The sequence below is a fragment of the Micromonospora marina genome (genome assembly GCF_900091565.1).
Lineage (GTDB): Bacteria > Actinomycetota > Actinomycetes > Mycobacteriales > Micromonosporaceae > Micromonospora > Micromonospora marina.
Genome location: NZ_FMCV01000030.1, coordinates 1 through 54280 on the forward strand (window position 1 = coordinate 1; position 54280 = coordinate 54280).

Below are 54280 nucleotides of genomic sequence, written 5' to 3' on the forward strand. Positions count from 1 at the left end.
ATGGACGAGCGTGCCGCGGTGGTGTCGATCGCGACGGCGTTGCAGGAGTCGAAGCTGGAGAACCTCGGTCACCTGGGTGACCGTAACGACCACGACTCGCAGGGCCTGTTCCAGCAGCGCCCCTCCACCGGTTGGGGCACGGTGGAGCAGATCACCGACCCCGAGTACTCCACCCTGGCGTTCCTGAAGGGTCTGAAGCAGGTCGACGGCTGGCAGGACATGCCGCTGACCAAGGCCGCCCAGACCGTCCAGGTGTCCGCCTACCCGGACCACTACGCCCAGTGGGAGCAGCAGGCCGCCGACCTGGTCGCCGAGCACTGGAACAAGTAAGCGAGACAGGCCGGCACCCCGACTACGGGGTGCCGGCCTGCACGCGTGCCGGGAGGCAGCGTCAGGTGGCGCTGATCGTGCCGGTCGCCAGCAGGCAGATCACCAGGCTGCCCAGCGCCACCCGGTACAGCACGAAGACGTACAGCGTATGGTGTGCGACGTAGCGCAGCAGCCACGCGATGGCCGCGTACCCGACGGCGAACGCGATGAGCGTCGCGATCACCATCTGCGCGATGCTCGGCGCGGCGGTGCCCGGCGCGGACGGCTCGAAGACGTCCGGGAGGCTGAACAGGCCGGAGATCACCACGGCAGGGATGGCCAGCAGGAACGAGTAACGGGCCGCGGTCTCCCGGGTCAGGTTGAGCAGCAGGCCCGCGGTCAGGGTGCCGCCCGACCGGGACACGCCGGGGACCAGCGCCGCGGCCTGGGCGAAGCCCATCACCACGCCGTCGCGCATCCGGAAGTTCTCCAGCGTACGGGTCTGCCGGCCCCAGTACTCGGCGAAGGCCAGCAGCACCGCGCCGATGATCAGCGTGCAGGAGATCAGCCACAGGTTCCGGCCGGCGGTGCGGATCTGGTCCTTGAAGATGAGCCCGAAAATGCCGATCGGGATCGTGCCGACGATGACGTACCAGCCCATCCGGTAGTCGAGGCTGGAACGCACCGAGCGGTCGACCAGGCCGACGAACCAGGTGCGGACGATCCGCCCGATGTCCTTGGCGAAGTAGATCAGGACGGCGGCCTCGGTGCCGAGCTGGGTCACCGCGGTGAACGAGGCGCCCGCGTCCCGGCCGAAGAAGACGGCCGACGTGATCCGCAGGTGCCCCGACGAGGACACCGGAAGGAACTCGGTCAGTCCCTGGACGAGCCCCAGGACGATGGCCTCGATCCAGGTCACTCGCCGACTCCGGACAGCTCCAGCGCCTCGGCGACGGTACGCAGGGTCTGCACCCCGCTCTCCCGGTCGGCGACGAACAACGACACCGACAGTGTGGTCACGCCCGCGGCGGCGTACTCCCGCATCCGCTCGGCGATGCGCTCCTTCGGGCCGAGCAGCGAGGTGCGGTCGATGAACTCCATCGGCACGGCGGCGGCCGCGTCGCGCTGCCGCTTGGCCAGGTAGAGGTCCTGCACCTCGCGGGCCGCGTCGCCGTAGCCCATCCGGGTGGCGAGCTGGTTGTAGAAGTTCTGTTTGCGACTGCCCATGCCGCCCATGTAGAGCGCGGCGTACCAGCGCACCAGTTCGGCGCAGGTGGCGATGTCGTCGCCGACCACCACCGGCACGGACGGCACCACGTCGAAGCCGGCCAGTTCCCTGCCCGCCGCCGCGCGGCCGGACCGCACCGAGGCGAGGTGCTCCTCGGCGAACTCCGGGGAGTAGAAGACGGCCAGCCAGCCGTCGGCGATCTCGCCGGCCAGCTCCAGGTTCTTCGGGCCGACGGCGGCCAGGTAGATCGGGATGTGCTCGCGCGGCGGGTGGAAGCCCAGCCGCAGCGCCTTGCCGGGGCCGTCGGGCAGCGGCAGCGTGTAGTGCTCGCCGTCGTACGCGACCTCCTTGCGGGCCACCGCCAGCTTGACGATGTCGACGTACTCCCGGGTGCGGGCCAGCGGCTTGGCGAACCGCACGCCGTGCCAGCCCTCGGAGACCTGCGGGCCGGACACGCCCAGGCCGAGCCGGAACCGGCCGCCGGAGAGCGTGTCGATGGTCGCGGCGGTCATCGCGGTCATCGCCGGGGTACGGGCCGGGATCTGCATGACCGCGGAGCCCACGTCGATGCGCTCCGTCTGCCCGGCGATCCAGGCCAGCATGCTCGGCGAGTCCGAGCCGTACGCCTCCGCGGCCCACACCACCGAGTAGCCGAGCCGGTCCGCCTCCTGGGCCAACGCCAGGTGGTCGAACGGCGTGCTCCACGCCGTTTGGTATCCGAGGTTGAGCCCGAGTCGCACTGATCCTCCCACCGTCCGCACCACAGGTCGCATCAGGTTACGCAATGAGCGTGGCACCCTCGACGTCCGGCTCGCCCCGAACACGTCACACCGGTTGAGGACGCGCGGGAAGTTGACTGCGGCGAGGATATCCGTGACGCCGGGTTCGAAATAAGGTTCACCCCATGCAACAGCGACCGCTCGGCCGAAGCGGGCTGGCGGTATCGCGGCTCGCGCTCGGCACCATGACCTGGGGACGGGACACCGACGCCGACGACGCGGCAGCCCAGCTGAAGAGTTACCTCGACGCGGGCGGGAACCTGGTCGACACCGCCGACGTGTACGCCGACGGCGACGCCGAGTCGGTGATCGGCTCGCTGCTGGGCAGCCTGGTGGACCGCGACGAGCTGCTGATCGCCACCAAGGCGGGCCTGCGGCCGGGCAGCCGCCGCCGGGACGGCTCGCGCGGGCACCTGCTGCGCACGCTGGACGCCTCGCTACGCCGCCTGGGCACCGACCACGTCGACCTGTGGCAGGTGCACGGGTACGACCCGCACACCCCGCTGGAGGAGACGCTCTCGGCCCTGGACCACGCGGTGTCCAGCGGGAAGGCCCGCTACGTGGGGGTGTCGAACTTCTCCGGCTGGCAGACCGCCCGGGCCGCCGCCTGGCAGGCCGCGTGGCCGGGGCGCGCGCCGGTGGTCGCCGCGCAGGTGGAGTACTCGCTGCTGGAGCGCGGCGTGGAGCGGGAGGTGCTGCCCGCCTGCGCCGGGATGGGGCTGGGCGTGCTGCCCTGGTCGCCACTGGGCCGGGGCGTGCTCACCGGCAAGTACCGCAACGGCCGCCCGGCCGACTCGCGGGCGGTGTCGCCGCACTTCGAGCGTTTCGTCGCGACGTACCTGGAGCCGCGCTGCTCCAGCATCGTGGAGGCGGTCGCCATCGCGGCCGGCGGGCTCGGCGTGTCGCCGCTGGAGGTGGCGCTGGCCTGGGTCCGGGACCGGCCCGGCGTGACCGCGCCGATCCTGGGCGCCCGGACCGTCGGGCAGTTGCTCGGCGCGTTGCAGGTGGAGCGGATGACGCTGCCGGCGGAGATCGTCACGGCGCTGGACGACGTGTCGGCGGCGCCGGTGGGCTACCCGGAGCGCGACGGCTGAGCGGCGCGAGGGCGATCCGGGTCACCCGCCGGGGGTGGCGGAGGGCCCGCGACCTGGGCAGCATAGGGGCATGGACTACGAATACGCGCCGCTGCGGTTGCCCTCGAACGTCGATCGGCTGACCGCCACGGCGCAGCTGGCGATCCAGGCCGAGTTCTCCGGCTGGGAGCTGGCCCGGGTGCGGCTCTACCGGGACGGCACGCGGCAGGTGGTGCTGCGGCGCCGCCTGGCCAACCAGTCGCAGCCGGGCCTGTCGTACTGACACCGGGCCCGGTCCCCGGGGCCGCGCGACGCGGCGCCGCCCCGGGGACGCGTACGGCCTAGTGCGCGTGGTCGTGCTCCTCGTCGAGCTCCATGAACGGGTGCTCGTCGAGCCGGCCGACCAGCCGGTCGTCGGCGGCCGGCTGGAACGGGCCGACCGGGTCGTCGTCGTCGAACGACTCCAGGTCGACGGGGGTGCCGACCTCGCTGACCATCACCACACCGTCCAGCGGCTCCAGCTCCGGCACGTCGAGCGCGGACAGCGAGCCGTCGCCGCTCTGCAGCAGCTCCAGCACCGCCTCGCCGACTCCCTCCACCGGCGCCGGCTCGTCCTCCTCCGGGGTGCCCTCCCGGCGGGCCGCCTCGGCCGCGCGCAGCAGCGCGGCGACGCTCGGCACCCGGTAGTCACGTCGCTGCCGCACCGAGATGACCCGCGGGTGCGGGTCGGTGGGCTCGCCACCCTCGACGGCGCCGAAGCGCTCGTCGGCCTCGTCCGGGTCGATCGAGTCCACGTCCCAGGGCGTCACCTCGCCGAACGCGTCGAGCAGCTGCTCGTCGTAGGCGAACGAGGCGTTGTTCAACGCGACGTACGCCTGCCAGACGGCGTCGTCGTCGATCCGGCCCTGGGCGGCCCGGACGGCGGCCAGGTGGGCGCGGGCCGCGTCGATCACCCGCTCGAGGGCGGCGTCCAGCTCACCGTGCTGGTCGGTCATGTGTGGCAGTCCCTTCGCGATGGGGGGAGGTTCCGCGCCGGCGGCGCCGCGGCGGGCGCGGTCAGCAGGTACGGAGGAAGCGGTCCAGAACCCGCACGCCGAACTGTAGTCCGTCCAGCGGAACCCGCTCGTCGATGCCGTGGAACAGGCCGGAGAAATTGAGGTCGGCGGGCAGCCGCAGCGGCGCGAACCCGAAGCAGCGGATGCCGAGCTGGGAGAACGCCTTGGCGTCGGTGCCGCCGGAGAGCATGTACGGCACCGGGTGCGCGCCCGGGTCCTCGGCGCGCAGTGCCTCGGACATCCGCGCCACCAGGTCGCCGTCGAACGTGGTCTCCAGGGCCGGCTGGCGCTGGACGTACTCGATGGCGATGTCCGGCCCGACCAGCTCGCGTAGCTGCCGTTCCAGCTCCTCGCTCTGGCCCGGCAGGCTGCGGCAGTCGATGGTGGCGGTGGCCCGGCCGGGGATGACGTTGTCCTTGTAGCCGGCGGCGAGCCGGGTCGGGTTGGCGGTGTTGCGGATCGTCGCGCCGATGATGTTGGCGATCGGGCCGAGCTTGGCGATCGCGGTCTCCGGGTCGTCCGGGTCGATCTCGATGCCGAGCACGTCGGCGACCTCGGCCAGGAACGCCCGTACGGTGTCGGTCATCACCACCGGGAAGCGGTGCCGGCCGATCCGGGCGACCGCCTCGGCGAGCGCGGTGACGGCGTTGTCGTCGTGCACCATCGAGCCGTGGCCGGGCCGGCCCCTGGCGTGCAGGCGCAGCCAGTCGATGCCCTTCTCGGCGGTCTCGATCAGGTAGAGGCGGCGCTGCTCGTCGACCGAGTAGGAGAAGCCGCCGACCTCGCCGATCGCCTCGGTGCAGCCGTCGAACAGGTCGCGGTGGCGCCGGGTGAGGAAGTGCGCGCCGTAGTCGCTGCCGGCCTCCTCGTCGGCGGTGAACGCGAGCACGACGTCGCGCCGGGGACGGACGCCGGTGCGCTGCCAGTCACGGACCACCGCCAGCACCATCGCGTCGAAGTCCTTCATGTCGATCGCGCCGCGGCCCCACAGGTAGCCGTCGCGGATCTCGCCGGAGAACGGGTGCACCGACCACTCGTCCGGGTCGGCGGGCACCACGTCGAGGTGCCCGTGCACGAGCAGCGCGTCGCGGCCCGGCTCGGTGCCGGGGATGCGGGCGACCAGGTTGGCCCGGCCGGGCGCGGACTCGTGGATCTCGGCGTCGACGCCGACCTCGGCGAGTTTCTCCGCCACGTACTCGGCGGCCCGCCGTTCCCCCACGCTCGTGTCGTTGTCGCCGGTGTTCGTGGTGTCGATGCGCAGCAGGTCGCGGCAGAGGTCGACGACCTCGTCGGTGGCGTCGGGTCGGGCGGGGGCGGCGTCGCTCGTCATCGCTTCCTTATACCAGCAGGTGAGGTGGCCGGGGAGCGGTGGTGCTCCGGCGGCGGTTTCGCGGGTCGTCCGGCCGGGTACCGCCGGACCGCCCGGACATCGACTCCGGCCGTCACGAGGAGGGCACCATGACCGTCCCCCTGCCGCCGCTGCCGCCCGCCGCCGACGACGCGTACCGGCCGGGTGGGCGCAGCGTCGCCGACCTCGTGGACACCGAGCACCGGGCGCTGCTGGGGCTGGCCGACCGGGTCACCGACCCGGCGCTGGACGCGGCCGGTCGGGGCGAGGTGCTCGACGTGCTGACCGCCGCGGTGTCCCGGCACCTGTCCGCCGAGGAGCAGTACCTGTTCCCGGCGGCCCGCGCCGCGATGCCGGACGCCGCCGAACTGGTGCAGCGGGAGATCGAGGCGGACGCCGGGCTGCTGACCGCGCTCAAGGAGCTGTCCGGCGCGGACGACCCGGCGGTCGCGGACGTGGCCGAGCGGGTGCGGTGCCACGTCAGCCGTGTCGCGGCGCTGGTCACGCCGCTGCGGGAGGTGGCCAGCGACGCCGAGCTGATCCGGCTGGGCAACCGGTGGGAGATCGCGGAGGAGGCGGCGCCGACCCGCCCGCACCCCGGCACGCCGGCCACCCCGCCCTGGAACAAGATCGTCGAACCGGCCGTCGGGGTGCTCGACAAGGTGCGCGACGCGGTCACCGGGCGGCGTACCCGGCTGAGCGACCTGGAGCATCGCCGCGAGGGGTGAGCAGATCGACCCTTCCGCGTATCGATTCGTGGTCCTACCGTCACGGTATGGATCTGGAGCTGCGACACCTGCGTGTGGTCTGCGCGATCGCGGAGACGGGGAGCGTCACCAAGGCCGCCTCGGCGCTCGGCCTGGCCCAGCCGGCGCTGACCGCCCAGCTCCAGCGGATCGAACGGGCGCTGGGCGGGCCGTTGTTCGAACGGGACCGCCGCGGCGCCCGCCCCACCGCGCTGGGCGAGCTGGTGCTGGACCGGGCCCGGGTGCTGCTGCCGGCGATGAAGGGCCTGCGGGACGAGGCGGCCCGGATGGCCGGTGCGGGCGATCCGCTGCGCCGGTACCGCTTCGGCGGGGTGAACAGCCCGATCCTGGGCCGGCTGGTGCACCGGCTGGCCGCCGAGCGGCCGGACGCGCAGATCACCACGTACGGCTCGTGGTCGGTGGACGAGCTGGCGCAGATGGTGGCCGGTGGCCGCCTCGACTTCGCGCTGACCGGCGTGTGCGGCGACTCGACGCCGTCGGCGGGGTTCGGGCTGAGCTGGCGGGAGGTGGCGGTCGAGCCGATCTGCGTGCTGCTGCCGCAGACCCACCCGCTGGCCGGCCGCGCCGAGGTCGACCTGGTCGGCCTGCGGCGCGAGCGGTGGGTGGCCGCGCCGGGCGACGGCTGCTTCGGCGACTGCTTCGCCGCCGCCTGCGCCCGCTCGGGCTTCACCCCGAAGAAGGTGTACGAGGCGGACGTGCGGGCCGCGCTGGACCTGGTGGACGCGGGCGAGGCGGTGGCGTTGTGCCAGGCCACGTTCCGTCCGGTGGCCGGACTGGTCACCCGCCGGCTGGCCGGTACGCCGCTGCGCTGGCGGCTGCTGCTGGGCTGGCATCCGGACGTGCCGGCCGCGGCGGTGGCCGAGCCGGTGCTGTCGGCGGCGGTCGCGGCGTACACGGACGCGCTGGCGAACCATCCGGAATACCTGGGCTGGCTGCTGGCGCACCCGGAGTTCGGCGTGCAGCCCAACGGCTCGGGCGGGGTGCGAATCGCCTGAACCCGGGTATCACCGGCGACATGACTGATCTGTATCCGGCCGCCGACCAGCGGGAGCTGCTGCGCCAGGCGGCCACCACGCACACCACCGCCGCAGCCGAGGTGGAGGCGTTCCTGCGCCGGTTGCCGGAGACGCCGGGTCCGGCCGACGTGACCGAGTACGCCAACCTGCTCAGCCGCGAGGAACGCGCCCGGGCCGACCGGCAGGCCGCGGCGGACGCGGCCGGGCTGCGGCTGCCCAGCCTGGAGTCGGAGTAGCGGGCGGCGCCCGGGCGGGTGGTCCGCCCGGGCGCCGCCGCAGGAACTCAGCGTTCGACGAGCACGTCGTGCCCGAGGTCGAGCAGGGCGTGGCGCCACTCGTCGTCGGCGTTGCCCCGGCGTGGCCGCTGCGCGGTCAGCTCCCGGATCCGGCTGATCGCCTCCCGCATCACCTCGATGTCCTCCGGCGTGAGGTCCACCTTGCGCTTGCGCAGCACGGCGAGGATCTGCCGGCCGGGCTCGGGCAGGTCGAGGTCCGGGCCGGGCCCGAACGCCTCCTCCCCCGAGCCGCGGGTCAGCAGCCACTGCCGCAGCGTCTCGGAGGGCACGTTCACCTCGGCGTGGAAGTCGTCCCAGATCACCTCGACCTCGGGGTCGAGTCGCGCCTCGCGTACCATCACGCCTCCTCTCCCGGCGGCGGCCCGGGTGCCGGCTCGCCCTCGTTCGGTGTGTGCTGCTGCAGGCCCTCCGGCGGCACCCGGACCCGGGACGGGTTCGCCGTCGGGGCCGCCTCGATCGGTCCGACGGCCCCCGTGTCGTCGCCGGATTCCTCGGGTTCGGTCATGTCCGCCCTCCGGTCCTTCGCTGACGGATTGGTCCGTCCCGGCCGGGACGGACCGGTCATCGGGGATGGGACGTGGTGGCCGGCGTGTAGCCCCGCTCACCTGCGGCGACGTCGAAGACGAGCTTGTCGTCGCGGGTGTCGACGGTGACCTTCTGCCCCGGTGAGACCTGGTGCTCCAGCAGCATCCGGGACAGCCGGTTGTCGACCTCGCGCTGGATCACCCGGCGCAGCGGGCGGGCGCCGAACTCGGGCTGGTAGCCGTGCTCGGCGAGCCAGTCGACGCCGGCGGTGCTGAAGTCGACCTGGATGTCCTGGGCGTGCATGCGGCGGCGGGTCTCCTCCAGCAGCAGGCCGGTGATCTGGCGCAGCTGCTCGGCCTCCAGCCGCTGGAAGATGATCACCTCGTCGATGCGGTTGAGGAACTCCGGGCGGAAGTTCTCCTGGAGGCGGCGCATCAGCCGGTCCCGCAGCTCGTCGCTCTCCTGCTCGCCGGGGGCGCCGGTGGCGAAGCCGACGGTGCGCTGGGTGCCCGTGATCAGCTCCGAGCCGAGGTTGCTGGTCATGATCAGGACGGTGTTCTTGAAGTTCACGGTCCGGCCCTGGCTGTCGGTGAGCCGCCCGTCGTCGAGCACCTGGAGCAGGATGTTGAACACGTCCGGGTGCGCCTTCTCGATCTCGTCCAGCAGCACCACCGCGTACGGGCGGCGGCGGACCGCCTCGGTGAGCTGACCGGCCTCCTCGTAGCCGACGTACCCGGGCGGGGCGCCGACCAGCCGGCTGACCGTGTGCCGCTCCTGGAACTCGCTCATGTCCACCCGGACCATCCGGTCCGCCTCGCCGAACAGTGCCTCGGCCAGCGCGCGGGCCAGCTCGGTCTTGCCGACGCCGGTGGGGCCGAGGAACAGGAAGCTGCCCATCGGCCGGTTCGGGTCGGCCAGGCCGGTACGGGACCGGCGTACCGCCTCGGCGACGACGCTGACCGCGTCGTCCTGGCCGATCACCTTCTCGTGCAGGTGCCCCTCCAGGCGCAGCAGCCGGTCGCGTTCCTCCTCGGTGAGCTGGGTGACCGGGATGCCGGTGGCCCGGGAGACCACCTCGGCGATCTCCGTCGGCCCCACCTCGGGCACGTGGTTGGGGCCCTCGTCGCCACGGGCGCGGCGGACCTGGTCCTCCAGTTCGGCGAGCCGGTCACGCAGCGCGGAGGCCCGCTCGTACTGCTCGTCGGAGACCGCCTGCTCCTTGTCCCGCCGCGTCTCGTCGAGCTGCTGCTCCAGCTCGCGTACGTCCTCGGCGGGGGTACGGGTGCGCAGCCGCACCCGGGCGCCGGCCTGGTCGATCAGGTCGATCGCCTTGTCCGGCAGGAACCGGTCGGTGACGTACCGGTCGGACAGCTCACCGGCGGCGACAAGCGCCTCGTCGGTGAACCGGACCTGGTGGTGCGCCTCGTACCGGTCGCGCAGGCCGCGCAGGATCGAGATGGTGTCGTCGACCGTCGGCTCGGGCACCAGCACCGGCTGGAACCGCCGGGCCAGCGCGGCGTCCTTCTCGATGCTGCGCCGGTACTCGTCGAGCGTGGTCGCGCCGATCACCCGCAGCTCGCCGCGCGCCAGGGCGGGCTTGAGCATGTTCGACGCGTCCATGCCGCCCTCGCTGCCGGCGCCGCCCGCGCCGACCAGCGTGTGGATCTCGTCCAGGAAGATGATCAGCTCCTCGCGGTGGGCGCGGATCTCGTCGATCACCTTCTTCAGGCGCTCCTCGAAGTCACCCCGGTAGCGGGTGCCGGCGACCAGGCCGGACAGGTCGAGCTGGATGACCCGCTTGCCGATCAGCGTCTGCGGCACGTCGCCGTCGCAGATCCGCTCGGCCAGACCCTCCACGATCGCGGTCTTGCCGACACCGGCCTCACCGATCAGCACCGGGTTGTTCTTGGTCCGCCGGGACAGGATCTCCACGGCCTGCTCGATCTCGTCGGCCCGGCCGATCACGGGGTCGATCTGGTCCATCCGGGCCAGCTCGGTGAGGTCCTGGCCGTACTGGTCGAGCGTCGGGGTGCCCCGGTCCGGGCGCGGGACGTTCGACGCGCCGCGCTCGGCGCTGGCCGCCTGCAACGACTCGGGCTGGATCCGGCCGGCGGCGAGCATCCGGCCGGCCGGCGACTCGGGGTTCAGCGGCAGCGCCATCAGGATGTGCTCGGGGCCGATGTAGTTGGCGCCCATCGCGCGGGACAGCTGGTGCGCGTCCAGCAGCGCCCGTTTCGCGGCCGGGGTCAGCGACAGGTTCGGCGGCACCTCGCCCCGCGACGCGCCCTCACCCGGCCCGCCCAGCGCGCCCAGCAGCGCCTCCGGGTCGGCGCCGGCCCGGCGGACCAGGTCGCGCAGCGGCTCGCGCTGCAACGCCGCCCAGAGCAGGTGGTCGGTGTCCAGGTCGTTGCTGTGCTTCTGGGCGGCACGGCGGGCCGCGTCGGCGAGCATCTCCCGGGCGTCGGCGGTCATCAGGCGCGTGATGTCGACCCGGTGCGCCGGCCGGCGTCCCCCCTCGCCCCGGCCGAAGTATCGGGCCAGGAACTCGTCCCAGGGGTCGTTGCCGAAGTCACCCGGTCCCATCATCTCGTCCTCCGCAGTCAGTCGGCACGACCGGCGCCCGGCACGCGCGGCACGGTCGGCGGTGGCTACCCGGCGGTCGGCGCGACAAACGCGACCGGATGGCAGGCTGGGGGCATGAAGAGCAGACCGCTGTTGATCGTGGACGGCGCGAACGTGGTGGGCTCGCGCCCGGACGGGTGGTGGCGGGACCGGGCCGGCGCGGCCGTCCGGCTGCGCGACGCGCTGGCGCCCGTCGGCGAGGCGGGCGTGCCGCCGGAGCTGCCGCCACCGGTGCAGGTGGTGCTGGTGGTGGAGGGCGCGGCCCGGCACGTGGCGCCCGCGCCCGGTGTGGAGGTGGTCTCCGCGCCCGGCTCCGGCGACGACACGATGGTCGAGCTGGTCGCCGCCGCGCCGGATCGGCGGCGGGTCGTGGTGACCGCCGACCGGGAACTGCGCGGGCGGGTGACCGCGCTCGGCGCGGAGGTACGCGGCCCGCGCTGGCTGGTCCGCTAGGTCACCCGGTCCCGCCGGCGGGACCGAGGCATCCGCCGACGGGACCAGCGGCGCGGTCTTCGCGCACGTCAGGGCCGGAACCGGACACCGGGGCCGCAACGCCGCGAGGGTGGATGTTCGCCCACCCGCCGCCATGGGTTGTAATGGAGATCTCTTCCGCCCCCAGGAGGTCCCCGTGGCGAGCGTCGCCGAGCTGAAGGCCGCCATCGATGTCGCTCTCCAGCAGATCGGTGACGGCCAGACAGCGGTGCAGGCAGCCGGCGAGAAGCTGGCCGAGGCGCAGCAGACGCTGGCCGGCGCGCTGGAGGGCAGCGGCCACGAGACGGTCGAGGCGGCCCAGGCCTCGCTGACACAGGCCGGCCAGGAACTGGAGGAGTGTCTGGCCGCGACACTGGTCGCGGTGGAGCAGGCACAGCTCTACGTCGCGACGCTCTGAGGCCGGCCGTGTCCATCGTCGAGGACATCGGCGCGCAGGTGCGCGCCGCCGCCGAGGAACTGCCCCTCGCCCAGCTCGCCGCCGCGCTGGAGAAGCTCGGCCAGGCGCAGGAGCGGCTGCGCTGGGTGCGCCAGGAGTCGTCCGACCCGATGGGGGTGCCGGAACTGTCCTCGGCCACCGAGCACGCCGAGACCGCCGGCTACGCGCTGCGCGTGGCGCAGGAGCAGCTCACCGCGTACCTGGCCGCGATCGGGCTGGCCGCCGACGGCGCGCGGCCGGCGCCGCCGGGCGAACGACCGCCCCGGCACGACACGCCACGCGGCGAGGAACCACCGGCGGCCGGCCCGGCCGCCGAGCCGGGCGAGCAGCCGGCGGTGCGCCGCTGGTGGGCGGTGCGGGTGGCGGAGCTGACCGGCGGCCGGGAGGGCGCGCCGGACGAGCCGGACGAGCGCGTCGGGGACGCCCACGAGCTGCTGCGCCGGGTGGTCGCCGGGATCCGCTCCGGCGACCGGGACCGGCTGCACCGCGAGCTGCGCCGGGCGCACGCCGACGTGGGGCTGGGGCTGGCCGCGATCACCCCGCCGCTGCTGCGCGAGCTGGCCGGTGAGCTGCTCGGTCATCCGCCCCGCGCGGACGACCTGCCCCGGCTGCGCGGCGCGCTGGACTCCCGGGTCCGCGACCTGCTGCCCGGGCTGCCGCGCCCGGTGCTGGACACGCTGCTGACCCGGGTGTGCCGGATGCCCCCGCCGCGCCGCGACGACGACGCGGAGCAGCCGCACGCGGCCGACCCGGCGGTCACCGCGGGCGTGCTCACCGGCGTGCTGCTGGACCGGCTCGGCCGGGACCTGCCCAAGGACACCGACGATCGGGAGTCGTCCCGTGGCTGACGTCCGCGTTCGACTGGTGACGCGGGTCCGGGGGATGCTCTCCGAGGCCCTGGGCGCCACCCGTACCCGGCTCACCGCCGCCGAGGCCGAGCTGGCCGCCGGGCGGGACCGGTTGGACCGTACCCGAAGGGCCGCCGCCGCCGTGCCCGCCCGGGTGGGCGCCGCCCGCGACCGGCGCCTGGCCGAGATCGACGCCCGGCACACCACCCGCCTCACCGAGCTGGCCCGCCGGGCCGCCGCCGCGGCACAGCGGGAGGCGCCGGGCGCGGCGTCCGCGCCCTGGGACCGCTGGCAGGTTACGCCCGCCGGCCGGTCCGAGCCGCCCGGCGCGTTGCGCGTCGGCACGGTACGCCTCGACGGCGCCGAACCGGTGCCGGCGCTGGTTCCGCTCCTGGACGCCGGGCACGCGCACCTGGCCGGCGGCGACCGGGACGGGCTCGCCGCCGTGGTACCCGCGCTGCTGCTGCGCTCGGTCGGCCGGGCCGACCCGGGCGCGGTGCGGCTGCACGGGTACGACCCGGAACACCTGGGCGGCGGCCTGGCCGGGTTCGCGCCGCTCGGCACGGCCGGGCTGCTCACGTTCGTCGGACCGGGCGGACTTGGCCGGCTGCTCGACGACCTGGTGGAGCAGATCCGCCGGATCAACGCCACTGTGCTCGCCGGTGAGTACGGCTCACTGCGTGAGCTGGCCGCCGCCACCGGACGCCGCCCGGAGCCGTGGCGGGTGGCGGTGCTGCTCGGCGGCGACGAGCTGTCCCGGCACGAACGCGGCCAGCTCGACCGGGTGGTCCGCACCGGAGCGGCCTGCGGCGTGCACCTGGTGGTGCGCGGCGTCGACCTGCCCGACGACCCGACCGTCACCCGGATCACCGTGGAGCGCGACGACGCCCGGGTGGCCGGGCTGCCGGTGGTGCTCGACGCGCCGCCGCCGCCCGCGCTGGTCACCGAGACGTGCCGCACCGTCGCCTCCCGGGTGGCCGCCGGCCCGCCGCCGACGCCGTTCACCGACCTGCTCCCGCCGCCGCAGGAGTACTGGCGGGAGGACTCGGCGCACGGGCTCAGCGCGCCGGTCGGCGAGGGCCCGCACGGGCGGCAGGTGCTGCTCACGCTCGGCGACTACCCGCCGCACGCGTTGATCGGCGGCCCGTCCGGCACCGGCAAGACGAACCTGATCTTCGCCTGGATCGGTGCGCTCGCCGCCCGCTACTCCCCCGCCGAGCTGGAGTTCTATCTGCTGGACTTCAAGGAGGGCGTGTCGTTCGCCCGGTTCGCGCAGGGCCGGCGCGACCCGAGCTGGCTGCCGCACATGCGGCTGGTCGGCATCAACGTCAACACAGACCGGGAGTTCGGGCTGGCGCTGCTGCGCTTCCTCGCCGAGGAGCTGCGCCGCCGCGCCGACGCGGCGAAGAAGCACGAGGTCACCAAGCTGGCCGAGCTGCGCGCGGTGGACCCGGACGGGCACTGGCCGCGCATCGTGGCGGTGGTCGACGAGTTCCAGGCGCTGCTCGCCGGCCGGGACGTGGTCGCCCGGGAGGCCGCCGACCTGCTGGAGGACCTGGCCCGGCGGGGCCGGTCGCAGGGCATCCACCTGGTGCTGGCCTCGCAGGACGTGCGCGGTATCGAGGCGCTGTGGGGGCGGCCCGCGCTCGTCGCCCAGTTCACGCTGCGGATCGCGCTGCCGAAGGCGCTGCGCATCCTGGCCGAGCGCAACGACGCGGCGCAGTCGCTGCCCCGCCACCACGCGGTGATCAACGCCGAGTCGGGCCTGGCCGAGGGGAACGAGGTGGCCCGGATCCCGTCGGCGAGCGACTGGGAGACGTGGAGCGAGCTTCAGCACCGGCTGTGGCGGATGCGCCCGCAGGACGCCGCGCCGGCCCGGCTGTTCGACGGCGACGCGATCCCGGGCCTGGCCGACGCGCCGGACTTCCGGGCGCTGACCGCGCCGGAGCAGGGCGTGCCGCGCAGCCCGGTGGCGCTGCTCGGCGAGATCATCGACGTGCAGGCCCGCTCGGCGGCGCTGCGGCTGCCCCGCGCTCCCGGCCGCAACCTGGCCGTGCTGGGCACCCGGGTGGACGAGGCGTGCGCGGTGCTCGACGCCGCCGCCCGGTCGCTGGCCCGGCAGTACCGGCCCGGCACCGCCCGGTTCTCCATCGCCTGCCTGGACCCGGACGCCGACCCGGCCGCCCGCGCCCTGTACGAGGACCTGGCCGGCGACGCCTCCTGGTACGACGAGGAGACGGTGCCGGAGCTGATGGCCGAGGCGGGTGACGGACTCGGTGCGCCGGGTGCGGTGCGTACCCCGCACTTCCTGCTGCTGTACGCGGTGGACGCGGCCGCCGCGGCGCTGGCCGGCAAGGCCGGTACGCGCACCGGGCTGGAGCAGTTGCGCCGGATCCTGCACGACGGGCCGGAACGGCGTACCCACGTGCTGGCGTGGTGGCGCGGGGTGGCCCGGATGCGCGTCGACCTGGGCGGCGCGGGCGCGCGCACCGACCAGATCGGCGCCTGGGTGGCGCTGGACGTGCAGGGCGGTGAGCTGGGCTCGTCGCTCTATCCGGGCAGCGGCGGGCCGGACTGGTATCCCCGGCCGTGGCGCGGTCTCTACTTCGACCGGGCGGTGCACCGCACCGGACAGGTGATCATCCCTTATGGTCCGTCCCGATGAACGAACCGGTTGCCAGTGAGACGTACGACGCGCAGATCCGCCGGCTCGCCGAGCTGACCGCCCGGGTGTCCGCCCAGCGGGCCGAGGCGCACACCTGGTACGCCCAGCAGGTGGCCGCCGCCGACCGGGCGGTCGCCGAGGCCACCGAGCAGGTGCGGCAGGCCGAGGCGGAGGTGGCCGAGGCGTATCGGCTGGTGGAACGCGTCGACGGCGAGGTCACGCACCTGTGGGCGCAGCTGCGGGCCCGGCTCGGCACGGGCGCCCGGCGGCTGGGTGACCCGCCCGGCCCGGTGCACGGCACCGCCGGTGACCCGGTGCCGCTGCTGCGAACGGTCCGGGAGCTGCTGGAGCGCACCGGTGCGCCGGGCGAGCTGCCCGGCTCGGTGAACCCGCTGCTGGTCGCGTGCGGCATCGGCGGGGCGCTGGTGGCGTACGCGCTGGGGGTGGGGGCGCGGGCGCTCGCCGCCGGTTCCAGCGGTGACCTGGCGGTGGGCCTGCCGGTGCTGGCCCTGGTGGTGACGCTGCTCGGCCCGGTGATCGGGCTGGTGCCGGCCCGGCTGCTGGCCGACCGCCGCCACGCGGTCCTGACCCCGCGCCCGATGATCCTGGTGGCCGCCTCCGGCCTGGTCACGACCCTGCTCCTGCTGACGGTGACCTACACCCGCTGACCCCCTGACCCGCCCGCCGGCTCCCCCCGGCGCCGATCGTGAGGTCGGCGGCCCACAGCCGGTCGGCCCCACGGTCGCGCCCGGGTCAGGCGGGGGTCAGGACCGCCTCCTTGAGCAGGCGGCGGGCCAGGGTCAGGCGGTCGGCGTCGTCGTCCAGGCCGGGCAGGTCGCCCACCCGGGTCACCTCTCCGTTCAGCAGCGCGCGCAGCGCCGCCTCGCAGGTGCCGGGGAGCGTGAGCGTCCGGTCGGGCACGCGCAGCGTGACCCGCCCGTCGGTGGCGGGGGCGAGCTGCCAGCGCAGGCCGCCGCGCACCGCGACCTCGCTGTCCGCGGTCAGCCGGGCCAGCGCCTGCGCCTGCGCCAGGGGCCGGATCGGCGCGGGCCGGGAGGCCGGCCAGACCCGGGCGCGCAGCCGGCCGGCCACCGCAGCCGGATCGGCCCGCAGCAGCCAGTCGCGCAACGCCTCGACGGTCTCGGTCAGCTCCGGCTCGATCGCGTCCGGGTCGGCCAGGTCGAGCCCGAACGGCAGGCTCGCGCGCAGCCGCGCGTCCTCGGCGGCGAGCGCGAGCAGTTCCTCGACCACTGCGTACCGGGTCAGCGCCCGGACACCCACGGTCAGGTGCAGCGAGCTGGACTCCTGGGCCTGTGCGCTGTGCAGCCAGCCGCGCGGCAGGTAGAGCGCGTCGCCCGGTTCGAGCACGACGTCCAGCGCCGGTCGCCCGTCGGCGGTCGCGGACACCTCGTCGGCCCGGCCGCCCCAGGGCTGGCGCTCCAGCGGGTCGGCCAGCACCGGCGGGTGGATCCGCCAGTGCTTGCGCCCGTCCACCTGGAGCACGAACACGTCGTGGGTGTCGTAGTGGGTGGCGAAGCCCTGACTGCCGGCCGGAGTCAGGTAGGCGTTCACCTGCAACGGCTGGGCCAGCGCGGTGCCCAGGTCGCGGGCGAAGCCGACGAGCGCCGGCCAGGTGCGGTGCAGACCCTGCAGCACCAGCGTCGCACCGTCGGCGTACAGCGCCAGCACCTTCTCGTCGAGGACCTGGTCGCCGATCTCGGCGCCCGCGCCACCGCCGCCGGTGTAGTGCGCCGCCGGCACCAGCTGGCCGTCCTTCGCGACCCGCAGGAACGGGGTACGCAGGCCGCGGCGGCTGAGCAGCTCGTCGGCGTCGGCGGGGCTGAGCAGGTCGGCGAAGCCGTCCGGGTTGGGCAGTTCGGCGGCGCGGGACAGCAGCGGGCTGCGCCCCCAGTGGTCGGCGGCGAACTTGGCCGGCTCCACCGCCACGCACCGGGCCAGTGCCTCGGTCGCGGCGAACGGAACCGCCGGGCGGCCGTGGCCACCCGGCGGGTCGACGTGCGTGGTGCTCATGTGTCAGGCGCTGCCGTCGGCGCCGCCGTCGTGCTGACCGGGGGTCGCGCCGCCGTCAGCCGGACCCTCGGCCCCGCCGTCCGCGCCACCGTCGTGCTGACCGGGGGTCGCGCCGCCGTCAGCCGGACCCTCGGCCCCGCCGTCCGCGCCACCGTCGTGCTGGCCCGGGGTCGCGCCGCCGTCAGCCGGACCCTCGGCCCCGCCGTCCGCGCCACCGTCGTGCTGGCCCGGGGTGGCACCGCCGTCGGCCGGGCCCTCCAGGCCGCTGCCGCCGCTGCTCTGGATGTCGTCGTCGTTCAATGCCATGGGTGCTCCCTCGGTGTGCCGCCCCGCGTGGTGCCGGGGTCCGTGTGCAGCGGGTGGTACCCCACACCCGATCTTCTCTAACCACACCGTAGACGCCCGGGCCTCGTCGTACGGACGGTTCGCGGGCAAGCTGCCGGAACGGGCGGACGCCAGCTCGGTGCTGACCGACAACTTCCGGGCGACCTGGGACGGCGCGTACGCGCTGAACCAGGCCGACCACATCGCCTGCGGCCGGGCCACGATGGACGCGGTCTGCGACGCCGGCAACCGGACCGGGGCGTGGCGTCGCTGCGGGCACACGGGGCGTACCTGGGCGCGGCGATGTTCCTGGTCGCCACGTCGGGCTGGCAGCACCGGAACTGGCCGGGAGCGGTTCCACCCGGCCGGGCGGCCGGTGTCCCGGACGCCCGTGGCCCGCCCCGCCGAGGGGGCGGGACGGGCCGGTCCCGTGCCGGATCAGGGAATCATCTGACGCAGGTCACGCGGCATCGTGGCCTTCACGTCCTCCCACTCGCCCTGGGTGACGTGCCGGCGCAGCGTGTCCAGCACGACCTGCACCACCCGCTGCGCGCCGCCCTGGACGTCGTACGGGAAGCCCTGGCGCACCTCGTACAGGAAGTCGTCGCGGTTGAGCTTGATCGGCACGTTCTCCGGCTGCCAGCCGTCGAAGTAGATCCCGCGCACCAGCACCGGCAACTGCTGGGCGAACTCGGCGCTCTCCTGCACCGGCAGCCGGTCCCGCAGCAGGTGCAGGACGGTACGCAGCGCGGCGTAGGACTGGTTGCGCTGTTCCTTCGGCCAGCCGTACGCGGACTCGATCTCCTTGAGCATCACGTTCGTCTTGTCCAGCGAGGATTCGAACGCGGACAACAGCTGTTCGGCCATCGGGCTCACCCCCGTGCTTCGGTCTCCCAGCGTCGGTCGTCGGCGCGGCGCGGCGGACCGCTGGGGCCCCGCCACAGCCGGGTCGGGCTGAACCGGCCGGGTCGTTCGCCCCGCCGTGGCGCCTCGGAGCTGCCGACCACGTGCAGTACGCCACCGCGGCGCCGGTCCGCCACCACCCGTACCGTCATGACCCACCTCCTCGTCGCGGCGCCCGAACCGGCGCCCACACTCCATGCTGCGGCGGGGGCGGGTGAGCGGGCCTCACCCGCACCGGGTGAGACGCTCAGGCGTCCAGCAGGCCGGCGAGTGTGGTGGCGTTGCGCTGCGCGTAGTCCTGGTAGCAGTTGTTCATCAGCACGTGCGTCCGCTCGGCCCGGCCGGCCAGCTCGCGCAGCTTCGGCGCCCAGTCGCGCAGCTCCCGCTCGGAGTAGTCGTAGCCGAACTTCTCGTGGATGTCCTTGCTGGTCCACTTGTCGCTGTGCCCGTGGAACCGGACCACCGCGAGGTCGGCGGTGGCCGCCAGCACCGGAGGGATGGACGACCTGTGTCCCTGCGGCATGTCCACGCAGACGAACGGCAGCTCGTGCTCGCGCAGGAACCCGAGCGTCTCCTCGGCGTTGTCGCCGTCGAACCAGGAGGCGTGCCGGAACTCGACGACCGGGCGCAGCGGCGCGCACCGCCGCTGCACCTCCAGCAGGTACTGCTTGTTGGCCCGCTTGATGGTGAACCAGGGCGGGAACTGGAACAGCAACGCGCCCAGCTTGCCGGCCTCGACGAGCGGGTCGAGGGCGGACAGGAACCGGGTCCAGACCTCCTCGTACGCCTGCGCGGGCAGGTCGTCCGGGTAGACGTTGCGCTTGTCGGTCTCCGGGCGCAGGTCCTTGTAGAGGGCGGAGACGCGCGTGGGGTGGCCGGTCAGCAGGCTGAATGCCTTGACGTTGAACGTGAACCCGGCCGGGGTGCGTTCGGCCCACAGCCGGGCCGTCCGCTCGGCCGGCGGCGAGTAGTAGGTGGCGTCCACCTCGACCAGCGGGAACTGCCGGGCGTAGTAGGACAGCCGTTTCTCCGGCGTGTCGGCGCCCGCCGGGTACCAGCCGGAGTCGAGCAGGGTCCGGTCGGTCCACGAGGCGGTGCCCACCTTGATCTCACCCATGGGGACAGTCCACCGCGTCGGAGGACCGACCGGCAACCGGAACGGCGTTCAGGCCGCCCGCCGCTCCCGGGTCTGCTTGCAGGCCACGCAGGAGGTGGCGGACGGGAAGATCTCCAGCCGCTCCACCGGGATGGGCGCGGTGCAGCCCTCGCAGAAGCCGTAGGTGCCCTCGTCCAGGCGGGTCAGCGCGTGCTCGAACTGCGCCCGCCGGTCCAGGATGGTCCGCAGCAGCGACTGCGCGGTGTCCCGCTCGGCGGTCTTGGTGCCGCTGTCGGCCTGGTCGTCGCCGGCGGTGTCGCCGACCTCGACCAGCCGCAGCACCTGGCTCTGCGCCATGGTCTGCTCGTACTCGGCGGTCAGCTCGTCGTACCGCGACCGCAGGGACTGCCGGATCTGGTCGACCTCCGCCTGGGAGCGGCCCGTGGCTGTCGTGTCGTGGACGAGCATCGCTGCCTGCCTTTCCAACGTCCTCATACCGGTCCGGGGCGGCCAGCGCCCCGGACCCGGTCCGACTGTGCGAGCGCGGGCGACGAGATCACCCGTGCTCTGTGAGCCGGGCGATTACCCCCGCCCTCGGCGGGTCAAACCGGCTGTTGCCTGAGTGTTTTCGGTGACTCCGGAACCCCTGGTCAGGTGGCCTCGACCAGCGCTGGACGGCGCGGGTCGTCGGCCCGGACCACCACGTCGGCGAAGGACGCGGGTTCGACCTCACCGGCGTAGCGGGCGAAGGCGGGCAGGGTCCACCGCAGCGCGGGTTCGGTGCGCCGCGCCAGCGCCGCCGGGGAGAGCACGAGGTGGACGGTGACGTCGAACGGCAGCGCGCCGCCGAGCAGCAGCGCGCCGCTGACCAGGACCACCCCGCCGGGGGGCAGGTCCACGTACGCGGCGCGGCTGGCCCGGTCGGCGGCGGCGTCCCACAGCGACGGCAGCAGCCGGCCGGAGCCGTTCGGGCCGGCCGGGTCGAGCACCTCGCGGCGCAGCCCCGGCTCGTCGAGCCAGCCCTCGTAGTAGGCGTCCGGGTTGGTGCGGCCGTGCTCCAGGCGTACCGAGGCGGGACGGAGGAAGTCGTCGGCGCGGACGTGCAGCACCGGCCGGCCGGCGGCGCGCAGCGGGTCGATCAGCGCTTCGGCCAGCGTGTCCGGCGCGGCGGCGGGCGGCCCGTCCACGGCGACCCGCAGCCGGCCGGGCGTCCCGGTGCGGACCAGACGCGCGGCCAGCTCGTCGACGAGCAGGTCGGGACTGATCGGTCGCACGCGCATCGGACCATCGTGCCGCGCGGGCGGGCCGGTCACCACCTGGTCTCCTCCGGGCGGGCGGGTCACCACCTGGTCTCCTCCGGGCGGTCGGGGCTCCGTCCGGCGGCGGTCGTCCGGTGGTGGTCCCGGTGGTCAGCCGGTGCGGTCGATGGTGACCCGGGCGTCGTCGGCGAGCCGGTAGCCGACGCCGTAGACGGTGGTGACGAGCGGGACGTCCACACCGACCTTCCCGCGCAGCCGGCGCACGTGCACGTCGACGGTGCGGACGCCGGCGTGCTCGTACCCCCAGACGGCGTTGAGCAGCTGCAGCCGGGTGAACACCCGGCGCGGGTGGGCGACCAGGTGCAGCAGCAGGTCGAACTCCAGGCGGGTCAGCGGCAGCGGCTCGCCGTCCCGCAGCACCGACCGGGACGACGCGAGGATGTGCAGGGCCGGGATGGTCGGGGCGAGCGGGCGGGCCGGAGCGCGGCCGGCCGGGACGGCGTCGGGGCGGCGCTCGGCCGGGACGGTGCCCACGCTGACCACCGCGTCGCCGCGTTCGAGCATCTCGCGGGCGGCGTCGAGGAGCCGGCGGGCGGCCGGGGTGAGCGACTCCTCGCAGGCGAGAGGGATGGTGAGGGTGACGGTGAGCATGGGCGCGGCGGCGGTGTTGGCGGGACGGCGCTGGCCGCCGGGGGGACGTCCGGGGACCGCGGGTTGGGACGTATGCCATCCGGCGCGCGACGAGGCGGGGCTGACCGACATGGTCCTCCTTGGACTGGTCCGGGTATCTCCCCACGGCCCGGGACGCCGCTTCATCGATGCTTCCCGGCGTCTCTGCGAGGGTCAAGGGGCGGCTGCGTTGCATGAATGTGACATTTGACGAACACATCGCAGCCGTGCGCTCGCTCTGCGTGCGAGGCCCGTTGATTACAGCAGAGCACCGATTCGGGATGGTACGGGGGGTCTCCCCGGGGGGTTCACAATGGCGGATCGGCCGGGAACGTGAACGTGGCGCACGTCGGGGACGGGTGCGCCGCGCGCCGGTCCGCCGAGGTCAGGCGTCGTGGCCCACGACGATCGCGGGATCGTCGGCGAGTCGGTGGCCCACGCCGTACACGCTGGTCACCAGCGGCGTGTCCGGCCCGAACTGGCCCGCAGCCGGCGCACGTGCACGTCGACGGTGCGCGCCACCGCGTGCTCGGAGCCCCAGACGCTCGTGAGAAGTTGCCGGCGGGTGAACATCCGGCGGGATGTTCGGCGAGGAACCGCAGCAGGTCGTCATCGATGCGGGCCAGCGGGGTCTCGGCGCCGCCGTGGCGGACGCGCCGGCTGCCGGTGAGGATGCGCACGCCGCCGGGGGCGGGCGCCGCCACGTTGCGCTCGATCACGAACCATCAGGTAGGTGATACCGGATGCTGGGACGAGGGGCGCTCACCGCCGCACCGGCGGCTCCACCTGGTAACCCGGCACCGACGGCCAGCGGACGGTGAGCACCGTGGACTCCCGCTCCGCGTACCAGGAGTGGTCCACGCCCCGGCCCCACACCACGTAGTCGCCGGGCTCGCGCAGCACCACCGTCCGGTCCGGCAACTCGATCCGGAACGCGCCGCTGATCAGCACCAGCAGGGCGGTACGCCGCTCACCGGTGGCCCACCGGGACCGGGTCTCCCCCGCCGGGTGCACGCCCCACTTCACCTCCACGTCGGTGCTGTGCCGCACGTCCCCGGCCGGCTTGAAGTGGCCCAGCAGCCAGCCCGCGTCGGTCGCGCCGTCCACCGCCGCGTTGCCCACGTACACCCGATCGTCCATGCGCGCGCCTCCCGTGCCCGGCTGCGCAAGCTACCAGGCGTATCCGGCCACGACGCCATAGCCTGGGCGGATGCCCGACGAACTCGACGACGAGACAATCGCCTTCGCCCACCGGATGTTCGACCTGGCCCGGGCCGGCTCGACCGAGGAGCTGGCGGCCAACGTGGACGCCGGGCTGCCGGTCAACCTCACCAACGCCAAGGGCGACACGCTGCTGATCCTCGCCGCGTACCACGCCCACCCGGACACGGTGGCCGCGCTGCTCGCCCGGGGCGCCGACCCGGCCCGGGTCAACGACCGGGGCCAGACCGCACTCGCCGCGGCGGTGTTCCGGCGCCAGGAGCGGGCGGTCCGCGCGCTGCTCGACGCCGGCGCCGACCCGGACCACGGCGGCCCGTCCGCGGTCGAGACCGCACGGTTCTTCGAGTTGCCCGACATGCTGGCGCTGCTCGGCCGCGCGTGAGCCGCGGGCGGTATACAGGGACGGTGGAGGATCCCGTACCCGAGCAGATGCGAACGGCGGCGGCGGCGTTCCTGGCGGCGCTGGACGAGCCGGCCCGCCACGCCGCCCGGCACACCTTCGACGACGAACCGGCCCGCCGGTGGCTGGAGTACCGGCCCCGGCCCCGGCCCGGCGTCACCCTCGCCGGCCTGGACGTCGACGCCCGCAAGGCCGCGCACCGGCTGCTCGCCACCGCCCTCAGCCCGGCCGCGTACGCGCAGGCCGTAACCGTCATGGCGCTGGAGGAGGTGCTGGACCGGGCCGAGGACTGGCGGCGCGGCCGGCACAGCGGCGACTACTGGGTGGCGGTCTTCGGCGACCCGGCCCGCGACGACTACTGGGCCTGGCGGTTCGAGGGACACCACCTGTCGGTGAGCATGACCGTCGCCGACGACCGGGTCTGCCCCGCGCCGGTCTTCCTCGGCGCCAACCCGGCCACCGTCCGGCACGCCGGGCGCCCGGTCTCCCGGCCGCTGGGCCCCGAGGAGGACCTGGCCCGCGAGCTGCTCGACGCGCTCGGACCGGGCGGCCGGTCCGCCGCGATCATCGCCGACGAGGCGCCCGCCGACATCATCAGCGCCACCCGGGCCACCGCACCGGACCGGCTCGACCCGCTCGGCGTACCCCGGGGGCGGCTGCGGCCGACCGGCCGGGCCCTGCTCGACCGGCTCGTGGCGCTCTACCTGGACCGGCTGCCGCCGGAGCTGGCGGCCCGGGAGGCCGACCGGCTCGACGGCGGCGAGCTGCACTTCGCCTGGGCCGGACCGGTCGAGCCGGGCCGGCGGCACTACTACCGGGTGCAGGGCGAGGACCTGCTGATCGAGTACGACAACACCACCGACGACGGCAACCACGCGCACACCGTGCTGCGCCGCCCGGCCGGTGACTTCGGCGCCGACGTGCTGGCCGCGCACCACGCCGCGGCGCACCGGCCCGGCCCGGTCAACCCCGGCGCGCCTCGATGAGGAAGCGGCGGGCGTGCGCGACGAACGGTCCCTCGGCGCGGATCCGCTCGTCCAGGCGGCGCAGCTCGTCGGTGTAGCGGCCGGCGGTGAAGCCGGGCACCGTCCAGACCACCTTGCGCAGGAACCACACCACCGCGCCGATGTCGTGGAAGACGGTACGCAGCGTGGCCTCGCGCAGGTCGACGACGGTGAGCCCGGCGGCACGCGCGTCGGCAACCGCCGCCTCCGGGTGACGGTGCTCCGGTGGCGGCAGCGGCCCGAGGATCGCCTCGCTCAGCTCCCGTACCGTGCCTGGGCCGATCTGCTGGGACAGGTAGGTGCCGCCGGGGCGCAGCACCCGGGCCACCTCGTCCCACCACGTGTGCACCGGATGACGGCTCACGGCCAGGTCGAAGGCGGCGTTCCGGAACGGCAGCGGCGGCCGGTCGGCCACCCGTACCACAGTCGCGCCGAGCGGGCGCAGGTTGCGCCGGGCCACCGGCACGTTCGGCGGCCACGCCTCGGTGGCGACCAGCAGCGGCGGCGGCGCCGGCACCTCGGCCAGCACCTCTCCCCCGCCGGTGTCGATGTCCAGCGCCGCCGTCACGCCGGCCATCCGGTCGGCCACCCGGCGCGCGTACCCCCAGGGCGGGCGCTCCTCGGTGGCGCGGCCACGCAGCCACTCGAAGCCCCACCCCTCGACCGGTGCCGCCTCGGCCTCGGCCACGAGTTCGGAGAACATGCGGACCATGCCCGCGAGCCTGCCGCCCGGCGGCGGCCGCGGCAACGCATTTCGGCGCAGCCGACGGGCGGTGCTGCCGGTGCCCAGGGCCTGCGCGGCGGAGCCCGCGCCAGCGCCCGACGGACGGCGGCCCGTGGCGCCGGCGGGTCAGAACGGGCGCGGACGCGCGATCTCGACGGTGGACCCGGCGGGCACGCCGCCGACCGGCTCGAAGCCGGTCGGCTCGGTGGCCCGGTCGAACTGCTGCATCAGCCGCGCGCCCAGGGCCACGCCGACCGCGCCGACCGCGAGGGCGACGAGTTCGGCGGCGAGCAGGACGCCCGTCGCGCCACGCTGCGGCGCGCTCGCCCGGATCAGGCAGGACAGCAGGAACAGCGCCGCCATCACGGCGTTGACGAGGTTGAACGCCAGGACGGTCCGGCTGGTGCGCCCGGTGCGGACGTCCCACAGGTCGACCAGACCGGCGACCGTGGTGAGCCCGGCGGCGACGAGCGCGGCCACCGCGGTCCAGTAGCCCACCTCACCGAGGAACGCCGGGCCGCCCGCCACGTCGGCCAGATCGAAGATCGCGGCGCACACGAACAGGCCGAACGGGAACGTGACAAGCATCGGTTGAATGGGATGCCCCTGCACCCGCAGTCGGCTCTGCATCGCTTCCTCCCCAGGTCGGCGCAGCTCACCAGTCCAGAGTGCTACCCGAGGTGCCGCGAGGCGAAACGACTGTCGCTCAGTTGTCCCGGGGCCGGGAGACGGTCAGCACGAGCCGCTCGGCCACCTGGCGCAGCGGGATGTCCAGCGAGGACGCGGCGCTGCGCAGCACCCGAAGTGCCTCCGGCGCGGGACAGCCGCGCTGCGTCATGATCACGCCGACGGCCTGCCCGATCACCCCCTCGGCCAGCAGCGAGTCGTCGATCTCGTCGGCCCGGCTGGCGGCCCGCTCGCGGTCGCGGGCGGCGGCCAGCAGCAGCCCGGCGTGCTCGGCGAGCAGCATCGCGGTGAGCTGGTGCCGGGGGGTGAGCGCGTCGGGCGACCCGGCGTACAGGTTGATCGCGCCGATGACCTGCTCGTCCACGTCGACCGGCGCGGAGATCACCCCGTGCACGCCCAGCGTACGGGCCCGCTCGCTCCAGGCCGGCCAGCGCGTCTCGCCGGACAGCCCGCCCGCGATGATCATCTCCCGGCGGCGGATGGCCGTCATCGCCGGGGTGTCCGGGCCGTGCCGCAGGTCGTCCAGCTCGGCCCGGTCCGGGTCGGAGGCGGCCACCCCGGCGGGCTCACCGGCGCGCAGCACGGTGAAGCCGCAGCAGTCCACGCCCGGCACGACGTCGCGGGCGATGCGGACCAGGCGGTCGAGCGCCTCGTCGAAACGGGCCACGCCGATCAGGCCGGCGGTCAGCTCGCGCAGCAGCGCGGCCGTCTCCAGCACGCCGAGGTTGTCGATCATGGGCTGGCGCGTGTGGAGGTTCACCGGGCCGGAGCCTCCCCCGTCCACGCGGTCTCCCCGTCCGGCACCGTTGCCTGTCCCATGTCCGTCCCTCCTGTGGCCGGGCCCCGGCCTACTACCCTCGCAGACCGCCGGCGAAACCGCGCAAAAAGGCCCCTCCCGGCGCACCGGAAGGGGCCTTCGGCGCAGGTCAGCGCGACCCGGAGATGAGCCGCCGGCCCACCGAGGCGATCAGCCGGTCCAGCTCCGAGCCGAACGGGTTGTCGTGCACCAGGTACGTCCAGGTGGCGCTCGGCCGCACCAGCTTCGACGAGTCCGGCTCCCAGCCCTCGTCGAACTCGGTCTCCTCGAACGTGGCCACGGTCCGCGTCTCGATCTCGGGCACCAGCGCGTTGAACGCCGGCACCGCGCTGCGGTGGAACTCGTCGAGCGGGTCGAGCCGGCCCAGCGCCCGCAGGTGCACGCCCTCGCGGACCTCGGACAACTCGGCCAGGTGGTCGGCCCAGAGCCGGTCCAGGTGGTAGAGGGCGATCGTGCGGGCCACGTCGGCGAGCAGGTCCTCGTCCATCTCGCCGGCCTTCTCCGGCACCCGCTCCAGCAGCATCAGCGCGGCGATGTCGCTGGTCAGCAGCCGCTCCCGGCGCTCGGCGAGCGCCTTGCGCTGCTGCTCGATCACCTGGCTGTAGCGCCACGTGTTGCGGTGGATCTCGTGGTTGACGCCCTCGGCGACCCGCTGGGCGTGCTCGACCGCGTAGTCGACCTGCGGGTCGGTGACCAGGCCGTCGGCGTTCATCCGGGGCGAGGCCGGCACGGTGTCGCCGGCGTGCCGGACCACCAGGTCGTCCTCCAGGCTGACGAAGAACACCGACCCGCCCGGGTCGCCCTGCCGGCCGGCCCGGCCGCGCAGCTGGTCGTCGACCCGGCGGCTGTCGTGCCGGCCGCTGCCGATCACGTACAGGCCGCCCAGCTCCGCCACCCGGTCGCGGTCGGCCTGGTCGCTGCCGCCCAGCCGGATGTCCACGCCCCGCCCGGCCATCTGGGTGGAGACAGTCACCGCGCCGTACGCGCCGGCCTCCGCGATGATGCCGGCCTCCTCGTCGTCGTTCTTGGCGTTGAGCACCACGCACGACACCCCGGCCGCGTTGAGCGCGGCGGCCAGTCCCTCGGACTCCTTGACGTCGAGGGTGCCGATCAGCACCGGCCGCCCCGCCTGGTGGCAGCGCGTGATCTCGTCGACCAGCGCCTCCTCCTTCTCGGCGCGGGTGGCGTAGATCCGGTCCGGCTCGTCCTCGCGGACGCACGGGGTGTTCGGCGGGATCACCGCGACCTCGAGGCCGAAGAACTCGCGGAGCTGGTCGCCGACGAGCACGGCGGTCGCGGTCATGCCGCAGACCGTCGGGTAGAGCGCGATGTACGCCTGCACGGTGATCGTGCCCAGCACCTCGCCCTCGGCGGTGGCGTCCAGGCCCTCCTTCGCCTCGACCGCGGCCTGGAGCCCGTCCGGCCAGCGGCGGCGCTGCGCGACCCGGCCTCGCATCTCGTCGATCAGCTCGACCGAGTCGTCCCGGACGATGTAGTCCACGTCGCGGTGCAGCAGGGCGTGCGCGTGCAGCGCCACGTTCACCGTGGAGAGCTGCCCGACGTGCTCGGCGTCGTACAGGTCGATGCCGCCGAGCTTGGCCTCGACGGTGGCCAGGCCGACGGAGGTGAAGGCGACGCTGCGGCCGTCGTCGGCGACCGTGTAGTGCTTGCCCTTGCGCAGCCCGCGCACCAGCGCGGCGGCCGCGTGCACCGGGTCCTGCTCGCCGCCGACCGCACCGGCCAGCACCATCGGCACCCGGGCCTCGTCGATCAGGATCGAGTCGGCCTCGTCCACGATCGCGGTCTTCAGCGGCGGCTGCACCCGGTCGGCCAGGTCGGTGACGAGCTGGTCGCGGAGGAAGTCGAAGCCGGCCTCGCTGACCGACACGTAGGTGACGTCGCAGGCGTACGCGGCGCGCCGCTCCTCGGGCGTGGACGCCTCGTTGACCCAGCCGACGCTCAGCCCGAGCAGGTCGTAGACCGGGGTCATCCACTCGGCGTCGCGGCGGGCCAGGTAGTCGTTGACGGTGAGCACGTGCACCGGGCCGTTGCCCAGCCGGACGTGCCCGTACGCGGCGACGGTGGCGGTGAGTGTCTTGCCCTCACCGGTGGCCATCTCGGCGACCTTGCCGGACAGCAGCGCCATCGCGCCGAGCAGCTGCACGTCGTAGGGGCGCTGGTCGAGCCCGCGCCGGGCCGCCTCGCGGCCGACCGCGCAGATCTCCTCGTACCCCGTGGCCCGGCCCGCGGCCTCGGTCAGCTCGGCGTCGGAGAGCTGCTCCAGGTCCGCCTCGCGCGCCTCGATCGCCGGCAGCAGCTTCTCCAGCGGCGCCAGGTCGACAGTCGTCCCCGGGCGCTGGAGGAACCGGCGGAACCTGGTCTTCAACCGTTGCGACACACCCATGAGCGGCAACGGTACGCGAACCGGAGCCGATTGTGACCCCCGCCCGCCGCGTGCCGGGCCCACCCCTTCCGGCCCGCTTCCGTCGATCATGAGGTTGACGGCCTTCTGTGTCCGTTTTGTCACCGCCAACCTCATGATCGACGCGTTCGGGCGGGGGCGTGTCAGGGGGTGAGGACGACCTGCAGCTCGGTGCGGCGGCGGTCGGCCAGGTCGGTCAGCAGGGCGGGGGCCTCGTCCAGGGGAACCACGGCCGAGACCAGGTGCTTGCGGATCACGTCCCCGAACTGGCGCAGCAGCTCGATCGTCTCCGCCGACAGCCGCTCCCGGTCCCAGGTGGGCGCCAGCCCGCGCGGCACCCGGCCGATCTGCGCGCAGCGCAGCGACAGCCCGTTGTGGTGGAACTCCTCACCGAGCCGGACCGCGTCCGCGCCGGCCTGGTAGAACGCCAGGTCGATCACCGTGCCCTGCGGACGCAGCAGGCGCAGCGCGAGCCGCAACGCCCAGTCCTGGCCCCGGCACTGGAAGACCACGTCGGCGCCCCGGTCCCCGGCGGCGTGGTTCCACCGCGTCTTGAGCACCACCGCCGGGTCGTCCGCGTCCGGGTCGAGCGTGTCCAGGCCGAGCGCCTCGGCGACCTGCCGCCGGGCCGGCGTCGGGTCGACCACGACCACCGAGGCGGCGCCGTGGCGGCGGGCGAACAGCGCGGTCAGCAGCGCCACCACGCCGCCGCCCACCACCGCGACCCGGCGCCCGCGTACGCCGTCGCCGAGTGTGCGCACGTCGGCGCCGCACAGGTCGGCGGCGGCGTGCAGCAGCCCGTTGGCGCAGATCGGGCCCATGTGCGCGACGTACACCCCGAGCATCGGGTCCAGGTCGTCGGGCAGCGGCACGAACCGCTCGGTGAGCGGGTCGGCGACCCAGCCGCTGCGGTGGCCGTACGTCATGGCGCCGACCTCGCCCACCGCGACGGCCGGGGTCCGGCTCTCCACCACGCGGCCGACCTGCATGTAGCCGAGCCGGGTCACCGGGTACGGCGTGCTCGCCGCGCCGGGCCGGAACAGCCCGAGCGCGGCGTCCCAGGTGACGTGCAGGTAGGGGTTGGTGCCCTTGACGAAGCTCAGTTCGGTGCCGACGGACACGCCGCTGTAGAGCGTCTCCACCCGGAAGGTGCCCTCGCGCAGCTCCGGCGCGTCCAGTTCGGCCAGCTCGACCCGGCCGGGGCCGCCGACCACCACCACCCGGTCACGCATCGACGCCCACCCCCGCGTCCGCGACCGGCGCGGTGAGCCGGGACGCCGGGCCGGTCGGCAACGCCACCGGCCGTCCGGTACGCGCCGACTCGGCCACCGCGAGCGCGAGCCGGTGGGTGCGCAGCGCCTCGGCGTACGGCACCCGGACGTCGTCGCCGAGGCCGCACACGGCGTCGACGAACGCCCGGTCGACGGCGACCCGCGCGCCGTCCGGGTCGGCGGGCAGGTGCCGCTCGCCGTCGCCGTCGCGGACGGTCAGGCCGTCCTCGGCCAGCCACAGCGCCAGCCCGTCGGCGAGGATCTCCAGGCCGGCGCGGTGCTTCCAGCCGAGCACGCAGGACGCGGTGAGCGTGCCGACCGCGCCGGAGCCGAAGCGCAGTGTGGCGGCGGTCACCGAGTCGATGTCCGCGCCGTCGACCGGCGGCGGGCTGCCGTCGCCGTACGCGGTCACCTCGACCGCCTCGCCGGCCAGCAGCCGGACCAGGTCCAGCACGTGCGCGGCCTGCTCGACGACCGGGCCGCCGGACCGGTCCCGCCGCGCCCACCAGGCCACCGGTGGCACCTTGTCCAGCCAGGCGCCGTTGACCATCCGCACCGGACGGTCGGCGAGCAGCCGCCGGGCCTCCTCCACCACGTGCAGGTAGCGCCAGTGGTGCCCGACGCCGGTGAGCAGGCCGCGCTGCTGCACCAGCGTGGCGACCCGCTCGGCGGTCTCCAGGTCCAGCGCCACCGGCTTCTCCACGAACATCGGCACGCCAGCGGCGACCACCGCCTCCTCGACCGGGCCGTGCGCGAACGGCGGCACGCAGACGTACACCGCGTCCGGGCCGGCCGCGAGCAGCTCGTCCACGTCGCGGAACACCCGGCCGCCGTACGTGCCGGCGAGCGCGCCCGCCGCGTCCGGTGCGACATCGGTCACGCCGAGCAGCTCCACGTCCTCGAAGCCCGTGAGCACCCGGGCGTGGCGTTGCGCCACCCCACCGGCTCCGACTAGTCCCACCCGGCAGGTACGCATCCGACCAACCCTCTCGCCACGACTGGAAGACTGCGGTCCCACTCCCCCCGCTCGCCGCGCGCCAAACGCCGAGCCGTGCGCAACGCAACGTTCATCCGCCCGGAACCTCCCGGTACGCGCCAGGTGATCAGGATGTTGGGCAAGATCCGGTTAGCGCCGATGCGGGACTGGGAAAACCATGGTCCGCGATTCCACCATCAATGGGGGTGCCCGTGCGGGAATCAGATTCGACCGTCTCACCTGTGGTGGAGGCGTGGGCCACGTACCGCACCAGCACCGCCGACGACTGGCCGGCGCGGCGACTGGTACGGGCCAAGGGTGCGAGCCGGATCAGCGTGGTGCTGCCGGCCCGCAACGAGGAGGCGACCGTCGGCGCGATCGTGTCGACCGTCCGGGAACACCTGATGGACGCTCGTCGACGAACTGATCGTGGTGGACTCCCGGTCCACCGACCGGACCGCGCAGGTGGCGCGCGCGGCCGGCGCCGAGGTGGTCAGCCAGGACGCGATGACGCGTGGGCTGCCCCGGCTGGCCGGCAAGGGCGACGCGCTCTGGGCCGGGCTGGCCGCGGCCGAGGGGGACGTGGTCGCGTTCGTCGACGCCGACCTGCGTGAGTTCCGGCCGCACTTCGTGACCGGGCTGCTCGGGCCGCTGCTGACGGATCCGGGCGTGCAGTTCGTGAAGGGCTTCTACCACCGGCCGCTGGTCGGTGCGACGAGCGTGGAGCCCGACGGTGGCGGCCGGGTGACGGAGCTGATGGCCCGGCCGCTGCTGAACCTGTTCTGGCCGGAGCTGGCCGGGTTCGTGCAACCGCTGGCGGGCGAGTACGCCGGCCGCCGCGAGGTGCTGGAACGGGTGCCGTTCGTCACCGGGTACGGCGTCGAGACGGCCATGCTGATCGACCTGCTGGAGCTGGTCGGGCTGGACGCGCTGGCCCAGGTCGACCTGGGTGAGCGCAAGCACCGGCACCAGGACACCGCCGCGCTGGGCCGGATGTCCGCGCAGATCATGCTGACCGCCTGGTCGCGGCTGCAACGGCGCGGGTGGGCGGCGCCGGGGGTGGCGCCGACCGCGCTGCTGACCCAGTTCCGCCGGGGCGGCTCGGAGGCGCTGCCCAACCTGGACCGCGAGATCGTGGTCAGCGACGTGTCGGTGCAGGAACGCCCGCCGCTGGCGCAGATGCGGCAGCGCCTTCCCCGCCGCCGGGTGGCGGCCGCGTGACCGGCCAGGACTTCGGAGAGGACAGCGCATGACGCTCACCGTGCTGATGAACGCCGGGCCGTGGCTGTCCGTGCCGCCGCCGGGCTACGGCGGCATCGAGAACGTGATCGCCACGCTGGTGCCGGAACTGCGCCGGCTGGGCGTACGGGTGGTGCTCGCCTCGGTGGAGAGCAGCACACTGCCGGTCGACGAGCGGATCGCGGTCTTCCCGGACGGCCAGTTCCACGCGTTGCAGCGGCCGTACAACCAGGTCTGCGGCGTCTCCCAGGCGCACCTGTCCGGGGTGGTGCGGGCGCTGCACGCCCGCGACGACATCGACCTGGTGCACGACCACGTGGAGGCGGTCGGGCTGGCGACGCTCGCCGCGATGGGCCCGGACGCCCCACCGGTGCTGCACACGCTGCACTGGGATCTCGCCAAGCACCCGGAGCTGTACGGCAACCTCGACGGCGGCGACCGGGTACGGGTCAACGGCGTGTCCGCCTCGCAGCTGGCACGCGCCCCGGAGGCGCTGCGCGCCCACTCGGTGGGGCACGTGCACCTGTCCACCCCGCTGGCGGTGGACGCGGACCGGCACGCGCCCGTGGCCAAGGGCGACCACGTGGTGATCCTCGGCCGGATCAACCCGGGCAAGGGGCAGGACCTGGGCGCCCGGCTGGCGCAGGAGGCCGGCTTCCGGCTGGTGCTGGCCGGGCCGGTCGGCCCGTACCACCGGCCGGAGGATCTGGCCGCGGCCGGCGACGAGGCCCGGCAGAACCCGGACGTCCGTTTCTTCTACGACGAGGTCGCGCCGCACGTCGACGGCGACCGGGTGCGCTGGGTCGGCACGGTGGCCGGGTGGGAGCGCGACGACCTGGTCGCCTCGGCGCGGGCGTCGCTGTTCCCGCTGCGCTGGGAGGAGCCGGGCGGCACGGCGGTGGTCGAGTCGCTGTCGCTCGGCACGCCTGTGGTGTCCACCGCCCGGGGCTGCCTGCCGGAGCTGATCGAGCACGGCCGTACCGGCCTGCTCACCGGCGACGAGGAGGAACTGGGTGACCTGGTGCTCGCCGCGGGCGGGCTGGAGCCGGCCGAGTGCCGGCGGGAGGCGGCCCGGCGGTTCACCCCGGCCCGGATGGCACAGCGGTACGTGGAGCTGTACGACCGGGTCCGGGCGGGTGTGACGAAGCCGTTGCAGCCGGCCTGAGCGTCACCGGCCCGGCCGCCCGAGCGCGGCCGGGCCGGCGTTTGCCCCCGCCGGCCGCGGGAAACCGGCGCTTCCCGCGGTGGCGAGGAGGCCGGCGTGACGAACTCGATGGCGCACTCCCGGGCGCGGCGCAACCCGGCCGACGGGCGGGCGCCGGTACGCCGGGTCGCCTCCGGGTTCGCCGTGCTCCTGCTGCTGCTCGGCGCGCTGGGCTTCGTGCCGGGTGTCACCAGCGACTACGCGGACCTGCGCTTCGCCGGGCCGGGCTCCGGCGCCCGGTTGTTCGGTGTGTTCCAGGTCTCGGCGGTGCACAACCTGGTGCACCTGGTGCTCGGCGTGGCCGGGCTGGTGCTGGCCCGTACCGTCGCCGGCGCCCGCGCGTTCCTGGTCGGAGCCGGTGCGGTCTATCTGGCGCTGTGGCTCTTCGGTCTGGCGGTGGACAGGCGCGACGCGGCGAACGCGCTCGCGGTCAACCGCGCCGACTCGTGGCTGCACCTGCTGCTGGGCGCCGCCATGCTGGCGCTGGGGCTGGTCACGGCGCGGCGCGGGGATCGCCGCTGACCTGTGGCCCGGCGGTCCCCGGCGCCCGGTTTCGCCGGTCCGGGCCCCGGGTACGTCCGTAGTCCTCCGGTTGCGGGCAGGCGGCGAGCGTCCCGGCCGGCGTCCCTGTGGCGATGAGAAGGAAACGAGGCGGCGATGGTGACCCGGATCAGGTGCGAGGTCCGCGACGAGTCGCCGGTCACTGTCGTACGGCTGGCCGGAGCGCTCGACCTGGGCACGATGCGTGCGGTGCACGAGGTGCTCGACAACTGCCTCGCCGCGCAGCCGGACGCTCTGGTGGTCGACCTGGAGGAGGTCGAGGTCGGCGAGCCGCTGGCGCTGTCCGTCTTCGCCGCCGCCGCGCGGCGCGCCGCCGACTGGCCGGCGGTGCCGATGGTGCTCGCCGCGCCCTGCGCCGAGACGGCGGCCTGGCTGAACGAGACCACCGCCTGCCGGGTGGTGCCGGTGCGCCGGGACTGCGCCGAGGCGACGGCGCTGGCCGGGGCGGAGGCGGCACCCCGGCTGCGGGCCCGGCTGGAGCCGGTCGCCGGCGCCTGCCGGCGGGCCCGGGAGCTGGTCACGGAGGCGTGCGGCAGGTGGAACGTGCCGGAGCTGGCCGGGCCGGCGTCACTGGTGCTCACCGAGCTGGTCGGCAACGTGGTGCGGCACGCCGGCACCCCGATGCACGTCACGCTGACGCTGCGCCGGCCGTACCTGCGGGTCGCGGTGATGGACGGCAGCCCGGCCGACGCCCGTGCCGTGAGCAGCCGCGATCCGCGTGCCGAGGGCGGCCGCGGGCTGATGCTGGTCCGCGAGCTGACCCAGCGCTGGGGCAGCACTCCGGTCGGTGCCGGCAAGGTCGTCTGGGCCATGCTCCCGGCGAACTGACCGAATTCTCCACTCTCGCCTGGTTACATGGGCAGAGGGCCGGGTACGCCCGCCCGTCCTGTCTGTCGTCACACGGGGTGAGATGCCATGCCCAAGCGGGTAGTCACGGAACCGGCGCGAGACCGAGGGCCCGCGATCCTCGCGCCGGCCCGGTTCGGGGGCTATCCCGGGCCCGTGCGGGAGGCGGTGAAGGGCAACGCGCTGTGGCGGTTGCTGCGCACCACCGACGCCAAGCAGATCGGCCTGCTCTACCTGGTCACGTCGTTCGGATACTTCATCGTCGGCGGGGTCATGGCGATGGTCATCCGGGTGGAGCTGGCCCGGCCCGGGATGCAGCTCGTCTCCCCCGAGCAGTACAACCAGATGTTCACCATGCACGGCACGATCATGCTGCTGCTGTTCGCCACCCCGCTGTTCTTCGGGTTCGCCAACTACCTGGTGCCGCTGCAGATCGGCGCCGCCGACGTGGCGTTCCCCCGGTTGAACGCGTTCGCGTACTGGCTGTACTTCCTGGGCGCGCTGATGGTCGTGGGCGGGTTCGCCACCCCGGGCGGCGCGGCGGACTTCGGCTGGACGGCGTACACGCCGCTGAGCACCGCGCCACACTCCCCCGGCGTCGGCGGGAACCTGTGGGTGGTCGGCCTGGCCGTGTCCGGCCTGGGCACGATCCTCGGCGCGGTCAACGTGATCACCACGATCGTGACGTTGCGCGCGCCGGGCATGACCATGTTCCGGATGCCGATCTTCACCTGGAACGCGCTGCTCACCAGCGTCCTGGTGATTTTCGTGTTCCCGCTGCTGGCCGCCGCGCTGATGGCGCTCGCCTCGGACCGGATCCTGCACTCGCACGTCTACGACCCGACGACCGCCGGGCCGATGCTCTGGCAGCACCTGTTCTGGTTCTTCGGCCACCCCGAGGTCTACATCGTCGCGCTGCCGTTCTTCGGCATCATCACCGAGATCATCCCGGTGTTCTCCCGCAAGCCGATCTTCGGTTACACCGGCCTGGTGCTGGCCACCATCGCCATCACCGTGCTGTCCATGACGGTCTGGGCGCACCACATGTTCGCCACCGGGCAGGTACTGCTGCCGTTCTTCAGCATCCTGAGCTACCTGATCGCGGTCCCCACGGGAGTGAAGTTCTTCAACTGGATCGGCACCATGTGGAAGGGACAGCTCACATTCGAGACGCCGATGCTGTTCGCCATCGGCTTCCTGGTGACGTTCCTGCTCGGCGGCCTGACCGGGGTGCTGCTGGCCAGCCCGCCGGTCGACTTCCACGTCACCGACAGCTACTTCGTGGTGGCGCACTTCCACTACGTCATGTTCGGGACCATCGTGTTCGCCGCGTTCGGCGGCCTCTACTTCTGGTTCCCGAAGATGACCGGGCGGCTGCTCGACGAGCGGCTGGGCAAGGTGCACTTCTGGACGATGTTCATCGGCTTCCACGCCACCTTCCTGGTGCAGCACTGGCTCGGCAGCGAAGGCATGCCCCGCCGGTACGCCGACTACCTGCCCGGCGACGGCTTCACCACGCTGAACACCATCTCCAGCATCGGCTCGTTCGTGCTCGGCGCGTCCACCCTGTTCGTGATCTGGAACATCTGGAAGTCGTGGCGGTACGGCGCGATGGTCACAGTCGACGACCCGTGGGGCTTCGGCAACTCGCTGGAGTGGGCCACCACCTGCCCGCCGCCGCTGCGCAACTTCGACCGGATGCCGCGCATCCGCTCCGAGCGGCCGGCGTTCGACCTCAAGTACGGGCCGCTCGTCTCCGACCTGGGCCGGGACCTGCCGCAGCGCACCACCAAACCGCCGCAGTCGTTCCGCGAGGAGCTGCACCACGAGCGGCACGTGCCGGAGTCGCCGTCGGCGGGCGGCGCGTACGGGGCACGCGAGGCGGTGGAGTACCAGCCGGCGCCGCAGTCCGGCGCGCGTCCGGTGGAGGTGCCGGAGCCGGAGGAGGTGCGTCGGCCCAGCTTCGAGGAGACCGACGAGCCGGAGGGCAGCGCGCTCAACGCCGAACGCGCCGACCAGCCCAACGACAGGTGGCGGCACCCGCGCGGGCACGGGGACACCCCGGAGAACTGAGACGGCGGACGAGGGCCGGCACCGTGCGGTGCCGGCCCTCTCGTCGTACGCCGCGCGCCGGCTTTCCGTGGCGGGAGCCGGCGCGTCACGTGCCGGTCTCTCAGTCGGCGGCGGGCAGTCCCGCCGCGGTCAGCGAGCGGAGCACCGCCGGCTGCACCCGGGTCAGCCGCAGCGGCACCCCGGTACGCGCGGCGGCCTCCCGGCCGGCCATCAGCGCGGCGATCCCGCCGGCGTCGAAGCCGCCGGCGCCGACCAGGTCGACCACCACCTCGCGGGGTTGCCCGGTGACCGCCTGGAGCACCGCCCGGCGCAACTGGTCCGCGCCGGCCCGGTCCACCTCGCCGCCGACCTCGACGACCACCCGGTCGCCGTTCTGCTTCACCGAGATCCGCGCCTTCGCCGGCACGGCCTCGGCCGTGCCGTTCTGCCAGGGCGGCGGTGCGTCGGCGAGCATCGCCTGACGCAGCCAGGTCAGCGCCCGCGACAGCAGCCGGGACACGTGCATCTGCGAGATGCCGAACCGGGCGGCGATCTCCGCCTGGGTCTGGTTGCCGTAGAAGCGCATCGCCAGGATGCGGCGCTCCCGCCAGGGCAGCCGGTGCAGCAGGCCGCTGACCGTGACCCGGTCGTCCACCGACTCCAGCGCGTGGTCGGACTCGCCGACCAGGTCGCCGAACTCGGCCGAGCTCTCCCCGCCCACCGGCGCGTTGAGCGAGGCCGGGCTGTAGCCGGCGGCCGACTCCAGCGCGGCGAGGATCTCCTCCTCCGGCGTCTCCAGCCGGACGGACAGCTCGGCCACGGTCGGGGCGCGGGACAGCTCGCTGGTCAGCGTCGCCGTCGCCTGACCCACCTCGAGGATCAGGTCCCGCAGCCGGCGCGGGACGTGGACGCCCCAGGTGCGGTCGCGGAAGTGCCGCTTGATCTCGCCGACGATGGTGATGGCCGCGTACGCGGTGAACGAACCGCGTTCCGGGTCGTACCTGTCGACGGCGTTGACCAGGCCGAGACGGGCCACCTGCTCCAGATCCTCCAGCGGCTCACCGCGCCCGCGGTAGCGGCGGGCGAGCCGACCGGCGAACGGCAGCGCGAACCGGACCAGGTCGTCGCGCGCCTCCTGCCGCCGCTCCGGTGGCAGGCCCTCGATCCGGGCCGCGTACGCGAGCGCCGCCGCGTCCAGGTCCTCCAGACCCCGGTCGGTGGTCGGTGGTGTGGGTGTGGTGGTCTGTCCGAACATCCGCGCCCCCTCGCCGAAGAACCCCCGCCCGGTCGGAACCGGTCGTGCGCGTGGTCGGACCACGCACCGGGTGAGGAAGTTGGGTTACGTGACGGATACGTCGAAGGCGGTGGCTGCCCGCCGCACGGCGTCGTGGGCCGTTTCGCGGCGAGCGGTCTTCCCGCTCCGTAGGTACTCAATCACGGACCGCAGGATCGCGAGGAAGTTTCGCCAGGTTGGCCGGACAGCCGGTCCCGGCGGCGGGTTCAGCAGACCAGCAGACCCTGGTGCGCGCCCGCGTCACGCAGCGCGGTGAGGGCCTCGGCCATCCGCAGCGGCGGCGGCGCGGGCAGGTCGCAGGGCTGGTTGCGCAACACCTCCGTGGCACGTCGGGTCGGTACCGAGGCGACCGGGTAGCCGCGCGCGGCACCCCGGTCCAGGGCCCGCCGACGGCGCCCGAAGCCGGCCACCGCCAGCCACTGGGGCAGGCCCGCGTACGCGGGCGAACGCAGGCCGGGCGGCTCGGGCAGCACGTCCACCGAGCTGAACGGCTCGCTGCCGGCCAGCCACCACTCCACGCCCGCGACCCGGCGCGTGGTGGCGTTCTCGCACCAGTAGGGCACCAGGCCGGCCCGCACCACCTGCCCCGGGTCGAGCAGCCGGCCGCACTCCACCACCAGCCGGTTACCGGTCTTGCCGGCCCGCCGCAGCCAGCCCCGGTACAGGTCGGCGGTCACCGCGCTCAGCGCGTCCGGCTGCGGCACGACCACCCGGTGCAGCGGATGCCCGTGCCGGTCGCCGAAGGAGCGGGCGTCGTGCTCGAAACCGGACTCCACGCCGTGTTCGGCGAACGCGCCCGCCACCGTGACCTCCGGCGCCGTCCAGCGCGTCTCCTCGCCACCGGCCGCGCGCAGCACCCGGCCCAGCGCGCGGGCGTCCGGGTGGAAGTCGACCGGGTCCAAGCCGCCGGCCGGACAGCCGGCCTGGAAGCTGTGCCCGTCGCCGCGGTCCCGTACCGGCCAGGTGCGGGCGTCGTGCAGCAGCAGCACCGGCGCGGCCGGTTCCAGCCGGTCGGACAGGAAGCGCGCGTACGCCTCCGGCAACGTGCGCCAGCGCACCGCGAACGTCACCGCCGCGCCCGCCGCCGCGCCCCGGCTGGCCGGACAGTGCACCTGGCGTACGTGCACGCGCGGGTTGGCGTCGAGCAGCCGGGCCGCCAGCGTCGCCCCGTGCGCGTACGCGGCGTCCGGGCGGTCCACCGCCCCCCGGGCCCACTGGCCGGCCAGTTCGAACCCGGCCGGGAGCCAGGGCACGCCCAGCGCCGCCGCGAGGTGGGCCGCGGCACCGTGCGGCGAGCCGAGCAGCACGCCGGGGTAACGCCGGTCCGGGTACTGCCCGGTGAACCACCCGGCCACCCGCTCGGCGTCCACGGCAGCGATCTCGTCGGTGGTGAGCGCCGCCCGCCCGGCGGCCCGGACGGCGGCGGCCCGGCGTACCGGCTCGGGGGCGCCGGTGAGGCGGGACAGCGGACCCGGGTGGCCGAGGTCGCCGCAGTCGTCGCCGCGCAGCGCCCGGGCGGTCGCGGCGACCAGGACCCGGGCGGCGCTGCCGGCCGCCACCACCCGCTCCGGGGGCAGCCCCGCGCCGTTGACCGGCGTCCGTTCGACTCGTTCGCTCACCACGCGGCCCGGCTTCCCGTCCCTCTGGGGTCTAAACGGGGCATCTCCCCACGGGTCAGGACCAAGGCCCGCCCGGTATCGGCACCGCCCGCGGCACCCAGGTACGCCGTCGCGCCGCGTGGCCGTCGTCGCGGGCGGGTTTGGGCCGGACCGGGACGGGCACTGCACCGCGCATGCCCGACGACGACAGCACCCCGGCGGCGACCATCACCCCGTACCGGGACGGACCACTGCTGGTACGCGGCGACTTCGCGTTGGTGACGCCCGAGGGCACGCCGATCGAGACGCGCCGGGGCACCGTCGCGTTGTGCCGGTGCGGCAAGAGCTCGATCAAGCCGTTCTGCGACGGCACGCACAAGGTGGCGGGCTTCCGCGCCGGCAGCGACCGCGAGGGCTGACCCCGGGGTCAGGCTGCGGCGGGGACCCGGGCGGGTTGGCGTAGCGACGACTCCCCGGCCGACCAGGCGTCCAACAGGTGCGCGGCGAACAGGGCGTCCACCGCCAGCGCGGCGGCGGCCCCGAACAGCACATCGGACGCGAGCGCCGGCTCGGCCCGGACCAGCCCGCCGCACATGTCGTACGCGGCGATCTGCTCGTGCACGGCGTCGGCCTCGACGTGCTCGTCGTAGAAGCGGGTGGCGGCCGCGTCGAAGCCCAGCCGCCGCAGTCCGTTGCCGTAGCGGCGGTTCGGCAGCGACGAGGTCATCTCGTAGGCGGCCAGGTGCCCGAGCAGCGCCCCGCGCAGCCGCCGGTGCAGGCCGAACAGGGACATCAGGTTGTTCGTCGCCAGTGTCACCGCGGGCACCAGGTCCAGGTGGGCGGCGTACCCGGTGTCCAGGCCGAGCCGGTCCATCGTGGTGCGGAACAACTCGGCGTGCATCCGGTCCAGCCGGCCGTTGCCGTACTCGTCGGTCTGGATCTCCACGAGCGCCGCCTTCGCCGGCCCGCCGAGCCGGGGCAACGCCCAGCTGTGCGGGTCGGCCTCGCGCAGGTGGTAGATCGAGCGGTGGGTGACGAACTCGCGGAACCGGCCGAGGTCCGCGCGGCGTTGCAGCGCGGCAGCGAGCGGCGGCCCGTCGTCGGCGGCCACCAGGTCCGCCAGCGCACCCGGCACGGCGGCCGGCAACACGACCGGGGGCGGGCCGGCCAGCTCACGCAGCGCCGCCTCGAACGGCCGCTCGGCGCGGGCGCGCAGCGCCAGCAGCGACGGCTCCCACTCCCACGTCTCGTCGACGCCGGACCAGCCCCGGTAGTGCAGCTCGTAGCAGAGGAACAGGGTGAGCTGCAGGTCCTCGTCGGTCAGCGGCGCGGCGACCGCGTCCAGGTGTGCGCCCAGCCCGGCCGGCAGCGGGTGCGGCGCCTCGCGCAGCGCGGCCAGCAGCGCGGCGGAGACGGGCCCGCGCGCCGCGGGCAGCGGGGCGGGGCCGTAACGACTGTCGGCGGCGACTGACATGTGACCTCCTGGAACGGTTGCGCCCGGTCGCAGTGCCCCGCCGCGATGCCGCTAAACGACTTCGTCCGCCGCGATGGCCTCGGTCTGGATCACCCGCTCCCGCACCCGGCGGGCCGCGTCCCCGTCGGCGACCAGGCCGCGCAGATCGGCCAGCGCCGGTTCCGGCGGGTCCAGCGGCACGGCCGGGTCCACCACCGCCTCCAGGACGGCGGGCCGGTCGGCCGCGAGCACCTCGTCCCAGGCGGGTCCGATCAGATCCGGCCGGTCCACCCGCACGCCGTGCAGCCCGAGCAGGCGGGCCCACCCGGCGTACGGCACCTCGAGCCGCCGCTCCCCCGGTGACCGGCCGCTGCCGACGCCGGAGTGGTCCCGGTTGTTCAGCACCAGAACGATCAGCCGGGGATCGCGCCAGGCCGTCCAGTGGTGCGCCACCGTGATCAGCTCGGCCAGGCCGTTGAGCTGCATCGCGCCGTCGCCGAGCAGCGCGAGCACCGGCTCGTCCGGGCGGGCCAGCTTGGCCGCGACCGCGTACGGCAGCGCGCAGCCCATCGAGCCGAGCGTGCCGCACAGCCTGGCCTGCACTCCCGGCGGCAGCTCCAGGTGCCGGGCGTACCAGTAGACGACCGAGCCGACGTCGACGGCAACGCCGGCGTGCCGGGGCAGCCGGGCGGACAGCTCGCGGAGCACGAGCCGCGGGTCGACCGGCTCGGCGGGCGTGGCGGTGCGCTCGGCGGCGGCCGCACGCCACCGGTCCGCCATCTTCTCCACCATGGCGCGCCACTCGCGGTGCGGATTCTCCGGCACCCGGGTCAGCAGCGCCCGCAGCGTCTCGGCGGCGTCGCCGACGAGCGGCACGTCCACCGGGTAGTGGGTGCCGATGCGGCGGCCGTCGATGTCGATCTGGATGGTCCGCACCTGGCCGGGCATCGGGAACCAGTCGGTCCACGGATCGTTGGTGCCGATCATCAGCAGCGTGTCGCAGCCGCCCATGAGCTGCGCGGCGGCGGTGGTGCCGACCTCGCCGAGCACGCCGGTGTGGAACGGCAGCCGCTCGTCGAGCACCGGCTTGCCCAGCAGCGACGTGGCGACGCCGGCGCCGAGCCGGTCGGCGAGCGCGACGATCTCCTCGGCCGCGCCGTGCGCGCCCTGACCGACGAGCACCGCCACCCGCTGCCCGTTGCCGAGCAGCGAGGCGGCGGCGTCCAGGTCGGCGTCGTGTGGCAGCACCCGGGCCAGCGGCTCGCCGGGCGTCGCGGTGAGCACCCCGGCGGTCTGCGGCACCAGGTCCGGTACGGCGGTGACCTGCAACGCCCGTGGCAGCACCACACAGGTCGGGCTGCGGGTCGCCGCGGCGGTGCGGAACGCCTGGTCCAGCAGCACGGGCACCTGTTCCGGGCTGCGGCCGTAGCGGACGAACTGGTTGCACACGTCGCCGAACAGCCGGCTCAACCCGATCTCCTCGTGCGCGCCACCGAGCGGGCCGGTGACGTCCTCGCCGATGATCGCGACCACCGGCTTGCTGTCGAGCTTGGCGTCGTAGAGCCCGTTGAGCAGGTGCACCGCGCTGGGCCCCTGGGTCGCCAGGCACACCCCGACACCGCCGGTGAACTTCGCATGGCCGGTGGCCATGTACGAGGCGGTCTCCTCGTGCCGGGCGGGGACGAACGCCGGGTCCCCGCCCGCGTCGTCGAGCGCGCCCACGAGCGGGGCGATCGCCGCGCCCGGACAGCCGAACACCCGCGGCACCCGCCAGGCCCGCAGGCGCTCGACCACCAGGTCGGCGACGACACGCTCAGCCATTACCCCGCCCCGGCGTGCTCGCGTCGACGTAGCGCAGCACCGCACCGACCCCGTCGGTCAACTCCGGCGCCTCGTCGGGCGCGAGCACGGTGAGGTCCGCGTCGGTGCCGATCAGCGCGCGCAGCAACGCCGCGTCGGCGCGTACCTGCTGGGGGTCGGCCACCGACATCCCGGCCAGCTGCGCCGGGTCGGTGGCGATCTCGGTCGGCTCGGGGCCCACCCACAGCTCGCCGTCGGCCGACGCGTCGTCGACGATCAGCATGGTGTCGACCTGGTTGCGTTGCAGCGCGGAGACCACGGCGTCGAGTCCGGCGCCGACGTCCTCCTGGACGCCGAAGCGGTCCAGGGCGTCGGCGATCCGCCGGTCGGCGACCTCGGCGACGGTCTGCACCGTGATGTCGTCCATCAGCGTGTCGTCGGCACCGACGTCGCGGGCGCCCGCGTCGGTGCGCACCAGGACGTCCTGCCAGCGGGCGGGAAGCTGGGCGGCGATCATGCCGGTGGCCCGGACGTCCCCGGCCACCACCACGACGTCCGCGCCGACGCGCTCGGCCAGGTCGGCGGTGGCCGCCGCGGCGTCACCGGCGTTCTGGTGCCACGCCTCCATCGCGGCGCGCTGGTAGCGGGACTGCGACCAGCCGCCCGGCTGCACCCGGCGCAGCTGGCGGCTCTGCCCGCCCCGCACCTGCGCCCGCCGGGGCACCCCGCCGGCGCTGACCGCCATGGCGTCCGCGCCGGTACGGTCGGCCAGTACCCGCACCCAGGCCACCTGCTCACCGCGCTGGGCCACGAGCGGCATGGTGTGCGGCAACGCCGACCAGCTCGCCAGGTCACGCAGTGGCGGCGCGGAGAGGTACTCGGTGAGCACCACCCGGCCCCGGCTGGCGAACACGGCGATGCCGTAGTCGCCGGGCATCGGCTGGTGCCGGCGTACGACCTCCTCCACCGCCTCGACGGTGACCGGGTCGGCGCCCTGCCCCAGCAGGTCGCCCTTGAGGGCCCGCCAGCGCAGGTCGACCTGCGCTCGCGCGTCCTGGGTGTCGCGGGAGGCGTCCATGTACACCGAGCACCAGGGCCCGGGACGGTCGTAGAGCGGGCGCAGGAAGGACAGCTGCATGCTCGACCCCTTTCCGGCTCGGCCGCACGCATACCCGCGCCCCGGCGGAGTTCACCTGCCCCGCATCCCGGGCGTGACCGATGTTCATTCACGTCGTTCAACCCGAAGGGCCGATACCATCTGTGCACGGAACGGGACTCTCGGTGGTGAACATGGACACGGAGCTGTACAGCCGGCGCATCGTCAGCCCGACGGAACGCGTCGTCACCGGGCGTCTGATCCGGTTGATGGAGGGCTACGCCCGGGAGGTCCGGATCGGGCAGCCCGCCCTGGTCGCGGTGCTGACCGCCGCGGGGGTGGTGGGGCTGCTGCTGAAGGTGGTGCGCGCGTTGCTCAGCAGCGGCGGCGGTGGGGCCCGGCGCAGCTTCAAGGAGCTGAAGAAGGGGCCGGAGTTCCTGGTCACCCCGGTCCGGGTACGCGACGCCACCGGCCGGCTGGTCGAGGTCGAGCTGCACGGCCACCTGCCGCAGAGCGCGCTGCACCCCGGCGACCACGTCCAGCTCACGCTTCGGCCGCAACGGGACGAGGACCTGCCGCCGCGGGTCGAGCGGATCGTCAACCTGACCACCGGGCAACTGCTCACCCCGCGTACCGCGACGCTCTGGTCGCACCTGGGGCCCGCGCTGCTGCTCCAGGCGATGCTGGGCGTCGTGCTGCTGCTCGGCGTGGCCGCCTGCTCGGCCCTGACGTAGGGCGTGTTTCCCGCCGGGCGACGGCGGGCACCGCTGCGGCCATGTTCGAAGGATTCACGCTCACCGAGATCGACGTCGGCGCGGTGCGCCTGCGCGTACGCCACGGCGGCTCCGGGCCACCGGTGGTGCTGCTGCACGGGCACCCGCGTACCCATGCGACCTGGCACCGGGTGGCCCCGCGGCTGGCGGCGCGGCACACGGTGATCTGCCCGGACCTGCGCGGCTACGGCGGCTCGTCGAAGCCGCCGAGCGACCCGGAGCACACCGTCTACTCGAAGCGTGCGATGGCCGCCGACGTGGTCGGGCTGCTCGACGCGCTCGGCCACCGCCGGGCCGCCGTGATCGGTCACGACCGCGGCGCGTACGTGGCCATGCGGACCGCCCTGGACCATCCCGACCGGGTGAGCCGTCTCGGCGTGCTGGACGGGGTGCCGATCGGCGAGGCGCTGGCCCGCTGCGACGCCCGGTTCGCCGCCCGCTGGTGGCACTGGTTCTTCCTCGGCCAGCTCGCCAAGCCGGCCGAGCGGGTCATAAACGCCGACCCGGACGCCTGGTACGGCGGATCACCGGAGGAGATGGGCGAGCAGGCGTACGCCGACTACCGGCAGGCCATCCACGATCCGGCCACGGTGCACGCGATGTGCGAGGACTACCGGGCCGGGCTCGGCCCGGACCGGGCGGCGGACGACGCCGACCGGGCCGCCGGGCGGCGGATCGCCTGCCCGGTGCTGTTCGCCTGGTCCGAGCGCGACGACATGGTCGACCTGTACGGCGACCCGGCGGCGATCTGGCGGGACTGGGCCGACGACGTGCGGACCGCGTCGGTTCCGTCCGGGCACCACATGGCCGAGGAGGCGCCGCGGGAGCTGACCGACGTGCTGGCCGGTTTCCTCGCGGGGGACGTCGCCGCGGTCAGCGACCGGCCGGGGTGAGCGGCCGCTGCGCGACAGCCGGCGCGTCGAGCAGGCCGCGGCGGCTCGCCCAGCGCTCGAACAGCACCGTGGCGAACGGCGGCACGGCGGCGACCAGGGCCAGCCCGGTCTGCACGAGCGTCCAGCGGCGCCGCCGGGCCACCACGAGCGCCAGCAGGCCGTAGACCACGAACAGCGCGCCGTGGACGGGGCCGAAGATCTTCACGCCGATCTCGTCACCGGGCGGGCCGTACTTGACCGCCATCCCGGCCAGCAGCGCCGCCCACGAGCAGGCCTCGGCGAGCGCCGCCACCACGAACGCCCGGCTCCACCCGTCGCGCATCAGCCACTCCCCTTCGCCGTCGGCGGCCATGCTATCCGCCCTGGCCGCGCCGCCCGGCCGGAACCCGCCGCCCCGCGACGGGGATCACCGGGGCCGTCACGGGGTACAGAAAGGGCCTCCGGGCCTTTCCTGACCCGCCACTGCGTGCGAGGTTGGGGAGAACCAACGGTGACAGGGTGGTGACCATGGGCGAGGACGTCGGCGTACGTACCTTCAGCCGGGAGGACCGGGCCCGCTATCGCGAGAAGGTCCGGCGGTGCCTGGACGTGTTCGCCGAGATGCTGCGCGAGTCCCGGTTCGACGTGGAGCGGCCGATGACCGGCCTGGAGATCGAGCTGAACCTGGTCGACGACGGCTTCGACCCGGCCATGCGCAACGCCGACGTGCTGGAGGCGATCGCCGACCCGGCGTTCCAGACCGAGCTGGGCCAGTTCAACGTGGAGATCAACGTCGAGCCGCGGCGGCTCGCCGGCACCGGCACGGCGGCGTTCGAGGAGCACGTCCGGGCCAGCCTGAACGCGGCCGAGGAGAAGGCCCGCACGGTGGGCGCGCACATGGTGATGGTCGGGATCCTGCCGACGCTGCGCCCGGAGCACCTGACCGCCGAGACGCTGTCGGCGAACCCCCGGTACGCGCTGCTCAACGAGCAGATCTTCGCCGCCCGCGGCGAGGACCTGCCGATCGCGATCAGCGGGGTGGAGCGGCTGGCCACCAGCGCCGACACCATCACGCCGGAGGCGGCGTGCACCAGCACCCAGTTCCACCTCCAGGTCAGCCCGGCGCAGTTCGCCGACTACTGGAACGCGGCCCAGGCGGTCGCCGGCATCCAGGTGGCGCTCGGGGCGAACTCCCCGTTGTTCTTCGGCCGGGAGTTGTGGCGCGAGACCCGGGTGCCGCTTTTCCAGCAGGCCACCGACACCCGGGCGGAGGAGATCAAGGCCCAGGGCGTACGCCCGCGGGTGTGGTTCGGCGAGCGCTGGATCACCTCGGTCTTCGACCTGTTCGAGGAGAACGTCCGCTACTTCCCGGCGCTGCTGCCGGTCTGCGACCCGGAGGACCCGGCGGCCACGCTGCACAGCGGCGGCGTCCCCAAGCTGGCCGAGCTGCGGTTGCACAACGGCACCGTCTACCGGTGGAACCGGCCGGTCTACGACGTGCTCAAGGGCCGGCCGCACCTGCGGGTGGAGAACCGGGTGCTGCCGGCCGGGCCGACCGTGCTGGACACGGTCGCCAACGGCGCGTTCTACTTCGGCCTGGTGCGGGCGCTCGCCGAGTCCGACCGTCCGCTGTGGTCGCAGATGTCGTTCAGCGCGGCCGAGGAGAACTTCAACGCCTGCGCCCGGCACGGCATCGACGCCCAGGTGTACTGGCCCGGGCTGGGCTACCTGCCGGTGACCGAGCTGGTGCTGCGCCGGCTGCTGCCGATGGCCCATCACGGGCTGGACCGGTGGGGCCTGGACCCGGCGGAGCGGGACCGGCTGCTCGGCATCGTCGAGCAGCGCTGCCTGACCGGCCGCAACGGCGCGACGTGGCAGGTGGAGACGCTGCACCGGCTGGAGTCGGCCGACCACATGGACCGGCCGGCGGCACTGCGCGAGGTGGTCCGCCACTACGTCGACCTGATGCACAGCAACCGGCCCGTGCACGAGTGGCCGATCCCCTGACCCGGGCCGGCGCGGTGACCGTGCGTCCGGCCGGCGGGTCGGCGCGACGTGGTAGCTGGGCACCGCGACGATCAGCAGGGCGCTGGGCGGCCCTACGAGGCCAGGCGTCGTTCGGACGGCGCGAGGCGCCCCGCGGCTCCGGAACTGTTGATCTCGGACCACACCTCGTCGAGGGAGAGGCCGAGAACGTCGGCGATGGCCGCGATGGTGGGGAACGCCGGCGTGGCGACCCGGCCGGACTCGATCTTCCGGAGCGTCTCCGGGGAGACGCCCGCGTCGAGCGCGGTGAGCAGCATCGAACGCCCACCCCGGGCGCGGCGCAGGAGCGCGCCGAGGCGCTGCCCGCGTTCGACCTCGGCGGGGGTGAGGGGCAACCTGACCATGCCAGGATTCTAGTACCGGGATAACATGGCCGGGATACTTATTGGTCCCGCGAGGAAGGCGCCTGCATGATCGAGATCCTGAGCCCCACCGACGTACGGCGGGCGCGGGACACCGGCGCCTTGGTCGCCCACATCCTCCAGACGCTGCGCAGCAGCACCACGGTCGGCACGAACCTGCTCGACATCGACCGGGAGGCGCAGCGCATGATCGTCGAGGCCGGGGCGCAGTCCTGCTACGTCGACTACGAGCCGTCCTTCGGCCGCGGCCCGTTCGGCCACTACATCTGCACCTCGGTCAACGACGCGGTGCTGCACGGGCTGCCGCACGACTACACGCTCGCCGACGGCGACCTGCTGAGCCTCGACCTGGCCGTCTCACTGGGCGGGGTGGTGGCCGACTCCGCGATCAGCTTCCTCGTCGGCGACGCCCGGCCCGCGGAGAGCGTCGCGCTCATCGACGCGACCGAGCGGGCGTTGCAGGCCGGGATCGCCGCAGCCCGTCCCGGGGCCCGCGTCGGCGACCTCTCGCACGCCATCGGCTCGGTCTTCACCGGAGCCGGATACACGGTCAACACCGAGTTCGGCGGCCACGGCGTCGGGTCGACGATGCACCAGGATCCGCACGTGTCGAACACCGGGCGGCCCGGTCGCGGCTACACGCTGCGTCCCGGGCTGCTGCTGGCGCTGGAGCCGTGGGTGATGGCGGACACCGCGTCGCTGGTCACCGACGCCGACGGGTGGACGCTGCGCAGCGCGACCGGCTGCCGCACCGCGCACAGCGAGCACACCATCGCCATCACCGACGACGGCGCGGAGATCCTGACGCTGCCGAGATGACGTCCCCGCCACCGCCGGGCGTCGTCAGGCAGGCGTCGTCAGGCGGGCCCGCAGCGCTCCCGCAGCGTCTGCACGCCCGGCCCGGTGAGGTCGTCGCAGTAGGCGGCCCGCCCGGCCATCGCCATCACCAGCGCGACGGTGGTGCCGCTGACCAGCGCGCCGGCGCCGGCGGTGAACGGCCCGTCGGTCGCCTCCACCCGCAGGCTCTCGATCGCGCTGCGCCCCGCCACAGTGAAGTCCCGGCCGGCGAAGAACCGGGCAACCGGCGTGACAGCCTCGACCGACGGCGTCCGGGCCAGGCCGAGCGGACGCCGGATGTCCTGGGCGTGCACGACCACCTCACCGAGCCAGGCCTCGGTCGGCCCGAACGTCGAGGTGGTGCGGCCGATGATCCGGCGGAACCGGTCGAGGGTCTCACCCGGGTCGGCGCCCCGGTGCTCGGCGAGCCGGCGGTCGTTGTGCAGATCGAAGTCGAACCGGGCGCCGAGCACGCTGACGAGCCAGCGGACGCGGCCGACGCTGCCCGCCGCCGTCAGGTGCGCGAGCGTCTCCTCCACCGTCCACCGGCCGCACAGCGAGGGCGAGCCCCACTGCGCCGCGTCGAGCCCGGCGAGATCGTCGGCCAGGGCGGCGCGCTCGACGTGCGCGAGCGCCCACAGTTCGTCCCGGGTCGGGCTGTCGGACATGGGGAACCTCCAGAGTCGGGCCGTCGGAGGTTGGACCACGCCGCCGCGTCCAACTCACCGCCCTCTCTCCGCCGATCTTGGAGTTGCGGTGGTTCGCCAACCCGGCATCTACGACATTCGAGGCGCCACACCTCCAAAGATCGGCGCCGACGGGCGGGCGGGACGGGCGGGCCGGACGGTCAGAGCGCCACGATCGCCGCCGACTCCGGCGGCAGCTCGATGCCGTCGCGCATCACCGTCACCCCCTCGGAGGTGGCGAGCAGCACGCGGCGTACCACCCCGGGCAGGTTGATCCGCTGTGCCCGGCCGGCCAGATTGGCCACCACGAGCGTGTCGCCGCGCCGCATCACCAGGAACCGGTCACCGTTGCGGACGTCGACCCGGTCCAGCCGAGGGTCCGACAGGTCGGCCCGGGACCGGCGCAGCGCGATCAGCCGCCGGTAGAGGTCGTACGTCTCACGGTGTTCCGGCTTGTCCAGCTCGGCCCAGTCCAGGCGGGATCGCAGGAACGTCTGCGGGTCCTGCGGGTCGGGCACGTCGTCGGTGGCCCAGCCGTGATCGGCGAACTCCCGCCGGCGGCCGGTGGCGACCGCCGCGGCCAGTTCCGGCTCCGGGTGGCTGGTGAAGAACTGCCACGGCGTGGCTGCCGCCCACTCCTCCCCCATGAACAGCATCGGCGTGAACGGCGCGGTCATCAGCAGCGTCGCGCCCACCCGCAGCAGGCCGGGCGACAGGGTGGCGGAGATCCGGTCACCGGTGGCCCGGTTGCCGATCTGGTCGTGGTTCTGCAGGTACGCCACGAAGCGGTGACCCGGCGTGCGCTGCCTGTCGACCGGGCGGCCGTGGCTGCGGCCCCGGAAGCTGGACCAGGTGCCGGCGTGGAAGAACCCGCCGGTCAGCACGTCGGTGAGGCATTCCAGGGAGCCGAAGTCGCCGTAGTAGCCCTGCCGCTCGCCGGTGAGCAGCGTGTGCAGCGCGTGGTGCGCGTCGTCGTTCCACTGGGCGTGCAGGCCGTACCCGCCCGCCTCCCGGGGCGTGATCAGGCGCGGGTCGTTGAGGTCGCTCTCGGCGATCAGCGACAGCGGCCGGCCGAGGTGCGTCGACAGCGCCGCCACCTCGGTGGCCACCTCCTCCAGCCAGTGCACGGCCCGGCCGTCCGGCATCGCGTGCACGGCGTCCAGCCGCAGCCCGTCGACGTGGTAGTCGCGCAGCCAGGTCAACACGCTGTCGGCGATGTAGCGGCGCACCCCGTCGGAGTTGCCGGCCGTCCAGGTTGACCGTGCGGCCCCAGGTGTTGCTCTGCTCGGTGAGGTACGGCGCGAACCGCGGCGCGTAGGCCCCGGAGGGCCCGAAATGGTTGTAGACGACGTCGAGGATCACCCCCAGGCCCTTGGCGTGGGCGGCGTCGACGAACCGTTTCAGGCCGTCCGGACCGCCGTACGGCTCGTGCGGGGCGTACCAGCAGACACCGTCGTAGCCCCAGTTGTACTCGCCGTTGAACGCGTTCACCGGCAGCAGCTCGATCATGTCGACACCGAGGTCGACCAGGTGGTCCAGCTTGGCGATCGCCCCGTCGAACGTGCCCTCGGGGGTGAACGTGCCGATGTGCAGCTCGTACAGCACGCTGCCGGGTAGTTGCCGGCCGGTCCAGTCGGCGTCGGACCAGGCGAACGCGGCGTGGTCGTAGAGCCGGCTGGGACCGTGCACCCCGGCCGGCTGCCACGCCGAGCGGGGGTCGGGCAGGGCCTGGTCGTCGTCGTCGAGCAGGAACGCGTAGTCGGTGCCCGGCCCGGCGTCGGGCACCTCGACCCGCCACCAGCCGTCCGGCCCCTGACGCATCGCCTGGTCGGCGGCGCCGGGCAGGCGCAGCCGCACCCGGGCGGCCTCGGGCGCCCACACCGTGAACTCGGTCATGCGGCGGCCTCCACAGAGTCGGTGGGTGCGAGGAGGGCGACGGGGTAGGTGCTCAGCAGATCATCCAGGAGCAGCTCAGAACCACTGTAGACCCGCCCGGTGAACAAGTCGGTGCACTGATGAACGGAAAGTGACACGGTCGTGTCCCGCCAGCCGCCGGAACGGGCCAGCCGCAGCGGCAGCCGGGTCGCCACCGCGACCGCGCCGCCCCGGTCGAAGGCCACCGCGTGCGTGGCGGCCGGACCGCACGCCGGCACCGGCCGGTAGCCGCCGAACAGGTCCGGGCGGTGGCGGCGCAGCCGCAACGTGCGGGACACCACGAGCAGCTTGGCCGCGCCGTCGCCGGCCACCGCGGGCCGCCATCCGGCGTCGAGCCGGGCCAGCATGTCCCGGCGTACGGCGAAGTCGACCGGCCGCCGGTTGTCCGGGTCGACGAGCGAGTTCTCCCACAGCTCGGTGCCCTGGTAGACGTCGGGCACACCGGGCATGGCGAGCTGCACCAGCTTCTGCCCGAGCGCGTTCGACCAGCCGGGCGGGGTGATCTCGGCGGCGAACGCGGTGATCTGGGCGTGCAGTTCCGGGTCGTCGTACATCCGGTCGACCAGCGCGTGCAGCTCGTGTTCGAAGGCCGGGTCCGGGTCGGCCCAGCTCGTGCTCACCGACGCCTCCCGGGCGGCCTTCTCGGCGTACCCGTGCAGTCGCTCCCGTTCGATCGGCCACGCCCCGACGGCGGTCTGCCAGAGCAGGTGGGCCAGCGCGGGGTCGGCCAGCGGCGCGCGGGACATCCAGTCGGCGACCCGCTCGGCCCAGCGGCCCGGCAGCTCGGAGAGCACCGCGAGCCGGGCGCGGACGTCCTCGCCGCGCTTGGTGTCGTGGGTGGAGAGCGCGGTCATGCTCGCCGGCCAGCGCACCTGCCGGGTGGCGGCGAACCGGTGCAGCTCGGCCGGCGGCACACCGAAGTGGGCCGGGCTGCCGCCGACCTCGTTGAGGGCGACGAACCGGCTCCACCGGTAGTACGCGGTGTCCTCCACACCCTTTGCCATCACCGCACCCGTGAGCTGCGGGAACCGGGCGGCCAGCTCGTGGCCGGGATCGCGCAGCCGGGCGGTGACCGCGTCCAGCACGCCGGTCAGGTCGGGGCGGCGGCGGCCGGCCTCGCTGCGGGCGGCGGCCAGATGACGGGCGCCGGAGGGCGGGTAGCCGCGGTAGACCGGGAAGCACGCGGCCAGCTCGGCGAGGGCCGCACGCACCTGCTCGCCGGGCAGCTCCGGCACGAGCGCGGCCAGCCGGGTCAGCTCGGCGGCGAGCAGCCGGGTGGCGGCCTCCAGCTTGGTGGCGTGTGTCAGGTCCGGCCAGGAGGTGTGCCGCCCGGTCAGCCGGCCGTCCAGCGTGGTGAACTCCGGTTCGGCGGCCGGGTCGACGAACAGCCCGGACACGGCGGCCAGCGCGTCGTAGCCGGTGGTGCCGTCGACCGGCCAGTCCGGCAGGTCCTCGCCGTACTCCAGGATCTTCTCCACCACCAGCCAACTCCCGGGCGCGGCGGCGCGCAACCGGGCCAGGTAGCCGGCCGGGTCGCGCAGCCCGTCCGGGTGGTCGACGCGGATGCCGTCGACCTCCCCGGCGTCGACCCAGCGCAGGATCTCCGCGTGGGTGGCGTCGAAGACCTCCGGGTCCTCCACCCGCAGGCCGGCCAGGTCGGACACGGCGAAGAACCGGCGGTACGTCAGCTCGGCGTCGCCGCGCCGCCAGTTCACCAGCTCGTAGTGCTGCCGGTCGTGCACCTGGCGGGGCGTGCCCTCACCGGTGCCGTCGGCGACCGGGAAGCGGTGCTCGTGGTAGCGCAGCTCCCCGTCGACGAACTGCAGGTCGTCGAGCGCGTCGGCGGTGTCGGCCAGCACCGGCAGCAGCAGCCTCCCCCGGTCCCAGTCGATGTCGAACCAGTGCGCGTACGCCGAGTCGCGTCCCCGCCGCAGCACGTCCCACCAGGCCGGGTTGGCCTCCGGCCGGGCCACTCCGGCGTGGTTGGGCACGATGTCCACGACCAGGCCCAGCCCGGCCGCGCGCAGCGCCCGGACCAGCCGCACCCGGGCGGCGTCGCCGCCGAGCTGCGGGTTGACCGCGCGGTGGTCGACCACGTCGTAGCCGTGCGCGGAGCCGGGGGTGGCGGTGAGCAGCGGCGCGGTGTAGAGGTGGGTGACGCCGAGCGCGGCGAGGTAGCCCGCCAGCTCGGCCGTGGTGTCCAGGTCGAAGCCGGGACGCACCTGGACCCGGTAGGTCGAGCGAGGGGTGTCGGGCATCGGTCAGGCCGTCCTCTCCAGGACCAGCAGCGAGCGGTCCGGCACGCAGACCGTGCCGCCCGCCTCGACGAGCGTCGTCTTCTCCGGATCGGGTTCCGCAGTGCT

General features: G+C 74.3%; 55 protein-coding genes and 3 pseudogenes (1 of these 58 cut by a window edge). 24 read left to right on the plus strand and 34 right to left on the minus strand.

Features of this window, described 5'->3' with window-relative positions:
- A pseudogene (locus GA0070215_RS25565) lies at positions 1-330 on the plus strand (hypothetical protein); the annotation flags it as partial.
- 61 nt (positions 331-391) lie between these two features.
- Here GA0070215_RS25565 and GA0070215_RS25570 read toward each other — a convergent pair.
- Together GA0070215_RS25570 and GA0070215_RS25575 are read right to left on the minus strand one after the other, a co-directional pair.
- Entirely contained in the window at positions 392-1228 is an 837-nt protein-coding gene (locus tag GA0070215_RS25570) for an undecaprenyl-diphosphate phosphatase (RefSeq protein WP_018788390.1), read from the minus strand.
- The gene (locus tag GA0070215_RS25575) at positions 1225-2277 is read right to left on the minus strand and encodes an LLM class F420-dependent oxidoreductase (protein WP_018788391.1); all 1053 of its coding nucleotides are present in this window, start codon (positions 2275-2277) and stop codon (positions 1225-1227) included. The genes GA0070215_RS25570 and GA0070215_RS25575 overlap by 4 nt, the downstream gene beginning before the upstream one ends.
- Positions 2278-2441: 164 nt before the next feature.
- Between GA0070215_RS25575 and GA0070215_RS25580 the strand changes: the two genes are divergently transcribed.
- Together GA0070215_RS25580 and GA0070215_RS25585 are read left to right on the plus strand one after the other, a co-directional pair.
- Positions 2442-3410 (plus strand): aldo/keto reductase, encoded by a 969-nt coding sequence (locus GA0070215_RS25580; RefSeq protein ID WP_018788392.1) that lies wholly within the window; start codon positions 2442-2444, stop codon positions 3408-3410.
- Between the two features lie 70 nt (positions 3411-3480).
- Complete coding sequence (locus GA0070215_RS25585) at positions 3481-3672, plus strand: DUF5703 family protein (protein ID WP_018788393.1); 192 nt, start codon at positions 3481-3483, stop codon at positions 3670-3672.
- 58 nt (positions 3673-3730) lie between these two features.
- Here the strand turns inward: GA0070215_RS25585 and GA0070215_RS25590 are convergent, their stop codons facing one another.
- Together GA0070215_RS25590 and GA0070215_RS25595 are read right to left on the minus strand one after the other, a co-directional pair.
- On the minus strand, positions 3731-4384 hold the full coding sequence (locus GA0070215_RS25590) for a hypothetical protein (protein WP_018788394.1): 654 nt from the start codon (positions 4382-4384) through the stop codon (positions 3731-3733).
- Positions 4385-4445: 61 nt separating this feature from the next.
- Positions 4446-5774, minus strand: a complete 1329-nt coding sequence (locus GA0070215_RS25595) for a M20/M25/M40 family metallo-hydrolase (protein WP_091050796.1) — start codon at positions 5772-5774, stop codon at positions 4446-4448.
- A gap of 128 nt (positions 5775-5902) precedes the next feature.
- Between GA0070215_RS25595 and GA0070215_RS25600 the strand changes: the two genes are divergently transcribed.
- The 3 genes from GA0070215_RS25600 to GA0070215_RS25610 are packed head-to-tail and all read left to right on the plus strand — an operon-like array spanning position 5903 to position 7811.
- The gene (locus GA0070215_RS25600) at positions 5903-6520 is read left to right on the plus strand and encodes a hemerythrin domain-containing protein (protein WP_026268591.1); all 618 of its coding nucleotides are present in this window, start codon (positions 5903-5905) and stop codon (positions 6518-6520) included.
- A gap of 47 nt (positions 6521-6567) precedes the next feature.
- Positions 6568-7554 carry a LysR family transcriptional regulator gene (locus GA0070215_RS25605; protein ID WP_018788397.1) on the plus strand — a complete coding sequence of 329 codons (987 nt, stop codon included), beginning with the start codon at positions 6568-6570 and terminating at the stop codon, positions 7552-7554.
- A gap of 20 nt (positions 7555-7574) precedes the next feature.
- On the plus strand, positions 7575-7811 hold the full coding sequence (locus tag GA0070215_RS25610; RefSeq protein ID WP_018788398.1) for a hypothetical protein: 237 nt from the start codon (positions 7575-7577) through the stop codon (positions 7809-7811).
- Between the two features lie 47 nt (positions 7812-7858).
- Here the strand turns inward: GA0070215_RS25610 and GA0070215_RS25615 are convergent, their stop codons facing one another.
- Genes GA0070215_RS25615 through GA0070215_RS25620 form a run of 3 tightly spaced genes read right to left on the minus strand, consistent with a single transcriptional unit; the run spans position 7859 to position 10982 of the window.
- Positions 7859-8209, minus strand: coding sequence for a DUF3140 domain-containing protein (locus GA0070215_RS25615; RefSeq protein WP_018788399.1), 351 nt, complete (start codon positions 8207-8209; stop codon positions 7859-7861).
- On the minus strand, positions 8209-8376 hold the full coding sequence (locus GA0070215_RS28560; protein WP_018788400.1) for a hypothetical protein: 168 nt from the start codon (positions 8374-8376) through the stop codon (positions 8209-8211). The genes GA0070215_RS25615 and GA0070215_RS28560 overlap by 1 nt, the downstream gene beginning before the upstream one ends.
- A 56-nt stretch (positions 8377-8432) precedes the next feature.
- Positions 8433-10982 carry an ATP-dependent Clp protease ATP-binding subunit gene (locus tag GA0070215_RS25620; protein ID WP_091050800.1) on the minus strand — a complete coding sequence of 850 codons (2550 nt, stop codon included), beginning with the start codon at positions 10980-10982 and terminating at the stop codon, positions 8433-8435.
- Positions 10983-11093: 111 nt separating this feature from the next.
- Here GA0070215_RS25620 and GA0070215_RS25625 point away from each other — a divergent pair, with 111 nt between their 5' ends.
- The 5 genes from GA0070215_RS25625 to GA0070215_RS25645 all read left to right on the plus strand — a co-directional run bounded on the left by GA0070215_RS25625 (position 11094) and on the right by GA0070215_RS25645 (position 16127).
- Positions 11094-11471, plus strand: coding sequence for a hypothetical protein (locus tag GA0070215_RS25625; RefSeq protein WP_091050803.1), 378 nt, complete (start codon positions 11094-11096; stop codon positions 11469-11471).
- Positions 11472-11646: 175 nt separating this feature from the next.
- Positions 11647-11907 carry a hypothetical protein gene (locus tag GA0070215_RS25630; protein ID WP_013286060.1) on the plus strand — a complete coding sequence of 87 codons (261 nt, stop codon included), beginning with the start codon at positions 11647-11649 and terminating at the stop codon, positions 11905-11907.
- 8 nt (positions 11908-11915) lie between these two features.
- Entirely contained in the window at positions 11916-12794 is an 879-nt protein-coding gene (locus GA0070215_RS25635; protein ID WP_091050807.1) for a hypothetical protein, read from the plus strand.
- Between the two features lie 34 nt (positions 12795-12828).
- On the plus strand, positions 12829-15459 hold the full coding sequence (locus tag GA0070215_RS25640; protein WP_377467749.1) for an FtsK/SpoIIIE domain-containing protein: 2631 nt from the start codon (positions 12829-12831) through the stop codon (positions 15457-15459).
- Complete coding sequence (locus GA0070215_RS25645) at positions 15456-16127, plus strand: hypothetical protein (protein ID WP_018788405.1); 672 nt, start codon at positions 15456-15458, stop codon at positions 16125-16127. Before GA0070215_RS25640 ends, GA0070215_RS25645 begins: the two co-directional genes overlap by 4 nt.
- An 85-nt stretch (positions 16128-16212) precedes the next feature.
- Here the strand turns inward: GA0070215_RS25645 and GA0070215_RS25650 are convergent, their stop codons facing one another.
- Both GA0070215_RS25650 and GA0070215_RS25655 read right to left on the minus strand, forming a co-directional pair.
- Entirely contained in the window at positions 16213-17490 is a 1278-nt protein-coding gene (locus GA0070215_RS25650; protein ID WP_091050816.1) for a cupin domain-containing protein, read from the minus strand.
- 3 nt (positions 17491-17493) lie between these two features.
- Positions 17494-17796 (minus strand): hypothetical protein, encoded by a 303-nt coding sequence (locus GA0070215_RS25655; RefSeq protein ID WP_073829703.1) that lies wholly within the window; start codon positions 17794-17796, stop codon positions 17494-17496.
- 157 nt (positions 17797-17953) lie between these two features.
- On the opposite strand from GA0070215_RS25655, the gene GA0070215_RS28730 reads away from it, so the two are divergent.
- Positions 17954-18268 (plus strand): hypothetical protein, encoded by a 315-nt coding sequence (locus GA0070215_RS28730; RefSeq protein WP_091050819.1) that lies wholly within the window; start codon positions 17954-17956, stop codon positions 18266-18268.
- On the opposite strand, the gene GA0070215_RS25665 is transcribed toward GA0070215_RS28730, so the two are convergent.
- The 8 genes from GA0070215_RS25665 to GA0070215_RS25700 form a co-directional block, all read right to left on the minus strand.
- Entirely contained in the window at positions 18253-18681 is a 429-nt protein-coding gene (locus tag GA0070215_RS25665; RefSeq protein ID WP_091050895.1) for a DUF2267 domain-containing protein, read from the minus strand. The genes GA0070215_RS28730 and GA0070215_RS25665 overlap by 16 nt on opposite strands.
- Before the next feature lie 5 nt (positions 18682-18686).
- Positions 18687-18869 (minus strand): hypothetical protein, encoded by a 183-nt coding sequence (locus GA0070215_RS25670; RefSeq protein ID WP_013286051.1) that lies wholly within the window; start codon positions 18867-18869, stop codon positions 18687-18689.
- Positions 18870-18964: 95 nt separating this feature from the next.
- Positions 18965-19834 (minus strand): DUF72 domain-containing protein, encoded by an 870-nt coding sequence (locus GA0070215_RS25675; protein ID WP_091050823.1) that lies wholly within the window; start codon positions 19832-19834, stop codon positions 18965-18967.
- Positions 19835-19882: 48 nt separating this feature from the next.
- Positions 19883-20281, minus strand: coding sequence for a TraR/DksA family transcriptional regulator (locus tag GA0070215_RS25680; RefSeq protein WP_018788410.1), 399 nt, complete (start codon positions 20279-20281; stop codon positions 19883-19885).
- Between the two features lie 182 nt (positions 20282-20463).
- Positions 20464-21093, minus strand: a complete 630-nt coding sequence (locus GA0070215_RS25685) for a nucleoside/nucleotide kinase family protein (protein ID WP_091050826.1) — start codon at positions 21091-21093, stop codon at positions 20464-20466.
- A gap of 129 nt (positions 21094-21222) precedes the next feature.
- Positions 21223-21834: a winged helix-turn-helix domain-containing protein gene (locus tag GA0070215_RS25690; protein ID WP_091050829.1), complete on the minus strand. Its 612-nt coding sequence runs from the start codon at positions 21832-21834 to the stop codon at positions 21223-21225.
- 360 nt (positions 21835-22194) lie between these two features.
- Complete coding sequence (locus GA0070215_RS29915; protein ID WP_377467707.1) at positions 22195-22314, minus strand: winged helix-turn-helix domain-containing protein; 120 nt, start codon at positions 22312-22314, stop codon at positions 22195-22197.
- Between the two features lie 189 nt (positions 22315-22503).
- On the minus strand, positions 22504-22881 hold the full coding sequence (locus tag GA0070215_RS25700) for a cupin domain-containing protein (protein WP_091050833.1): 378 nt from the start codon (positions 22879-22881) through the stop codon (positions 22504-22506).
- 70 nt (positions 22882-22951) lie between these two features.
- On the opposite strand from GA0070215_RS25700, the gene GA0070215_RS25705 reads away from it, so the two are divergent.
- Both GA0070215_RS25705 and GA0070215_RS25710 read left to right on the plus strand, forming a co-directional pair.
- Positions 22952-23344, plus strand: coding sequence for an ankyrin repeat domain-containing protein (locus GA0070215_RS25705; RefSeq protein WP_018788415.1), 393 nt, complete (start codon positions 22952-22954; stop codon positions 23342-23344).
- Positions 23345-23367: 23 nt separating this feature from the next.
- Positions 23368-24348, plus strand: a complete 981-nt coding sequence (locus tag GA0070215_RS25710) for a DUF3500 domain-containing protein (RefSeq protein WP_051090532.1) — start codon at positions 23368-23370, stop codon at positions 24346-24348.
- Here the strand turns inward: GA0070215_RS25710 and GA0070215_RS25715 are convergent.
- The 6 genes from GA0070215_RS25715 to GA0070215_RS25740 form a co-directional block, all read right to left on the minus strand.
- Positions 24326-25078 carry a class I SAM-dependent methyltransferase gene (locus tag GA0070215_RS25715; RefSeq protein WP_091050838.1) on the minus strand — a complete coding sequence of 251 codons (753 nt, stop codon included), beginning with the start codon at positions 25076-25078 and terminating at the stop codon, positions 24326-24328. The two genes, GA0070215_RS25710 and GA0070215_RS25715, sit on opposite strands and share 23 nt — an antisense overlap.
- A 138-nt stretch (positions 25079-25216) precedes the next feature.
- On the minus strand, positions 25217-25720 hold the full coding sequence (locus GA0070215_RS25720; protein WP_091050843.1) for a DUF2231 domain-containing protein: 504 nt from the start codon (positions 25718-25720) through the stop codon (positions 25217-25219).
- 76 nt (positions 25721-25796) lie between these two features.
- Positions 25797-26513, minus strand: a complete 717-nt coding sequence (locus GA0070215_RS25725; RefSeq protein ID WP_018788419.1) for a GAF and ANTAR domain-containing protein — start codon at positions 26511-26513, stop codon at positions 25797-25799.
- 190 nt (positions 26514-26703) lie between these two features.
- The gene (secA2, locus tag GA0070215_RS25730) at positions 26704-28998 is read right to left on the minus strand and encodes an accessory Sec system translocase SecA2 (RefSeq protein WP_091050847.1); all 2295 of its coding nucleotides are present in this window, start codon (positions 28996-28998) and stop codon (positions 26704-26706) included.
- Positions 28999-29159: 161 nt separating this feature from the next.
- Positions 29160-30248 (minus strand): zinc-binding dehydrogenase, encoded by a 1089-nt coding sequence (locus GA0070215_RS25735; RefSeq protein WP_091050850.1) that lies wholly within the window; start codon positions 30246-30248, stop codon positions 29160-29162.
- Positions 30241-31263, minus strand: a complete 1023-nt coding sequence (locus GA0070215_RS25740; protein ID WP_091050852.1) for a Gfo/Idh/MocA family protein — start codon at positions 31261-31263, stop codon at positions 30241-30243. Before GA0070215_RS25740 ends, GA0070215_RS25735 begins: the two co-directional genes overlap by 8 nt.
- 212 nt (positions 31264-31475) lie before the next feature.
- Between GA0070215_RS25740 and GA0070215_RS25745 the strand changes: the two are divergent.
- From GA0070215_RS25745 to ctaD, 5 genes and pseudogenes are all read left to right on the plus strand, one after another.
- Positions 31476-32484 (plus strand): annotated as a pseudogene (locus GA0070215_RS25745) (glucosyl-3-phosphoglycerate synthase).
- A 28-nt stretch (positions 32485-32512) separates the two neighbouring features.
- A complete protein-coding gene (locus GA0070215_RS25750) occupies positions 32513-33667 on the plus strand; it encodes a glycosyltransferase (RefSeq protein ID WP_091050856.1) in 1155 nt (384 codons plus the stop codon).
- Between the two features lie 108 nt (positions 33668-33775).
- Positions 33776-34228 carry a DUF4383 domain-containing protein gene (locus tag GA0070215_RS25755; RefSeq protein WP_091050898.1) on the plus strand — a complete coding sequence of 151 codons (453 nt, stop codon included), beginning with the start codon at positions 33776-33778 and terminating at the stop codon, positions 34226-34228.
- A gap of 135 nt (positions 34229-34363) precedes the next feature.
- The gene (locus GA0070215_RS25760; RefSeq protein WP_091050860.1) at positions 34364-35095 is read left to right on the plus strand and encodes an ATP-binding protein; all 732 of its coding nucleotides are present in this window, start codon (positions 34364-34366) and stop codon (positions 35093-35095) included.
- Between the two features lie 87 nt (positions 35096-35182).
- Positions 35183-37186, plus strand: a complete 2004-nt coding sequence (ctaD, locus tag GA0070215_RS25765; RefSeq protein WP_091050863.1) for an aa3-type cytochrome oxidase subunit I — start codon at positions 35183-35185, stop codon at positions 37184-37186.
- Between the two features lie 100 nt (positions 37187-37286).
- On the opposite strand, the gene GA0070215_RS25770 is transcribed toward ctaD, so the two are convergent.
- Complete coding sequence (locus GA0070215_RS25770) at positions 37287-38420, minus strand: SigB/SigF/SigG family RNA polymerase sigma factor (RefSeq protein ID WP_018788428.1); 1134 nt, start codon at positions 38418-38420, stop codon at positions 37287-37289.
- A gap of 245 nt (positions 38421-38665) precedes the next feature.
- Positions 38666-40081, minus strand: a complete 1416-nt coding sequence (locus GA0070215_RS25775) for a hypothetical protein (protein WP_091050868.1) — start codon at positions 40079-40081, stop codon at positions 38666-38668.
- Positions 40082-40251: 170 nt separating this feature from the next.
- Between GA0070215_RS25775 and GA0070215_RS25780 the strand changes: the two genes are divergently transcribed.
- Complete coding sequence (locus GA0070215_RS25780; protein ID WP_091050869.1) at positions 40252-40476, plus strand: CDGSH iron-sulfur domain-containing protein; 225 nt, start codon at positions 40252-40254, stop codon at positions 40474-40476.
- A gap of 8 nt (positions 40477-40484) precedes the next feature.
- On the opposite strand, the gene GA0070215_RS25785 is transcribed toward GA0070215_RS25780, so the two are convergent.
- Genes GA0070215_RS25785 through GA0070215_RS25795 form a run of 3 tightly spaced genes read right to left on the minus strand, consistent with a single transcriptional unit; the run spans position 40485 to position 44448 of the window.
- The gene (locus GA0070215_RS25785) at positions 40485-41531 is read right to left on the minus strand and encodes an iron-containing redox enzyme family protein (RefSeq protein WP_018788431.1); all 1047 of its coding nucleotides are present in this window, start codon (positions 41529-41531) and stop codon (positions 40485-40487) included.
- Positions 41532-41582: 51 nt separating this feature from the next.
- Positions 41583-43331 (minus strand): thiamine pyrophosphate-binding protein, encoded by a 1749-nt coding sequence (locus GA0070215_RS25790; protein ID WP_091050871.1) that lies wholly within the window; start codon positions 43329-43331, stop codon positions 41583-41585.
- Positions 43324-44448: a baeRF2 domain-containing protein gene (locus GA0070215_RS25795; RefSeq protein WP_091050875.1), complete on the minus strand. Its 1125-nt coding sequence runs from the start codon at positions 44446-44448 to the stop codon at positions 43324-43326. The genes GA0070215_RS25790 and GA0070215_RS25795 overlap by 8 nt, the downstream gene beginning before the upstream one ends.
- A gap of 143 nt (positions 44449-44591) precedes the next feature.
- Between GA0070215_RS25795 and GA0070215_RS25800 the strand changes: the two genes are divergently transcribed.
- Positions 44592-45140: a hypothetical protein gene (locus GA0070215_RS25800; RefSeq protein WP_208600421.1), complete on the plus strand. Its 549-nt coding sequence runs from the start codon at positions 44592-44594 to the stop codon at positions 45138-45140.
- Positions 45141-45181: 41 nt separating this feature from the next.
- The gene (locus tag GA0070215_RS25805) at positions 45182-46072 is read left to right on the plus strand and encodes an alpha/beta fold hydrolase (protein ID WP_018788435.1); all 891 of its coding nucleotides are present in this window, start codon (positions 45182-45184) and stop codon (positions 46070-46072) included.
- On the opposite strand, the gene GA0070215_RS25810 is transcribed toward GA0070215_RS25805, so the two are convergent.
- Entirely contained in the window at positions 46053-46424 is a 372-nt protein-coding gene (locus GA0070215_RS25810) for a DUF3817 domain-containing protein (protein ID WP_091050879.1), read from the minus strand. The two genes, GA0070215_RS25805 and GA0070215_RS25810, sit on opposite strands and share 20 nt — an antisense overlap.
- 155 nt (positions 46425-46579) lie before the next feature.
- Between GA0070215_RS25810 and GA0070215_RS25815 the strand changes: the two genes are divergently transcribed.
- A complete protein-coding gene (locus tag GA0070215_RS25815) occupies positions 46580-48058 on the plus strand; it encodes a glutamate-cysteine ligase family protein (protein ID WP_026268605.1) in 1479 nt (492 codons plus the stop codon).
- A gap of 92 nt (positions 48059-48150) precedes the next feature.
- Here GA0070215_RS25815 and GA0070215_RS25820 read toward each other — a convergent pair whose 3' ends face one another.
- The gene (locus GA0070215_RS25820; protein WP_018788438.1) at positions 48151-48441 is read right to left on the minus strand and encodes a helix-turn-helix domain-containing protein; all 291 of its coding nucleotides are present in this window, start codon (positions 48439-48441) and stop codon (positions 48151-48153) included.
- A gap of 66 nt (positions 48442-48507) precedes the next feature.
- Here GA0070215_RS25820 and map point away from each other — a divergent pair, with 66 nt between their 5' ends.
- Entirely contained in the window at positions 48508-49278 is a 771-nt protein-coding gene (gene map, locus GA0070215_RS25825) for a type I methionyl aminopeptidase (protein WP_091050882.1), read from the plus strand.
- 38 nt (positions 49279-49316) lie between these two features.
- On the opposite strand, the gene GA0070215_RS25830 is transcribed toward map, so the two are convergent.
- The 4 genes and pseudogenes from GA0070215_RS25830 to glgX form a co-directional block, all read right to left on the minus strand.
- A complete protein-coding gene (locus GA0070215_RS25830; protein WP_091050886.1) occupies positions 49317-49964 on the minus strand; it encodes a maleylpyruvate isomerase family mycothiol-dependent enzyme in 648 nt (215 codons plus the stop codon).
- 179 nt (positions 49965-50143) lie between these two features.
- Positions 50144-51878, minus strand: a pseudogene (gene treZ / locus GA0070215_RS25835) (malto-oligosyltrehalose trehalohydrolase).
- Positions 51875-54175, minus strand: a complete 2301-nt coding sequence (gene treY / locus GA0070215_RS25840) for a malto-oligosyltrehalose synthase (RefSeq protein WP_091050888.1) — start codon at positions 54173-54175, stop codon at positions 51875-51877. The pseudogene treZ and the gene treY overlap by 4 nt, the downstream one beginning before the upstream one ends.
- A 3-nt stretch (positions 54176-54178) precedes the next feature.
- Positions 54179-54280 carry the final stretch of a glycogen debranching protein GlgX gene (gene glgX, locus GA0070215_RS25845; protein WP_091050891.1) on the minus strand. 2019 nt of this gene lie beyond the right edge of the window, so only the last 102 of its 2121 coding nucleotides appear in the window; its start codon lies beyond the right edge, outside the window; the stop codon is at positions 54179-54181.

Bases quoted from the DNA above. Each gene is read 5' to 3' on its own strand.
- GA0070215_RS25580 (WP_018788392.1), top strand. From the start codon at position 2,442: ATGCAACAGCGACCGCTCGGCCGAAGCGGGCTGGCGGTATCGCGGCTC.
- GA0070215_RS25585 (WP_018788393.1), top strand. From the start codon at position 3,481: ATGGACTACGAATACGCGCCGCTGCGGTTGCCCTCGAACGTCGATCGG.
- GA0070215_RS25590 (WP_018788394.1), bottom strand. From the start codon at position 4,384: ATGACCGACCAGCACGGTGAGCTGGACGCCGCCCTCGAGCGGGTGATC.
- GA0070215_RS25595 (WP_091050796.1), bottom strand. From the start codon at position 5,774: ATGACGAGCGACGCCGCCCCCGCCCGACCCGACGCCACCGACGAGGTC.
- GA0070215_RS25600 (WP_026268591.1), top strand. From the start codon at position 5,903: ATGACCGTCCCCCTGCCGCCGCTGCCGCCCGCCGCCGACGACGCGTAC.
- GA0070215_RS25605 (WP_018788397.1), top strand. From the start codon at position 6,568: ATGGATCTGGAGCTGCGACACCTGCGTGTGGTCTGCGCGATCGCGGAG.
- GA0070215_RS25610 (WP_018788398.1), top strand. From the start codon at position 7,575: ATGACTGATCTGTATCCGGCCGCCGACCAGCGGGAGCTGCTGCGCCAG.
- GA0070215_RS25615 (WP_018788399.1), bottom strand. From the start codon at position 8,209: ATGGTACGCGAGGCGCGACTCGACCCCGAGGTCGAGGTGATCTGGGAC.
- GA0070215_RS28560 (WP_018788400.1), bottom strand. From the start codon at position 8,376: ATGACCGAACCCGAGGAATCCGGCGACGACACGGGGGCCGTCGGACCG.
- GA0070215_RS25620 (WP_091050800.1), bottom strand. From the start codon at position 10,982: ATGATGGGACCGGGTGACTTCGGCAACGACCCCTGGGACGAGTTCCTG.
- GA0070215_RS25625 (WP_091050803.1), top strand. From the start codon at position 11,094: ATGAAGAGCAGACCGCTGTTGATCGTGGACGGCGCGAACGTGGTGGGC.
- GA0070215_RS25640 (WP_377467749.1), top strand. From the start codon at position 12,829: ATGCTCTCCGAGGCCCTGGGCGCCACCCGTACCCGGCTCACCGCCGCC.
- GA0070215_RS25645 (WP_018788405.1), top strand. From the start codon at position 15,456: ATGAACGAACCGGTTGCCAGTGAGACGTACGACGCGCAGATCCGCCGG.
- GA0070215_RS25650 (WP_091050816.1), bottom strand. From the start codon at position 17,490: ATGAGCACCACGCACGTCGACCCGCCGGGTGGCCACGGCCGCCCGGCG.
- GA0070215_RS25655 (WP_073829703.1), bottom strand. From the start codon at position 17,796: ATGGCATTGAACGACGACGACATCCAGAGCAGCGGCGGCAGCGGCCTG.
- GA0070215_RS25665 (WP_091050895.1), bottom strand. From the start codon at position 18,681: ATGGCCGAACAGCTGTTGTCCGCGTTCGAATCCTCGCTGGACAAGACG.
- GA0070215_RS25670 (WP_013286051.1), bottom strand. From the start codon at position 18,869: ATGACGGTACGGGTGGTGGCGGACCGGCGCCGCGGTGGCGTACTGCAC.
- GA0070215_RS25675 (WP_091050823.1), bottom strand. From the start codon at position 19,834: ATGGGTGAGATCAAGGTGGGCACCGCCTCGTGGACCGACCGGACCCTG.
- GA0070215_RS25680 (WP_018788410.1), bottom strand. From the start codon at position 20,281: ATGCTCGTCCACGACACGACAGCCACGGGCCGCTCCCAGGCGGAGGTC.
- GA0070215_RS25685 (WP_091050826.1), bottom strand. From the start codon at position 21,093: ATGCGCGTGCGACCGATCAGTCCCGACCTGCTCGTCGACGAGCTGGCC.
- GA0070215_RS25690 (WP_091050829.1), bottom strand. From the start codon at position 21,834: ATGTCGGTCAGCCCCGCCTCGTCGCGCGCCGGATGGCATACGTCCCAA.
- GA0070215_RS29915 (WP_377467707.1), bottom strand. From the start codon at position 22,314: ATGTTCACCCGCCGGCAACTTCTCACGAGCGTCTGGGGCTCCGAGCAC.
- GA0070215_RS25700 (WP_091050833.1), bottom strand. From the start codon at position 22,881: ATGGACGATCGGGTGTACGTGGGCAACGCGGCGGTGGACGGCGCGACC.
- GA0070215_RS25705 (WP_018788415.1), top strand. From the start codon at position 22,952: ATGCCCGACGAACTCGACGACGAGACAATCGCCTTCGCCCACCGGATG.
- GA0070215_RS25715 (WP_091050838.1), bottom strand. From the start codon at position 25,078: ATGGTCCGCATGTTCTCCGAACTCGTGGCCGAGGCCGAGGCGGCACCG.
- GA0070215_RS25720 (WP_091050843.1), bottom strand. From the start codon at position 25,720: ATGCAGAGCCGACTGCGGGTGCAGGGGCATCCCATTCAACCGATGCTT.
- GA0070215_RS25725 (WP_018788419.1), bottom strand. From the start codon at position 26,513: ATGATCGACAACCTCGGCGTGCTGGAGACGGCCGCGCTGCTGCGCGAG.
- secA2 (WP_091050847.1), bottom strand. From the start codon at position 28,998: ATGGGTGTGTCGCAACGGTTGAAGACCAGGTTCCGCCGGTTCCTCCAG.
- GA0070215_RS25735 (WP_091050850.1), bottom strand. From the start codon at position 30,248: ATGCGTGACCGGGTGGTGGTGGTCGGCGGCCCCGGCCGGGTCGAGCTG.
- GA0070215_RS25740 (WP_091050852.1), bottom strand. From the start codon at position 31,263: ATGCGTACCTGCCGGGTGGGACTAGTCGGAGCCGGTGGGGTGGCGCAA.
- GA0070215_RS25750 (WP_091050856.1), top strand. From the start codon at position 32,513: ATGACGCTCACCGTGCTGATGAACGCCGGGCCGTGGCTGTCCGTGCCG.
- GA0070215_RS25755 (WP_091050898.1), top strand. From the start codon at position 33,776: ATGGCGCACTCCCGGGCGCGGCGCAACCCGGCCGACGGGCGGGCGCCG.
- GA0070215_RS25760 (WP_091050860.1), top strand. From the start codon at position 34,364: ATGGTGACCCGGATCAGGTGCGAGGTCCGCGACGAGTCGCCGGTCACT.
- ctaD (WP_091050863.1), top strand. From the start codon at position 35,183: ATGCCCAAGCGGGTAGTCACGGAACCGGCGCGAGACCGAGGGCCCGCG.
- GA0070215_RS25770 (WP_018788428.1), bottom strand. From the start codon at position 38,420: ATGTTCGGACAGACCACCACACCCACACCACCGACCACCGACCGGGGT.
- GA0070215_RS25780 (WP_091050869.1), top strand. From the start codon at position 40,252: ATGCCCGACGACGACAGCACCCCGGCGGCGACCATCACCCCGTACCGG.
- GA0070215_RS25785 (WP_018788431.1), bottom strand. From the start codon at position 41,531: ATGTCAGTCGCCGCCGACAGTCGTTACGGCCCCGCCCCGCTGCCCGCG.
- GA0070215_RS25790 (WP_091050871.1), bottom strand. From the start codon at position 43,331: ATGGCTGAGCGTGTCGTCGCCGACCTGGTGGTCGAGCGCCTGCGGGCC.
- GA0070215_RS25795 (WP_091050875.1), bottom strand. From the start codon at position 44,448: ATGCAGCTGTCCTTCCTGCGCCCGCTCTACGACCGTCCCGGGCCCTGG.
- GA0070215_RS25805 (WP_018788435.1), top strand. From the start codon at position 45,182: ATGTTCGAAGGATTCACGCTCACCGAGATCGACGTCGGCGCGGTGCGC.
- GA0070215_RS25810 (WP_091050879.1), bottom strand. From the start codon at position 46,424: ATGGCCGCCGACGGCGAAGGGGAGTGGCTGATGCGCGACGGGTGGAGC.
- GA0070215_RS25815 (WP_026268605.1), top strand. From the start codon at position 46,580: ATGGGCGAGGACGTCGGCGTACGTACCTTCAGCCGGGAGGACCGGGCC.
- GA0070215_RS25820 (WP_018788438.1), bottom strand. From the start codon at position 48,441: ATGGTCAGGTTGCCCCTCACCCCCGCCGAGGTCGAACGCGGGCAGCGC.
- map (WP_091050882.1), top strand. From the start codon at position 48,508: ATGATCGAGATCCTGAGCCCCACCGACGTACGGCGGGCGCGGGACACC.
- GA0070215_RS25830 (WP_091050886.1), bottom strand. From the start codon at position 49,964: ATGTCCGACAGCCCGACCCGGGACGAACTGTGGGCGCTCGCGCACGTC.
- treY (WP_091050888.1), bottom strand. From the start codon at position 54,175: ATGCCCGACACCCCTCGCTCGACCTACCGGGTCCAGGTGCGTCCCGGC.